This window comes from Nonomuraea sp. KM90 (assembly GCF_052246675.1).
Classification (GTDB): Bacteria; Actinomycetota; Actinomycetes; order Streptosporangiales; family Streptosporangiaceae; genus Nonomuraea.
The window spans coordinates 1-41,884 of sequence record NZ_JBQQCB010000096.1; the positions used below are offsets into that span (position 1 = coordinate 1).

41 protein-coding genes and 2 pseudogenes are annotated in these 41,884 nt (G+C 69.2%); 22 read left to right on the forward strand and 21 right to left on the reverse strand.

Annotation, left to right across the window (positions count from 1 at the left end):
• On the reverse strand, positions 1-778 hold a 778-nt coding region (locus tag ACTWPW_RS47835), incomplete at its 3' end, for an MFS transporter (RefSeq protein WP_443172701.1).
• Between the two features lie 25 nt (positions 779-803).
• Positions 804-1,484, reverse strand: a complete 681-nt coding sequence (wrbA, locus tag ACTWPW_RS47840) for an NAD(P)H:quinone oxidoreductase (RefSeq protein ID WP_375119186.1) — start codon at positions 1,482-1,484, stop codon at positions 804-806.
• Positions 1,485-1,562: 78 nt separating this feature from the next.
• Between wrbA and ACTWPW_RS47845 the strand changes: the two genes are divergently transcribed.
• Entirely contained in the window at positions 1,563-2,519 is a 957-nt protein-coding gene (locus ACTWPW_RS47845) for a nitroreductase/quinone reductase family protein (RefSeq protein WP_443172702.1), read from the forward strand.
• A 40-nt stretch (positions 2,520-2,559) separates the two neighbouring features.
• Entirely contained in the window at positions 2,560-3,495 is a 936-nt protein-coding gene (locus ACTWPW_RS47850) for a winged helix-turn-helix domain-containing protein (protein WP_443172703.1), read from the forward strand.
• Positions 3,496-3,669: 174 nt separating this feature from the next.
• Here the strand turns inward: ACTWPW_RS47850 and ACTWPW_RS47855 are convergent, their stop codons facing one another.
• Positions 3,670-4,251 carry a TetR/AcrR family transcriptional regulator gene (locus ACTWPW_RS47855; RefSeq protein WP_443172704.1) on the reverse strand — a complete coding sequence of 194 codons (582 nt, stop codon included), beginning with the start codon at positions 4,249-4,251 and terminating at the stop codon, positions 3,670-3,672.
• Positions 4,252-4,398: 147 nt separating this feature from the next.
• On the opposite strand from ACTWPW_RS47855, the gene ACTWPW_RS47860 reads away from it, so the two are divergent.
• Together ACTWPW_RS47860 and ACTWPW_RS47865 are read left to right on the forward strand one after the other, a co-directional pair.
• Positions 4,399-5,154: an ABC transporter ATP-binding protein gene (locus tag ACTWPW_RS47860; protein ID WP_443172705.1), complete on the forward strand. Its 756-nt coding sequence runs from the start codon at positions 4,399-4,401 to the stop codon at positions 5,152-5,154.
• The gene (locus ACTWPW_RS47865; RefSeq protein ID WP_443172706.1) at positions 5,151-6,761 is read left to right on the forward strand and encodes a hypothetical protein; all 1,611 of its coding nucleotides are present in this window, start codon (positions 5,151-5,153) and stop codon (positions 6,759-6,761) included. The genes ACTWPW_RS47860 and ACTWPW_RS47865 overlap by 4 nt, the downstream gene beginning before the upstream one ends.
• A gap of 7 nt (positions 6,762-6,768) precedes the next feature.
• On the opposite strand, the gene ACTWPW_RS47870 is transcribed toward ACTWPW_RS47865, so the two are convergent.
• The 4 genes from ACTWPW_RS47870 to ACTWPW_RS47885 form a co-directional block, all read right to left on the reverse strand.
• Positions 6,769-7,395: a DUF6262 family protein gene (locus ACTWPW_RS47870; RefSeq protein ID WP_443172731.1), complete on the reverse strand. Its 627-nt coding sequence runs from the start codon at positions 7,393-7,395 to the stop codon at positions 6,769-6,771.
• The gene (locus tag ACTWPW_RS47875; protein ID WP_443172734.1) at positions 7,340-7,594 is read right to left on the reverse strand and encodes a hypothetical protein; all 255 of its coding nucleotides are present in this window, start codon (positions 7,592-7,594) and stop codon (positions 7,340-7,342) included. Before ACTWPW_RS47875 ends, ACTWPW_RS47870 begins: the two co-directional genes overlap by 56 nt.
• Positions 7,595-7,944: 350 nt before the next feature.
• Positions 7,945-8,157, reverse strand: a complete 213-nt coding sequence (locus ACTWPW_RS47880; protein WP_443172707.1) for a hypothetical protein — start codon at positions 8,155-8,157, stop codon at positions 7,945-7,947.
• On the reverse strand, positions 8,147-8,899 hold the full coding sequence (locus tag ACTWPW_RS47885; RefSeq protein WP_375117214.1) for an alpha/beta hydrolase: 753 nt from the start codon (positions 8,897-8,899) through the stop codon (positions 8,147-8,149). The genes ACTWPW_RS47880 and ACTWPW_RS47885 overlap by 11 nt, the downstream gene beginning before the upstream one ends.
• A 453-nt stretch (positions 8,900-9,352) precedes the next feature.
• Between ACTWPW_RS47885 and ACTWPW_RS47890 the strand changes: the two are divergent.
• The 6 genes and pseudogenes from ACTWPW_RS47890 (at position 9,353) to ACTWPW_RS47915 (ending at position 13,692) form a co-directional block, all read left to right on the forward strand.
• Positions 9,353-10,106 (forward strand): annotated as a pseudogene (locus tag ACTWPW_RS47890) (IS5 family transposase).
• A gap of 85 nt (positions 10,107-10,191) precedes the next feature.
• Positions 10,192-10,749 carry a hypothetical protein gene (locus ACTWPW_RS47895; RefSeq protein ID WP_443172708.1) on the forward strand — a complete coding sequence of 186 codons (558 nt, stop codon included), beginning with the start codon at positions 10,192-10,194 and terminating at the stop codon, positions 10,747-10,749.
• Positions 10,746-11,981, forward strand: coding sequence for a retropepsin-like aspartic protease (locus ACTWPW_RS47900; protein WP_443172709.1), 1,236 nt, complete (start codon positions 10,746-10,748; stop codon positions 11,979-11,981). The genes ACTWPW_RS47895 and ACTWPW_RS47900 overlap by 4 nt, the downstream gene beginning before the upstream one ends.
• Positions 11,982-12,050: 69 nt before the next feature.
• Positions 12,051-12,623, forward strand: a complete 573-nt coding sequence (locus ACTWPW_RS47905; RefSeq protein ID WP_443172732.1) for an MmyB family transcriptional regulator — start codon at positions 12,051-12,053, stop codon at positions 12,621-12,623.
• Positions 12,624-12,670: 47 nt separating this feature from the next.
• Complete coding sequence (locus ACTWPW_RS47910; protein WP_443172710.1) at positions 12,671-13,159, forward strand: recombinase family protein; 489 nt, start codon at positions 12,671-12,673, stop codon at positions 13,157-13,159.
• Positions 13,156-13,692 (forward strand): barstar family protein, encoded by a 537-nt coding sequence (locus tag ACTWPW_RS47915; RefSeq protein WP_443172711.1) that lies wholly within the window; start codon positions 13,156-13,158, stop codon positions 13,690-13,692. Before ACTWPW_RS47910 ends, ACTWPW_RS47915 begins: the two co-directional genes overlap by 4 nt.
• Positions 13,693-13,835: 143 nt before the next feature.
• On the opposite strand, the gene ACTWPW_RS47920 is transcribed toward ACTWPW_RS47915, so the two are convergent.
• Entirely contained in the window at positions 13,836-14,048 is a 213-nt protein-coding gene (locus tag ACTWPW_RS47920; RefSeq protein ID WP_375117208.1) for a hypothetical protein, read from the reverse strand.
• Positions 14,049-14,483: 435 nt separating this feature from the next.
• Here ACTWPW_RS47920 and ACTWPW_RS47925 point away from each other — a divergent pair, with 435 nt between their 5' ends.
• The gene (locus tag ACTWPW_RS47925) at positions 14,484-15,674 is read left to right on the forward strand and encodes a hypothetical protein (RefSeq protein ID WP_443172712.1); all 1,191 of its coding nucleotides are present in this window, start codon (positions 14,484-14,486) and stop codon (positions 15,672-15,674) included.
• Positions 15,675-15,738: 64 nt separating this feature from the next.
• On the opposite strand, the pseudogene ACTWPW_RS47930 reads toward ACTWPW_RS47925, so the two are convergent.
• The 4 genes and pseudogenes from ACTWPW_RS47930 to ACTWPW_RS47945 all read right to left on the reverse strand — a co-directional run.
• Positions 15,739-15,828, reverse strand: a pseudogene (locus ACTWPW_RS47930) (hypothetical protein); the annotation flags it as partial.
• A gap of 58 nt (positions 15,829-15,886) precedes the next feature.
• Positions 15,887-16,177: a hypothetical protein gene (locus ACTWPW_RS47935; RefSeq protein WP_443172713.1), complete on the reverse strand. Its 291-nt coding sequence runs from the start codon at positions 16,175-16,177 to the stop codon at positions 15,887-15,889.
• 94 nt (positions 16,178-16,271) lie between these two features.
• Complete coding sequence (locus ACTWPW_RS47940) at positions 16,272-16,940, reverse strand: hypothetical protein (protein WP_443172714.1); 669 nt, start codon at positions 16,938-16,940, stop codon at positions 16,272-16,274.
• 365 nt (positions 16,941-17,305) lie between these two features.
• Positions 17,306-17,890, reverse strand: a complete 585-nt coding sequence (locus tag ACTWPW_RS47945) for a DinB family protein (protein ID WP_443172715.1) — start codon at positions 17,888-17,890, stop codon at positions 17,306-17,308.
• 457 nt (positions 17,891-18,347) lie between these two features.
• Between ACTWPW_RS47945 and ACTWPW_RS47950 the strand changes: the two genes are divergently transcribed.
• On the forward strand, positions 18,348-18,656 hold the full coding sequence (locus ACTWPW_RS47950; protein ID WP_443172716.1) for a hypothetical protein: 309 nt from the start codon (positions 18,348-18,350) through the stop codon (positions 18,654-18,656).
• A gap of 38 nt (positions 18,657-18,694) precedes the next feature.
• Here the strand turns inward: ACTWPW_RS47950 and ACTWPW_RS47955 are convergent, their stop codons facing one another.
• Positions 18,695-19,594: a WD40 repeat domain-containing protein gene (locus tag ACTWPW_RS47955; RefSeq protein ID WP_443172717.1), complete on the reverse strand. Its 900-nt coding sequence runs from the start codon at positions 19,592-19,594 to the stop codon at positions 18,695-18,697.
• Between the two features lie 109 nt (positions 19,595-19,703).
• Here ACTWPW_RS47955 and ACTWPW_RS47960 point away from each other — a divergent pair, with 109 nt between their 5' ends.
• Entirely contained in the window at positions 19,704-19,877 is a 174-nt protein-coding gene (locus ACTWPW_RS47960; protein ID WP_375117202.1) for a hypothetical protein, read from the forward strand.
• Positions 19,878-20,309: 432 nt separating this feature from the next.
• Here ACTWPW_RS47960 and ACTWPW_RS47965 read toward each other — a convergent pair whose 3' ends face one another.
• The gene (locus ACTWPW_RS47965; protein WP_443172718.1) at positions 20,310-20,882 is read right to left on the reverse strand and encodes a hypothetical protein; all 573 of its coding nucleotides are present in this window, start codon (positions 20,880-20,882) and stop codon (positions 20,310-20,312) included.
• 431 nt (positions 20,883-21,313) lie between these two features.
• Between ACTWPW_RS47965 and ACTWPW_RS47970 the strand changes: the two genes are divergently transcribed.
• Both ACTWPW_RS47970 and ACTWPW_RS47975 read left to right on the forward strand, forming a co-directional pair.
• Positions 21,314-21,793: a DDE-type integrase/transposase/recombinase gene (locus ACTWPW_RS47970; protein WP_443172719.1), complete on the forward strand. Its 480-nt coding sequence runs from the start codon at positions 21,314-21,316 to the stop codon at positions 21,791-21,793.
• Positions 21,780-23,852 carry a SpoIIE family protein phosphatase gene (locus ACTWPW_RS47975; protein ID WP_443172720.1) on the forward strand — a complete coding sequence of 691 codons (2,073 nt, stop codon included), beginning with the start codon at positions 21,780-21,782 and terminating at the stop codon, positions 23,850-23,852. Before ACTWPW_RS47970 ends, ACTWPW_RS47975 begins: the two co-directional genes overlap by 14 nt.
• 723 nt (positions 23,853-24,575) lie before the next feature.
• On the opposite strand, the gene msrA is transcribed toward ACTWPW_RS47975, so the two are convergent.
• The 4 genes from msrA to ACTWPW_RS47995 form a co-directional block, all read right to left on the reverse strand.
• Complete coding sequence (msrA, locus tag ACTWPW_RS47980) at positions 24,576-25,082, reverse strand: peptide-methionine (S)-S-oxide reductase MsrA (RefSeq protein ID WP_443172721.1); 507 nt, start codon at positions 25,080-25,082, stop codon at positions 24,576-24,578.
• 9 nt (positions 25,083-25,091) lie between these two features.
• Positions 25,092-25,559, reverse strand: coding sequence for a peptide-methionine (R)-S-oxide reductase MsrB (gene msrB / locus ACTWPW_RS47985; RefSeq protein WP_375117197.1), 468 nt, complete (start codon positions 25,557-25,559; stop codon positions 25,092-25,094).
• A gap of 542 nt (positions 25,560-26,101) precedes the next feature.
• Positions 26,102-27,295 carry a cation:proton antiporter gene (locus ACTWPW_RS47990; protein WP_443172722.1) on the reverse strand — a complete coding sequence of 398 codons (1,194 nt, stop codon included), beginning with the start codon at positions 27,293-27,295 and terminating at the stop codon, positions 26,102-26,104.
• Between the two features lie 158 nt (positions 27,296-27,453).
• Positions 27,454-27,921: a YkgB family protein gene (locus tag ACTWPW_RS47995; RefSeq protein WP_375117195.1), complete on the reverse strand. Its 468-nt coding sequence runs from the start codon at positions 27,919-27,921 to the stop codon at positions 27,454-27,456.
• Positions 27,922-28,987: 1,066 nt separating this feature from the next.
• Here ACTWPW_RS47995 and ACTWPW_RS48000 point away from each other — a divergent pair.
• On the forward strand, positions 28,988-29,734 hold the full coding sequence (locus ACTWPW_RS48000) for a transposase family protein (RefSeq protein WP_443172723.1): 747 nt from the start codon (positions 28,988-28,990) through the stop codon (positions 29,732-29,734).
• 295 nt (positions 29,735-30,029) lie between these two features.
• Here the strand turns inward: ACTWPW_RS48000 and ACTWPW_RS48005 are convergent, their stop codons facing one another.
• Positions 30,030-31,313: a serine hydrolase domain-containing protein gene (locus ACTWPW_RS48005; protein ID WP_443172724.1), complete on the reverse strand. Its 1,284-nt coding sequence runs from the start codon at positions 31,311-31,313 to the stop codon at positions 30,030-30,032.
• Between the two features lie 182 nt (positions 31,314-31,495).
• On the opposite strand from ACTWPW_RS48005, the gene ACTWPW_RS48010 reads away from it, so the two are divergent.
• The 3 genes from ACTWPW_RS48010 (at position 31,496) to ACTWPW_RS48020 (ending at position 34,130) form a co-directional block, all read left to right on the forward strand.
• Complete coding sequence (locus ACTWPW_RS48010) at positions 31,496-32,170, forward strand: helix-turn-helix domain-containing protein (protein WP_443172725.1); 675 nt, start codon at positions 31,496-31,498, stop codon at positions 32,168-32,170.
• A gap of 293 nt (positions 32,171-32,463) precedes the next feature.
• On the forward strand, positions 32,464-32,823 hold the full coding sequence (locus tag ACTWPW_RS48015; RefSeq protein ID WP_443172733.1) for a Tn3 family transposase: 360 nt from the start codon (positions 32,464-32,466) through the stop codon (positions 32,821-32,823).
• A 293-nt stretch (positions 32,824-33,116) separates the two neighbouring features.
• Complete coding sequence (locus tag ACTWPW_RS48020) at positions 33,117-34,130, forward strand: RNA polymerase subunit sigma-70 (RefSeq protein WP_443172726.1); 1,014 nt, start codon at positions 33,117-33,119, stop codon at positions 34,128-34,130.
• On the opposite strand, the gene ACTWPW_RS48025 is transcribed toward ACTWPW_RS48020, so the two are convergent.
• Both ACTWPW_RS48025 and ACTWPW_RS48030 read right to left on the reverse strand, forming a co-directional pair.
• Positions 34,075-34,626: a dihydrofolate reductase family protein gene (locus tag ACTWPW_RS48025; RefSeq protein ID WP_443172727.1), complete on the reverse strand. Its 552-nt coding sequence runs from the start codon at positions 34,624-34,626 to the stop codon at positions 34,075-34,077. The two genes, ACTWPW_RS48020 and ACTWPW_RS48025, sit on opposite strands and share 56 nt — an antisense overlap.
• Before the next feature lie 446 nt (positions 34,627-35,072).
• The gene (locus ACTWPW_RS48030) at positions 35,073-36,875 is read right to left on the reverse strand and encodes a hypothetical protein (protein ID WP_443172728.1); all 1,803 of its coding nucleotides are present in this window, start codon (positions 36,873-36,875) and stop codon (positions 35,073-35,075) included.
• Positions 36,876-36,972: 97 nt separating this feature from the next.
• On the opposite strand from ACTWPW_RS48030, the gene ACTWPW_RS48035 reads away from it, so the two are divergent.
• The 3 genes from ACTWPW_RS48035 to ACTWPW_RS48045 all read left to right on the forward strand — a co-directional run.
• The gene (locus ACTWPW_RS48035) at positions 36,973-40,299 is read left to right on the forward strand and encodes a CHAT domain-containing protein (protein WP_443172729.1); all 3,327 of its coding nucleotides are present in this window, start codon (positions 36,973-36,975) and stop codon (positions 40,297-40,299) included.
• Between the two features lie 151 nt (positions 40,300-40,450).
• The gene (locus ACTWPW_RS48040) at positions 40,451-40,966 is read left to right on the forward strand and encodes a hypothetical protein (RefSeq protein WP_375117187.1); all 516 of its coding nucleotides are present in this window, start codon (positions 40,451-40,453) and stop codon (positions 40,964-40,966) included.
• A 4-nt stretch (positions 40,967-40,970) separates the two neighbouring features.
• The coding region (locus tag ACTWPW_RS48045; protein ID WP_443172730.1) for a hypothetical protein at positions 40,971-41,884 on the forward strand (914 nt) is incomplete at its 3' end.

Below are 41,884 nucleotides of genomic sequence, written 5' to 3' on the forward strand. Positions count from 1 at the left end.
CGAAGCGCGCCTCCACCATAGTGAAGGCGACGAGCAGGAGCAGGCCCGCCACTACTGGCCCGATGACCAGCCCGGACGACCAGCCGTGATCGGCGCTCTGCATGACCCCGTAGATCACCGCGGCCAGCCCCGCCGTCCCCGTGACCGCGCCCGCGAGGTCGAGCGATTCCCGCCGGCTGCTTCGCGTGCCGGCCAGCGACATCATGGCCGCGACGATCAGCACCGCGCCGATGGGCACGTTGATGAGGAAGACCCACCGCCACGACAGGCCAGTGGTGATGGCGCCGCCCGCGATCGCGCCGGCCAGCCCGCCCACACCGCCCGCGGCGGACCATGCACCGAACGCCTTGGCACGCGCGTTCGGCTCGGTGAAGGAGGTGTTGATCACGGCCAGCGTCGCCGGGGCCATCATGGCGGCTCCCATGCCCTGCGCGAGGCGGGCCGCCACCAGGACCTCCGGAGCGGTTGCCAGGCCGCCGACCAGACTCGAGGCGGAGAACAACAACAGCCCGGCGGCCAGCATCCGGCGCGGGCCGTACAGGTCGGCGGCGCGGCCGCCCAGCAGCATCAAGCCGGCGAAGGTGAGCAGGTAGCCGTTCACCACCCAGGCCAGGCCGGTGGGTGTAAAGCCGAGGTCCTCGCGGACCGAGGGCAGGGCCACGTTCACGATGGACGAATCCAGGATCACCATGAACTGGCAGGCGCACGCTAACGCCAGAACCAACCAGGCGGGCCCGGTGTGCGGCGTGGCCCGCTGCGTCTCGATGCTGGTTGTCATGACTTCCTCCCGGCCAACCTGCCGCTCACGCGGTCCGGGAGGCCGTAGCGGCCAGGGCTTCGCGGGCGTTCCCGTCGTCCGCGGCGGCATCGGTGACGCGCCCGCTTCCCAGCAGCCGGATTGTGATCTGGGCCAACCGCTGCCCCTGGTACCTGGCCGCTTCCAGCACTGCGGTGTCCGGGCCTTCTCCGGTCGGGCCGGTCACATGCGACGTGCCGTAGGGGTTGCCACCGGCGGCGTACACGGCCGGATCGGTGAATCCGGGCGGGACGATCAGCGCCCCCCAGTGGTAGAAGACGTTGCCCAGCGACAAGATCGTGGCCTCGCTGCCGCCGTGCCGGTTGAAAGCCGAGGTGAAGGCCGTCACCGGTTTGTCGGCCAGTTTCCCTTCCTGCCACAGCCCGCCGGTCTGGTCGATGAAGTGCTTGAGCTGCGCGGCTGGCGCGCCGAACCGGGTCGGCGTCCCGAACGCGAACGCGTCGGCCCACGCCAGGTCCTCAATCGAGGCCTGGGCGATCGACGTGGTGGCGTCGGTGTGCCGCCGCCACTGCGGGTTCTGGTCGATCGCGCTGTCGGGTGCCAGCTCGGCGACCCGCCGCAGCCGCACCTCGGCCCCGGCCGAGGCGGCGCCCTCGGCGACGGCCTGCGCGAGCGCGTGCACGCTGCCTGTCGCGCTGTAGTAGATGACGGAGACCTTCACGGTCATGTCCGGCTCCTCGATGTCGAGTAAGATTGGTTATCCGCATAATAGTTATTCGCGTAACTAATCTGTCAAGGAGAGTCCATGGACTTCGAGCAAGCCGACGCCCTCAACCAGGCCATCCGCCTGTTGAGTCTGCGCCACCGGGCCAGGGCCGCGGCGCTGCTGGCCCCGCTCGGCCTGCACCCCGGACAGGAGGCGCTTTTGCTCGAGCTCGCCCGGACCGGCCCGATGATCCAGGCCCAGCTCAGCGAGGCGCTCGGTTGCGAGCCGCCCAGCGTCACGCTCATGACCCGCAAGCTCGAAGCCACCGGCCACATCCGCCGCACACCCGCCCCCTCCGACAAGCGCGCCAGCATCGTCGAACTCACCGACAGCGGCAAAGCTCTAGCCGACCAGGTCAAGCAGCTATGGTGCGCTCTGGCGGAGGAGACCGTGGCCGGCCTGCCCGCCGAAACGGTGGCCGAACTCCCCGGCATCCTCACAACCTTGACCGGCAACGTGGATACCAGGCGCCCCCGCCAACCACACGGCCGCCGGCACGATCCAGTCGCGCAATCGCGACGGGCCGGGCACGTTGATCAGGACATGGCGTTGACTGGCGATTACGAACCGAGCGCGTCGGGGTGGGTCCGCGAGCACGTCGAGCAGATCGTGCGCACCGGCACAACCGACGGCGTCACGATCAGTGGCCTGCCCACCGTGCTGATGACCTACCGGGGCGCCAAGAGCGGCAAGGTTCGCAAGACGCCGCTGATGCGTGTCGAGCACGAGGGGTACTACGCGGCTGTCGCGTCCAAGGGTGGCGCGCCGACCAACCCGCAGTGGTACGCCAGCCTGGTCGCCGAGCCGGTCATCGAGCTTCAGGACGGCGCGGTGATCCGGGAGTACCGGGCGCGCGAGGTGTTCGGGGACGAGAAGGCCCTCTGGTGGCGCCGGGCGGTGGACGCGTACCCGGACTATGCCGACTACCAGCGCAAGACCGACCGACAGATCCCGATCTTCGTGCTCGAACCGGTCAGCGGGGGCACCAGCCGGTGACGGCACCGAGGGCTAGTGTCATGCGCCTGTAATTTCACACTTGAATATCAGACTGGTTTTTGGTGGTCGGCGGATTGATCTTGGTGAGGTAGTCAGCGAGGCTTTTGAGGATTTCGTCGGCCGTTGTCGTTTTCCGGAGCCGCCTGCACGAATGTTCCAAGTCCTGTGCACAGCCGTCCTCGTATCACGCTGGGACATCGCGTTGGGTGACGACCGGAGCATGCGGTACGGGCAAAGAGGTGGATGCACGCCCGCTGAGCAGGAACGGCGGGAGCGTGTGCGGCTGCAGGCGGCCGAGTGGTTCGAGGCCGGAGAGTCGACCAGGCAGTGGGCGCGGCTGGACGCCGAGCTCCGGCGCGGGCCGCCGGCCTGGGGCTATGTGGAGGACCAGTGCTGGACGCTGGACCGGGTCAAGACGCTGATCGGGCGGCTGTTCCACATCGGCTACACCATCGAGGGCGTGGGCAAGCTGCTCCATCGCCACGGCTGGTCGGTACAGATGCCGGCCCGGCGCGCCCTGGAGCGGGACGAGGAGGCCATCGCGCTGTGGAAGGCCGAGGTGTGGCCCGCGGTAAAAGCACCGCGGCGGACCTGGGCGCCGGTCGGCGCCCGGCCGGTGGTGACGGTCCGCGGCAGAGGCTCCAGCCGCATCAACATGGCCGGCGTCGTCTGCTACCGCGACAGCGAGCGACCGCACCTGTTCTATCGCCTGCACATCTACCACGGTCGCAAGGGCGAGCCCAAGACGTTCTCCTGGATGGACTACCGGGACCTGATCGTGGCCGTTCACCAGCATCTGGGCGCACCGCCGGTGTGGTGCTGGGACAACCTGAACGTGCACCTGGCCGGCCAACTCGCCGACTGGCTGCGCATCGTCCAACTCCCCAGCCGACGCCCCCGAACTCAATCCCACCGAGGGCGTCTGGTCACTACTCCGCCGGGCCTTAGCCAACTTCGCCGTCACCGACCTCCATGACCGACTCTATGAATTCAACTTGTGTATCGGCTTGCGGGACGTTTGCGCCCGCTCACGTTGGCTCGGGACTCCCCGGGCTACGGCGGGTTGCCACTCCGGGGTTCGGCGGCTTGCGATAAGAGGGCGGTTGCACAGCAGAAACTCGGCTACGCGCGGCAGGAGCGTCTTTCCAGTTCAATGCCTCGGGCTCATGCCGGCGAAGAGGGCCTGGAGGACGCGATCGACGTAATCATGGGTCATGGGCTCCTGAGTGATCAGGAGCCGGAAGTACAGAGGTCCGGACAGGATCGCCATGGCCAGGTCGAGGTCGAAGTCGGGCGAAAGCTGCCCCTGGTCTTGGGCCGTCTTGAGACGGGTAATGGTCTTGTCGGTCTGTGGGCGGATGAAGCGTTCGTTGAAGCCGGCGGCGACCGCGGGGTCGTGCTGAACCTCGGCCACCAGTGCCTGGTAGAGCGGGCCCCAGGGTGGATTGGCCAGCAGGTCCACCGCCGCGTAGATCTGCCGGCGCAGGTCGGCCAGGACGTCGCCGGTGTCGGGATAGTCGAGGACGGGCTCGTTCAGCGACAGCAGCGAGTCGAGAAACAGCAGACCCTTTGAGGGCCAGCGGCGGTAGATCGTGTGCTTGCCCGCGCCGGCGCGGGCCGCGACCGCCTCGATGCTGAGCTTGGCATAGCCGGTCTCCTGAGCCAGGGCAAGCGTGGCCTGCATGATCGCTTTGGTGCGTGTGGCGGCTCGATCGTGGTGGCTGATGGTCACGACATCATCTTATCGGCACGGCACGTACCGTGTTGACAGGTTTGCCGATAGCCGCCCAAAATGACCGCGTCCGCTCTCGGCACGGCGCGTGCCGTTCCAGTGCTTGCGACGAAGAACCCGCTCACTCAACGTTCAGGAAAGAAGGCCGTGCCCGATTTCTCCGTCCCCGCCATCGAGGTGGCGGACCTCACCCAGCGATTCGGATCCGTGCTTGCCGTCGATCGGCTCAGCCTGAGCGTTCCGCCGGGGATGTTCTATGGCATCGTCGGCCCGAACGGGGCCGGCAAGACCACCACCTTGACGGCCGTGTGCGGGCTACGAGAGCCGACATCTGGGACGATCAAGGTCGCCGGCCATGACCTGCGAACCGACCGGGAGGCCGCGCTCGCCCAGCTGGGCGTCATGATGGACGGGTTGTCCCTGCCCGAGCGGCTGACCGCCACCGAGGTCCTGCGTTACAGCGCCGGGCTGCGCGGCCTGGACGACGGCTGGCAGGCACGCGCGAGTGACCTGCTGGAGATCCTCCGGCTGGACGCGGTCCCGCGCACGCTGATCGTGGAGTACTCCACCGGCATGCGCAAGAAGATCAATCTCGCGCTGGCGCTGCTGCACCGGCCCCGCGTCCTGGTGCTGGACGAACCGTTCGAAGCCATCGACCCGGTCTCGGCCCACTCCATCGAGCAGGTGCTCAAGCAGTACGTCGACGCCGGCGGCACCGTGGTCCTGTCGAGCCACATCATGGACTTCGTCGAACGCAACTGCCGCCGGGTGGCGGTGGTGGCCGGTGGACGGGTGCTGGTCGAAGGGCCGGTGGAGGAGGTGGCCGCGGGCTCGACGCTGAACGAGCGGTTCATCGAGCTGGTGGGCGCCGACCCGGTGCGTCCGCTGGAGTGGCTGCGATGACGGGCACCCTGGTCGCGCTCAAGCTGCGCCTGTTCCGTAACGGCCCGCACAACGAGCGCGCCTTCAGTCTGGTCACGGGCTTGGTCCTGGCCGCCCTGGTGATCGCGGGCTCGACGCTGGCTCCCCGCATGATCCACGAGGGCTGGATCGCGGTGGCGCTCACTGTGTGGGGTGGCATGTGGGTGTTCGGACCTCTGGCCCAGCCTCGCCACGATCCATCGGTCATCTCACGCGAGTGGTTACGCGGCTATCCGCTGCGGTCGTGGCGGCTGGCGCGGGCGCTGTCGTGGACCGAACTGCTGGGCGTCGGCCCGCTGATCACGCTGGTGAGCCTGTCGTCCCTGGTGGTACTGGCCGCACCGGGCGGCCCCGCGGCAGTGGCGATCGCGGCCGGGGCGGTGGTGGCCCAGCTGTACGTGCTCATCTGGGCGGGCAAGACGGTGGCGGCGCTGGCAGCCTGGCTGCTGCAGACCCGGGCCGGGATGACCATGGCAGCCACACAAACCGCGATCATGCTCGCTTTGTCGTTCGCCGGATGGGTTCCGATCGCCGCGTGGCTGCTGCCGCGTCTCGGCGAGGGGGACACCGCGCTCGTCACGCCCACCCTCGGGCACCTGCCCGCGCCGGTGATCGACGTGCTCGCCGCTCTGCCCACCGGCTGGGGCTACGGCGCGGCACTCGCCGCCCGCGACGGCGCCGGTTTGGGCGCGGCCATGCTGCCGTTGGCCGCCCTGCTGGCCGCGGGAGCCCTGCTGCAGCTGGGCTGGATCGCGCTGACGGCTCGCGCCCTGCGCCGGCCATCTCGCCGAGCGGCACCGCGACGGCCGGCCATACCAGGACGTGCACTACCGTTGCCCTTCACCACCCCGCAGGTGTCGGCGGTCGTCTGGCGAGAGCTGGCCACCTGGCTGCGCGACCCGGCGCGCGGCGTGGAGCTGCGCAGCGCCTGGTTGACCCCGCTGCTGATGGCGCTCATCATCGCGCTCACCGGCTGGAGCTGGGCGGTGCCCTTGGCGGGTCCCGCGGCGGCGGTGTTCGGCGCGATGGTCGCCATCAACACCTACGCCCTGGACGGCACGGCCCTGTGGCAGCTTCTCACCACACCGGGCGCTCTCAGAGCCGACGTGCGCGGGCGGATGGCGGCCTGGGCGTTGCTGTTCGGCGTCCCGTCCATTGTGCTGGCGGCCGCGTTGTGGGCCGCGACCGGCTCACCCTTGGGAGCAGCCGCCGTTGGCGGCGCCATCGCCGCGGCCGCGACTGCCTGCGCCCTGGCACCCCTGCTCGCGCTCCTGATGCCGGCCGTGGGCACCGACGCTCGCGATCGCATCTACCCGGGCCAGCAGGCGGGCGATCCGACCGGCGGACAGATGACGATCTTCCCTGTGGTCCTGCCGGCTGCTGTCCTGCCCGGTGTCATCGGCGCGGTCTCCGGCGGCTCGGGATGGGTGACCGCCCTGTCCGCCATCCTTTTGGCCGGCGCCGTCCTGTACGCCACCCCCGTGCTCACCGTACGTCGGCTCCATCAGCATGGCGCTGGTCTCCTGGATGCGATGGCCTCCCGCGATGCCGCCGTTGTCCGCTCATCCGCCCACAAGGCAAAGCACTAGCGGTGTTTCACGGGCGAGCATTATCTTGAGCCGCTGATTGTTGCGGGGCCCCTGACCAGGGCGGCCTCGTTGGAGACGATGTCCGCAACGAGGCCGTAGGCGGTCTGAGGAGCGTTGGTCGGCAGGGGCCGATCGTTACCGAAGAGCGGCTCGCGGGAGCCGGTGCGGGAGCGGACTTGTCCGGTTCGCGTTCATCGGCCAGTCGGAGGCGGCCGAGCGCTTCGGCGAGTTGTCGGCGGAGCCTGGAGTTCTCCTCGGCGAGCTGGCGGTTGCGGCTGTTGGCGGTTTCGAGGCGGCGTTGCAGGGACGTCTCACTGCTGCGTTGACGAGCCGGCACGGGTTGACGAGCCGGCACGGACGGCTCTGTGGTGTGCCGGGCTGTAGTGCGGAGCCTGTCGGTCTCGGCTCGGATGTCGGGCTGGGTGTAGAGCCAGGAGCGGGAGACCGAAGCCTGCTGGGCGACGGTTCGGAAGGTGACCGGGGCGCCGGTGCGATCGAGCTCACGCAGCGCCTGGATGGCCTTGGAACGGGTGAGCTCGTGCCGCTGTTTGGCTGCGATGATCAGGTAGTGGGTGTTGTCAGCCAGCATCGGACACCTCGTTCGCGGCGGGCTCGTCGTCCTTCTGGAGGGCATCGATGATGCGGTCGAGATTGTCCAGGACCACGGGGGAACGCCGCCGCCGTTTGAGGCGACGATCGTGGCCGGTCCGCGCTGCGCGCCGCGGAAGGTCAGCCGTCCTGACCAGGGCTGCTTCTGACCGCCCGCCGGAATGCCGCTGATCACTCCAAGGGGACTCGGCCTGCAGCAGCGCCACCCGGATGCTCTCGTCCACGCCGGTGATGCGGCCGCCCCCCTTGAGGGGCGAGCGTACGGTCGAGCCGTACCGGGGATGGTGATGCTCAGCTCGGAGCCGCTGGCGCCCACGACCTCCCACGGCGCGTCGACGCCGTGGGCGATGCGCACCAGGTGCACGACCGAGGCGTCAGTGGGCGGGGGGCTCTCTTCACTGAGGAAGCCGACCGTCACCCACGCCTCGTCGCCGGAGATCTGGCCGACCACGACCTGGTCGATCTGCTCCAAGCCCAGGTAGCCGCTGGTGAAGGCGACGGACATGGTGGGGGCGTCTGTCCCCAGGTCGGCTGGATCTCGCCAACGGGCGGACGTACCTGGGTGGAAGGCTCGTTATGCCACCTCGGCCAGCATGGTGAAATCGAGCTCGGACAGGTCGGGATCGAAGTCGTCGAGACGCAGGCGCAGCACGTCGGTGGCATAGAGCCCGAACCGGCTGATGTGCGCGGTCAGAGAAGGCGACAGCAGCGCGATATCGGCAGTTATCCTGGGTGGCGGCTTGCTCGGCTTGTGCCATCCGTCGGCGCCGGTGGTGTCAGAAGCCACTGCCGGCGCTACCCAGGTGCCGAGCGAAGAATCGGATCGAGCTGTCGATTTCGAAAGATGGAACTCGAAAGTGGCTGCCGGGGTTGGCGTGCAGGGTTTTCTCGGCGGAGCCGAGTGCGTCGTACAGCTTCATGACTGAGTCCCGCGGATTGCCTTCATCGTCCCACTGCAGCACGAACTCGACCGGGATCGTGATCCGCGCCGCAGTTTCGGTGAGCCAGTCGCTTCCTGTGAGGCCGAGGACGGCGGCTGTGATCCGAGGTTCGGCCGCGACGAGGCGGATACCCATCTCACCGGCCTGGGACAGGCCGTAGTACCCGACGGGCCGGCTGTCGCCGACGGAATCCAGCTTCTGCAGCGCGTCCAGGGTGGTCTGCCAATCGGGTATGAGCTGCGCCGCCACGGTTTCGTTGAGGGCGGGCCACGCCGGGCCGAAGGGCTCGCCCGCGGCCTCCCGTTCCTGGATGAGCGCGACCAGCCGCCGAATCTCCGGGTGCTCCGGCCTGTCGCCGGTACCTGGCGCGTCGATCGCGGCGACCGCGAAGCCGCAGGAGGTGACGTACGGGAAGGCCCGGGAGACGACCTCCCATCCCTTCTTGTGCTGGCCGCCGCCATGCCCGATCAGGACCAGTGGGCGGGGACCGGAGCCCTCGGCGGGCGTCCAGAGCACCCCAGGGATGTCTCCAATGGTGAAGAGCTGTTCGCGGATGCCGTCAGTGAACGTTTCCGAGGTGATGCGCATGGCGGTATTACATCGGCATTCCCGCTGACGCGGCGAGTCAATTATCGGCTTATCTCGTGCTCGGAAGTTCGCTGGTCGGAGCAAGCGCCGCCCACGCCCAGGAGTCCAACCCCGTTTGCAGACAGGCGTTGACCGGCACACCCCGATGTCATTTGCCCGTCCCTGCGGATATCGGGGATCGGACGATCGACTTCATCCAATGGACGAGGGAAAGTGAGTTGCCGGTATCGCAGTCGAAGAGGGTGAGCTTGAGAGGCTTGCCCGGGCACGTGAATCGCGTAGTCCCCATGCTCTGCTCGACGTCGTCGGTGAAGCCGATCGTCAACCCGATCACGAACGTCTGCTCGGGTGAGCAACTCGGGGACTACTGCTGGATCTTGCTACAGGTGTGGCTCTCGACATCGGTGAGGGTATCGAAAGGATCTCGCCCGATGGGCGCTCGTCCAGCCCGTCCTGACCGCCTGGCGCGCCGAACGCCGCGCCGGCGCCCGGGACATCGGCCGCCCGCCCGAACACGACCTGCGCACCATCTGCAACGCCATCCTCTACCTCAACCGCACCGGCATCCTCTGGCGCTATCTGCCACACGAGTACCCGCCCTGGCAGACCGTCTACGCCTACTTCCCGCGACTGGCAGCAAGACGGCATCTTCGAGACCGGCCTGCTCCGCCGCTCCGTGCGCACCGAGGCAGGGCGTGACGCCGAGCCCACCGCCGGCGTGATCGACGCCCAAAGCGTCAAGACCTCCACCAACGTCCCGGCCACCAGTCAGGGCTACGACGCCGGCAAGAAGATCGCCGGACGCAAGCGCAGCATCGTCACCGACACCCTCGGCCTCCTGGTGGCGGTACTCGTCACCGCCGCCGGCGTGTCCGACAGCGCCGCCGGATTACCTCTCCTGGCCACAGTCGCCGCAGCTCAGCCCACCTCCACCAAGGCCTGGGCCGACAGCGCCTACCGCACCACCGTCATCGACGGCTCCGCCGAGGCGGGCATCGACGTCGAAGTCGTCACCCGCAACCCTGCCACCAGGGGCTTCACCCCGCTGCCCCGCCGCTGGGTAGCGGAGCGCACCCTCGGCTGGCTCATGCTGGACCGCCGACTGGCCCGGGACTACGAAGCCCGATCCGACCACTCCGAAGCCATGATCCACGTCGCGATGATCGACCTCATGAGCCGCCCACTTAAGAGGCGAAGACAGTCATAGGAACTCAGGGATCATTGCCTGACAGCTCCCGGGCGTTATAGTTCAGTTATTCCGGAAATACGGAACAACGAGAGCTAGTGTGCCCATGGGACTGCTCGAAGAACGGATCGCGGAGCTTGAGCGCCGGGTCGCCCTCCTGGAGGAAGCGCCCGCCCGCCGGCCACCGCCCGCGGACGCCCCGCCGCGCCCCATCGCCGACGCGCCGCTCGACCTGCTCGATCTGATCCGGTCCAGGGCCGGAGGGGAGGCCCGCCCAGGCACGGTCATGTACGGCGGCGCGGTGACCTTCGAGGACCGCGACTACATGTGGGCGATGGAGCACACGGCCGGCGAGGTGGCGGACGCGCACTGGGCCCGGGCCGCGACCCTGCTCGAACGCCTCGGCAGCGGGCCGCGTCTGGCCCTGCTCGCCGTCCTCCTCAAGGAGCCGCGGACGCGCAGGGAGCTGCAGGAGGCACTCGGCGAGACGTCGACCGGGCACCTGTACCACCACCTCAAGGACCTGCAGAGCGCGGGCCTGCTCATCCAGCCGCGGCGCGGCGAGTACGCGATCGCGCCCCATGCCGTCGTGCCGCTGATGACGATCGTCGCCGTCGCCATGGATCTCGGCGCCGCCGAGTCACCCCAGGAGGACCTCGAATGAGAAGCCCTCTGGGTGGATTACTGCACGCCCCTTCACGGCCGGCGTGGCGAGCCTGGTCGAAGGGCGATGTGGAGGGCTGCCAGCGCTACGCCGAGACCCTGTCCGGCCCTTCCCGGGATCACCTGCTCTTCCTGTGCCACTGCGTGAAGCAGTCCTACGAGAAGGCGTTGTCCCACTACGACGCCCTCGCCGCGGGCGGCCGCGCGCCGAGGGCGCTGGACGAGCCGGTCGTCGAGGCCTGGCTGCACCTGGGCCGTCCCGATCGGGCCGTCGAGCACGTACGGCGGCGCCATGACGCCCGGCCGCGGGCCGTCGAGCAGGCGCTGCGCGTGCTCGACCCGAGGTTGACCCGCCCGCTGGGGGTGCGGCTCGACGGCGCCACCGTGCTTCCGTTCGCCGACCACGAGCTCGCGCCGTACCTTCCGGCCGTGACGGCGACCATCGACGGCGTCGACGTACTGGCGCATCTCGACACCGGCGGCACGTTCGTCGTCATGGGACCACGACGCGCCGCGGAGGCAGGCGTGGTGACCACCCCGGGCGGCACCGGCTCTCACGGGCTGCAGCGCGCCGAGCAACGTCACGGCACCATCGCCGAGCTGCGCCTGGGCGCCGCGTCGCTGACCAACGTGCCGGTCAAGGTGCTTTCCACCCTCGTCGGCCCCCAGGACCTGGTGATCATCGGCACCAACGTCCTGGAACAGTTCCTGTCCACCGTCGACCACCCCCGCAACCGCCTCATCCTCTCCCCGAGACGCCACCCCGACGCCGCCACCGAGCACTCCCGCCTCCTCGCGGACAGCCCCGTGACGGCGGAGTTCGGCTTCTACCTCTGGGCAGATCACTTCATGTTCGCGCGTGGTGGCTTCGGCCCACGCGACGACCTCACCTTCTTCATCGACTCGGGCCTGGTCTACGTGGACGACGCCGTGGCGCCGCCACGTCAGGCCTGCCTGCTGACCACGCCCCGCCACTACCGCGCCTGGGGCGTCCCGCGCCACCTGACCGGCCGCCCGCACTTCGACAGCCCCGAGCCGGTGTCACTCGGCCCGCTCACCCGGCGGGACCCGCTCGTGGCCGTCGCGAGGTCCCGGACGACGCCGTGGCAGTCCTTCGGCGGCGTACGCGTCGACGGCCTGCTGTCGCACGGCTTCCTCAAGGCGTACGCATGGACGCTGGACTTCGACAGGGGACGGTACGTGTTCCGATCGGCTCCCGGCGCGGGCGAATAGGCGAAACCGACAAGTCACCCCGCAGGCCCGGACGAGGACGACGCGGCCGCCCGCGCCTCGGTCGGCACGCTGCGCGCCGCACAAGCCCGTTACCCTGATGACCCCGACCTGATCCGGATGATCGCGGAACCACGCCGTGGCAGCCGGCGATTCGACGAGCTCTGGCGGGAGGGGCGCTCCTCCCCCTGGCGCGCCGCGACCAAGAGCATCAGGCATCCCAGCCTGGGCACACTCTCGCTCGACTGCGACATCATGCTGCTCCCGGACGGTAACCAGACCGTTCTCGTGTACTCCGCCGAGGCGGGCTCCCCCGAAGCGACGGCCCTCGACATGCTGCGGGGTGATCGGGCTCCAGCAGGTGTGAGGCAGACGGTTCCGCCGAACGGTTCACCGCCTGGATCGTCCTGCACGAGGAATTCATCGTCTCTCCTGCGGCTGGTGAGCTCCACCACACCTGCGCCGGACTGTTCCACAGCAGCGAAGGACGCCTGGGAGACACCCCATAGACGCGGCCCCACCCGGCGGCCGGCGCGATCGGCGCGGCACTGGCTCCGTACGCGGCGGCGATCACCTCCACCGGACACCCGGGTGCGCCGCCGCGGGGATCAACGAAGCGCACCTCTCCACGTCTCACATGGGTGATCCGCGAAACCGTCCGGTGACAGAGGGCTGAACGGTACGGTTGGCGGGTGGGAGAACTCATCGGCCACGCCAGATGCTCAACCGTTGCCCAAGACCTCACCTCCCAGCGCGAGATCCTCGCCTCCCTCGGCGTCGCCGAGGACCGGATCTACCTCGACAAGGACCTGACCGGAACCGACCGAGCCCTGGCGGCTGTACGCTCCGGCGGCACCCTTGTCACCCATGGAGTCCGCCTCTCCCAGGGCGGCAGCATCTACGATCCCGCCGACCCGATGTCGAAGATGTTCTTCAACATGCTGGCCGTCTTCGCCGAGTTCGAAGCCGACCTGCCGAGGATGCGCACTCGCGAAGGCATGTCCATCGCCCGCTCTCGCAGCCGGCTCGAAGGCCCGGCACCCGAGCTGACCACGCGCCAGCAGGCCGAGCTCGTCCGGATGCACTCCAGCGGCGAATTGATGGAGGTGTTCGCCGTCGGTCGCGCCACCGTCTACCGCGTCCCCGATCGCGTCGCCACCGCCGCCGCGGAAGGAGCATGAGCGCCTTCGACCCGGACAGCGAACTGTCCGGTGACGTCGCCTTCCGCCTGATGGCCGCTTCCTTCGTCCGGCTGTTCTGGCGACATGCCGTGCTGGATCAGGCCATCGACTGGCTGCTCGCCCATGGCTACCAGGTCGTCCGTCTGGACGCCTCCGCGTGGACCCGTGAGGAAGATCTCCACACGGCGATCGCGCAGGCGCTGGAGTTCCCGGACTACTACGGCAGAAATCCCGCCGCCCTCAATGACTGCCTGAGCGATGTCACCACGTTCGAGTATGGCGCCCGCCGAGACGCGACAGGCCTCGTCATAGTGTTCACCGGGTACGACAAGTTCGCCGCATACTGCCCAGACGTTGCCCAGCTCAGCCTGGACATCATCGCCACCCAGGCGCGCACCGCGGCGCTGTTCGGCCACCGGATGTGCTGCCTGGTTCAAACCGACGATCCTGACGCCAGGTTCGACCCGGTAGGCGCGATGCCCGTTCTCTGGAACGACGCCGAGTGGCTCGATTCCAATCGGCACCCCGGCTGAGTCATCCTGGCGCCAGTTGCGCAGAGGACTTGTGACAACCGTGCAGAGAAGGCGCGGCCGGTCCCGTGGGCGCTTTCTCGCCGCCGGCGGGATCGCGCGACATACCGAAGGCATACCGGCGGTCTCTAGCCTTGCTGGAGCTGTCACCGGCCTGGTCGGCTGCCAGCGGCGGTCCAGAAGTCGATCACGTTGAGGAGCCATCTCGTGAAGTTCAAGAGCCTGCCCAAGGCGTTTGGTACGGCCGCGGTCAGCGCGCTCATCACGGCCGCCTGAGTCGTCGCCAACCGCAGCGCGGCGGCCGCGGAGAGTTGCAACGTCGACGCGCCCACCAAGGCCACCGACGTGCGCACCTTCAAGGAGTGCACTCGCGCCGCTGAGTCCTGATGCGCTACCTCTAGGACCTCTGGGCAGGTGCTTCGCAACGCTCGAAGGTCTCGCGGCCGGGGATGTTGTTGAGAACCGTGTGGGGGCGTCGACCAGGCGCCGCAGCGGGTCGACCGGGGTGCGCCGAGCGCGATGTCGGTGGCGATCTGCGGGGTCAGGTAGCGGCGCCGTACGTTGCGGATGTCGTCCTCGTTGTGAGCATGGCCACCGGCGAACGACCACGGCCCGGATCCCGGTGTCGGTGCCGTATCCGTAGCTGGCGAGCGCAGGGCCGACCAGCCGCACCTGGAAGATCAGCGAGGTCGTGAACCCACGGCCCAGGCCACCTGGCCTCAGTCGTCGATTCCTCTGTCGCGCGGTCAGCCGTCGTACGCCAGCCAAGACCTTCGTCTCCTCAAGGAGTTGCGATGCGAACTGCCCTCACCCTCCTGCTCGCGACCACCCTGGCCGGCTGCGCCGCCACTCCCCCGGCGGCCCCCACGCCCACCGCGGCGGCCGTAAGCCCGGCCCCCGCTACCGTCGCCGCCGACCGGCTACGTCCCATCACCGGGGCCCAGGTCTGCGCCGCCGTCCCCAAGTCGCTCCGGGTGTCCCTGCTCCCCGAAGACATGTTCACTGACGATTTGAACTGGAGCAACAATGTCGCGACTCCCACCGTGGCCTGGTGGAGGTGCAACTGGCACCCCGGAGCCCCTCGTTCGCTGAGCGTCGTCGTCGAGGCGTACGGCACGGTCAGCCAGACCGCGACCGAGCACGCCAAGCAGTTGTTCGACAAGCGCAAGGCGGACGCCGCGAAACAGGCCGAAACGCCGGACTGGAGGGCATACACCCCACCCATGACAGCGGATCACGGCGACGCCGCGTACAGCCGGACGGTGACCGAGAACGGTAAGTCCGGCTCTCACGACGTCGAAATGGTCATCCGGCAGGGGCCCTGGCTGATCACGATCACCTACCGAGGTGAAGAGCGTGACGGCGAATTACCCGCCGAAGCCGAGCTTCGCCGCGGCGCGGACCAGATCGCCGAAGTCTTCACCGCGGAAATGGCCAAGGACCCGAGCACCGTTGCCCCTGATGACAGCGGACCGTGCCGGGCCATCTCCGCTACCGACGTCACCTCGGCCTTCTTCCCCTCCGTCACGGAAGTGGGGGGCAACGGCGATGCTGACCAGACTGCCTGCACCTGGCAAATCCGCGACGGGGTCGTGCAGCCAGGCGGCCACTGCGGCAGCGGAATGATCCAAGTTGGGGACATCGCCCTTCGCTGCGGCCAACTGCGCATCCACGTCAGCGACGCCAGGCGCCTCTACCGACGGGATCTCAAGGCCGAGTTCGACTTCGAGGCCGGGATCTACGCCAAGGATGTGCCCATCAAGCGCCTCACGGGCCTCGGGGACAGGGCGTTCGCCGTCGCCGACCAGGTCCGTGTCCTGGCCGGCAACCGCCTCATCACGCTCACCTACGACGGCACGAACGTCGGCGGCGGCCCCCGCGACGCCCCCGGCTATCAGAAACCGGACCTCGACGAAGCCGCCCTCCGTAAGTCCCTCATCCGGACTGCCCGGAGCTTCGTGTCCGGCTTGTCCGCCCACGACTGAGGTATGAGCCCTATGTGCGCGAGGGGCGCTTTGCCGTACCCGGCGCTCGTGACGATCTTGTCGTCTACGGCCTCGGGTCGCTCTCGCTGGCGACATGGACGACGCTCGGCGCGTCCTCGGGCAGGTCGGCCAGGGCTACCCGGAGCCGCCCGGCCGTCCAGGCCCGCTCTCACCCCCTCGGCGACCAGGAAATCGGCCAGCTGGGCAAGGCTTCACCGGGAGAACGGCAACCCGTGCCCGGCAGGACGAGACTTGGCGATCTTCTTGATCTCCACGCGCTGCGGGAGCGCGAACGTCGGCTTCCGGCCGCCCTTGTACTTGGGGTAGAGCGAGTCGAATCCATCGGCGTTGGCGATCTGCGTGGTGGCCATGCCCTGGGCCGACAGCAGCACCATCTGCGCCCGCCGCCAGGTCACCACCGAGCCAGTGCCCCGCCGCACAATCCGCAGCAGCCGCTGCCCCTCGTCGTCTTCGATCTCACGCACCCGCATCCGCTCGGCCATGCCCCGCAGTCTGCGGGCGAACCCGTCCCCAGAGCGTGATCCCCGCTCGGCGTGTCGAAGATCAAAAGAGGCCAAACCCAATCTGATGCGGCACTCAGTCGGCGCTGGGCTGCTGGAGCCACTGCGTGTGCAGATCCAGCAGGATACGGACAGCCTCGTCTGGATGGAGGTAGCTTGCCGCACAGTCGCCTTCGACGATCTGCTCGCGTGTCCAGCCGGCGGCGGGGTCATCGCCGCCGATGTCGAGTGAGCAGGTGTCCCAGCGGCACCGGTAGTAGAACCGATCCCCCGAGGGGAGGGCGCCTTCGAGCTGGATCGGCGCGGCAAACCCGGTGATTTCAATCTGCCAGCCCCGGGACCGCAGTTCGGGCAGCAGCCGCTGCCAGGCCGCGTCGGCTGCTTGAACGTCGGCCGGAGGATGCGGATCGCAGCTCGTGAGAATGAAACCCGCCGAGGTCAGCGCATCGATGATGCTCCCGGCCCGGCTGGTGGAATGGACGAGAACGCTCGTTGGCTCGCGCGGGATCGAATCGATCACCGCCTCTCGCTGCCCGGCGGGCAGGAGGGCGAACATGGCGCGCTGGGCGTCGGTATCCATGACGCCGATGGACTCTCCGCTTGGACCGCGGGCATGGAAGCTGATCCCGAATTGGTCGTGGTGCTTCTCCTCGAGCACAATGCCGAGCGCCGCCGCCAGCGTCTGCGCCGCGCCTCGGATCGGCTGCTCAGAGGTGAATGTCAGGCTCTGCCGCGACCAGTCCACAACCCGATCCTCACTCACCCCGCCCACAAGGCCAACAGAATTCTGGTGGGGCGGGTGAGCAGGTCGTGGCGCTGGGACATGCGGCAACGGCCTCGACGCGAGCTACACCGCGTCATCAACCGGGCAAACGCTGCCTGATGTGGCACCAGGGCTGGAGGACCCTTCCAATGATCTCTTCCTTCACGTAGGCCGAGTTGACGAACGCAGCCCGGACCCAAGAAGAACCGAGCGTGCGGAGGGCGCCTCAAGGTCGTTGAGGGCGCGTCGCAGCACTCCGACCTTTGGCGTTCAAGTGATCTTGCTGGTGGGGGGCGGAGGTGAATCGTGGCCCCGCCCTTGGCGGGGCCACAATGGCGCGATTGTGGTCAAGCCTTGATTGGTGTGGCCGCCCTGGCGGCCAGTTCGATCTTCGCGCAGTAGGCTGCGCGGGCTTCCTCGTCGATCGGCTTCTCGTGTTCGGCGCGCAACCCGGTCCGGCCGTCGAGGCCCTCGCGCAGGATATCGGCGTGACCGGCATGCCGGATGGTCTCGCCGAGGACATGGACCATGATGGCGAACAGGTTCGTGTCGGCATAAGGCTCCGGCCACCACGGCACGTGGCCAGGGGCGTCGAGGGGAAGCTCGTTGATCGTCGCGTCCGAGTGTTCCCACGTGCGCCGGTAGAACCCGATGATCTGATCGCGGGTCTCGTCCGCGGTCGCCCACAGATCGCTGCCGTCGGAGTCCTGCCACCGGGGCAGCGGTTCCGGGGAAGGGCGGTCGAAGACCTCGCCGAAGTACCTGGCCTCGACGCTGGCCACGTGTTTGACCAGGCCGAGGAGGTTGGTCCCGGTCGCTGTCAAAGGTCGGCGGGTGTCGTATTCGGACAAGCCGTCGAGTTTCCAGAGCAGCGCCTTGCGGTCCCGCCGCAGTCTCCCGTGCAGGTTGTCTTTCGCGAAATCGTCGATCATGGGTCACGATTGTGTCAGGCTGCGCCGGCGGGCTCAGGTTGCGAGCCTGCTCCCCGACCGTCCCCATGATCGCGTTCGCGGTCCCCGCGCTGCGATACCGCACCGCGGCGCCCGGTTTGCGTGATCGCGACGGCCTCGGCTCGTCGGCTGGAACCGTTCCAGGCGGTCGCCCCGGTTGGCCGCGATCACCCGGACGACCCGGACAGCCCGCCGCAGCCGATGACCGTTCGGGAGCTTGACTCCGGCGGCGATGTCGGCGTACTTGCAGTACCGCGCTGCCGTGAGGGCGTTCGGGCGATGCGTCCCTTGTCCTGCGGATGGTGATGGTGATGGTGGTTTCGGCGTGCCGTTCGGCGTTGTCGAGGAGGTTGCCCACGAGCCTGGCCAGAAGTAGCCGGTCGCTCGTTACGATCACGCCGGGCTCGGGCTCGGTGTCGATGGTGATCTGCTTGCTGGAATGACGTCTGGCCTGCTCGGCGGCGACCAGGTCGCCCGGATCGACTCGGTCCCGCTGTGCGGGGATTTCGGTGTCCAGTCTGGCGATGGTCAGCAGATCGGCGCAGATCCCGTGCATCCGGTCCAGATGTGCCAGCAGGGTGTCGCCCAGGGCGGAGACGGCCGGCTGATCGGGGTCGAGCATGGCGGTGATCGGGTTGCGCAGGTCGTGGGAGGCGTCGGAGGCGAAGCGGCGCTGCTGCTCGGCCGCGTTCTCCAACCGGCCCGCGTGTGGTTGATGCTCTCGGCGACGTCGTGGATCTCGTCGTGAGGGGCGGGAACCGGACCCTGCGGCTGAGGTTGGTGGCCTCAGGAGCACGCGCTGGAAGGCCCGTCGGGGGCGATGCGGCTCCACTGCTTCTGCCACACGGGTCCCGCCTGGGCGCAGAGCGCGCGAACCGGGTCGCTGTGCGCCCGGGGGTCCCAGAATCGGATCGTGCCGTCGTCGGAGGAGGTGGCCAACCGGCCGTCCGGGCTGAACGCGACGGCGAGGACCTGATTGTCGTGGCCGATGATCGGCGCCCCCACCTGCGTCCCGGTCCGCGGGTCCCACAGGCGCACCGCGCCGTCGCGGTGCCCAGTCGCCAGCAGGCGGCCGTCCGGGCTGAACGCCGTTCCTGACGTCCCCGGCTGACCTTCACCGGCGTCCAGCCTGGCGACCTGGGCACGACTGCTCACATCCCATACATGGGTGCCGTCCGCCACCGCGGCCAGCAGTCGGCCGTCGCGGCTGAAGGCCAGCGAGCGCGCTCCGTAGTCTTCGTCGTCGTCGAGTGGCAGCTCCGCCACCTGGCGGCCGGTCGCGGGATCCCACAGTCTGATCTTGTTCTCCTTGCCCGCCGTGGCGAGTGTCCGCCCGTCGGGGCTGAAGTCGATCGCTTGCGCCACGAGGTGCATCGGGATACTGCGGACCGCGCGAAGGGTGCGCGTATCGACCAGCACCACCTGGTCTCCGTGGTAGGAGGCGGTGGCCAGCAGCGAGCTGTCGGGGCTGAAGGCCAGCACCTTCTCCCCCAGGAGCAGGTAACCGTCTGGAGACCCGACGACCGCGCCGGTTTGCGGGTTCCAGAGCCGGACGTTGCCGTTGTACTCGCCGGCGGCCAGCAGACGGCCGTCGGGGCTGAGAGCTGTCGCGCGAATCAGTTTGTCGGGGTTGACGGCCGGCCGCCGGTCGAGGATCCGGCCGGTTCGCGGGTCGATGAGGCGCACTCCCTCGGAGTCCGAGGTGGCGGCCAGCAGGCCGCCGTCGGAACTGAAGGCGAGCGTGAAACTCCGTCCGATCGGCCCTGGGCCTGCGCCCGCGTGACCGCCCGTCGCGGTGTCCCACAGCCGGAGACACCGTGGAGCGTCCTACACGCTGGCGGCGTTACGCGCCGTGCCCGTGCTGGCCGGCGCGGCGAGCAGCGGCAACGCCGCCGGAATCCCGGGCATCACCGAACGCCTGGTCAAGCTGCGGGAAGCGGCGGCAGACGTGCGACGCACGCACCGCTGAGCCGACCCAGCGAGCCCCCGCGCGGACTTCCCGCGCGGGGGCCTCCGCACGCCCCGGAAGATCACCCCGGGAGATCACCCCGGCCCCTGCCGGCGTCGCCGGCGGACGTACCTTGGTCGCGCATTGTCCGAGTGGTTCTGATCTTGTCTGGTGGTCGTAGGGTGTGCTGGTCGGCGCACGGGCGAAGGCTCGCCGGTGCAACGCGAAGCCTCCTTGTCGTACGAGCTGCGGCCAACGGCACGAACTGACCTGCGTAAACGAATGGGCGCCGGGCATCACGCCGGGGCCATTCCTGCATCTGTGGAAACCGTTTCGGATAAATTGACGTGGTTTCCATCCCTCCTACGTTGTCGCGTCCAGCAACAACGTTTCCGGGAGGGGTAACCGCGCACCGCGTCGACCATCGCCTCGGAGCTCGTCGTTACGCCCTTGCTATGGTGTTGCGTTGGCGCAGATGGCATGCGCCTGGACAAATACTAGTTGCCCCGGGACATCGGTGACTTCGACAAACCATCCGGATCCGGTGGCGTCGGAGAAGTCGTGGTTTGCAGTGGTGGTTGGTCCATCAGTTCCGCCCGGTATAAGGCGGAAACCTCCACCGGTCACGCTTTTCCCTTCTGGGCATCTTGCTGTAGCTTCACAGGTCCTGTCATTAGCTGCGCACTGTGTCATTCCCACTACGACCTCGTAGCCGGTAACGCCGTTCGTCGGCGGCGTGGTGGCCTGCTGCGCGCTCTGTGTGCAGTTGTTGGTTTGACTGGTGGTTACCTGGTTATGGTCGCCCTTGACGGAATTGTTGTTACGTGCCCCGGGAAGGCACAACACCGAAGGCGCTATGTTCGGGTTCGGGATGAGATTCGGGAGGACATTCGCGTTCGGGACGACGTCGTCGACGATATCGATGATCGGGTGAGGGTCTGCCAGTGCCGACGATCCGCTGCTACCGACAATTGTGCTAAGTGCCGAGAGAGCCAGAACTGCGGCGAATTTTCCCATCTTGTGCATGTAAATCTCCTGTTGCGCGCGTCCTCTTACCCGCGTGAAAAATAGCTCTTAGTGATTGCCGTTCACTCGGTTGACACGCCTCGCCAGGGCAATTGATGAACGTTTTGCGACTTGCCGTAGCGGAAGCTTCTTGCTCCGCGGTGCTGCTGTCGGTGGCAATAGAGTTGGCCAGTGCCAGTGGAAATGGCCCAGCGGTGGCCGGAGTCCCCTGAAGTTCGGACACGTGTCCACGAAGCGCTCACCACCCAGGCCGTGGCGCCACCGAAGCGGGCGCGCAGCAATCGGCCACGGCGGCGGGTGGTGGACGAGGTCGCGCCGTTGATCGACGCCATGTTGCGGGCGGAGATCCTGCTCAAGGGAGCGGTAATCCATGAGCGCCTGGTGGCCGGCTACGCCTTCGAACCGGCAACTATCAGCGGGTCAAGATCTACTTGCAGGAGGCGCGCCCGAGGATCGCCGCCGAACTCGGGATCAGTCCGGGCGAAGTGGCGGGGCTGCATCGCCGGTTCGAGGTGGTGCCGGGCGCTCAGGCGCAAGTGGATTGGGGTGACGAGGGCAAGATCTTGGCCCATGTCGGGATACCGAAGGTCTACTCCTTCCACATGACCTTGTCCTACTCGCGGCACCCGTTCTGCTGCTTCACCACCAGCCAGGATCTGGCGACCTTCTTCGACTGCCACCGCCGGGCGTTCGAACACTTCGGCGAGGTGCCGATGTCGATCGTCTACGACCGCACCAAGACGGTGGTTCGCCGCCACGTCGCGCCAGGTGAGGCTGTTCCGTTGCATCCGAGGCGGCGTCCTTCGCCGGGCATCACGACTTCGACCCCCGATGTGCCGGCCATCGTCGCAGGTCATTGGCGTCTATGGATGGCCCTGACACGGGAATGGTGTGGACATGTCCACACCTGAGGATGCATCCGACGGCGCGCTGGAAGAACGGCTCCCGGCGATCGTCGTGGCCGACGCCGAGGGCACGGTGACCGGCTGGACGCAGTCGGCCGAGGACCTTCTCGGCTACCGCGCGGCCGAGGTTCTCAACCGCAGCGGCTCCCGCCTGCTCATGCCGGAGGGCCTGGAGCCGCGCGCACCGGCCTGGAAGGACAGGTTCGCCGGCCAGGAGCGCTGGTCCGGGCTCTTCGAGGCCCGGCGGCGCGACCGCACCCGGATCCTCGTGCACGTCGAGGGCTCCCGGCTGCGCGCGCCGGAGGAGAAGGCCGCCTGGTTGCTGGCGATCACGCCGGTAGCCTCGGGCGCCCGGACCGGGGCCTGCACACTGCTGACGTCGCTCATGAGGCGCACCCCCGTCGCCATGGCCATCTGGGACCGCGACCTTCGCTGCGTCTGGCTGAACAACTCCGCGCGCAATCTCCAAGCGGTCTTTCCCCACTACGAGGTCGGCCGCGCCCTGACCGATCCCCTGCCCGGAGTCGACACCCGTGCCGCGCAGGACGCGATGCGCAAGGTGATCGCCGAGGGCGTTCCGCAACTCGACCGCGAAGCCCGCTGGACCTCTCCGGACGGCAGAGAGGAACGCACCCTGTCGACCTCCCTGTTCCCCCTGCAAGGCTTGGCGGGCCGGCCGCTCGGCGTGTACTCCGTGGCCATGGACATCAGCGACAGCCGGGCCCGCGAGCGCCTGGCCGTGCTGCGAGACGCCAGCGTGCGCATCGGCAGCACGCTCGACGTCTGCAAGACCGCCCAGGAGCTGGCGGACCTCGCCGTGCCGTTCCTCGCCGACTACGTCACCGTCGATCTCGCGGAATCGGTCCTCCCGGACACCGTGCCCCTGCAGCGGCTCGCCGCCAGGGACCAGAGCGTCCCCGTGTTCCGCCGGGCGGGCGTCGCCTCGGTCCACGACGGGATCCCTGAGTCCCTCTGGGCGCTCGGGCAGGCGGTCTTCGTGCCTCCGTCCTCGCCCTTCACCCAGGTCATGGCCTCGGGCCGCGCCCACTTCGAGCCCGTGCTCGACACCTCGCCGGGCACCTGGCTCGACCAGGATCCGGAACGGGCCAGGGTCATCCAGGCCACGGGGATGCACACGTTGATCATCATTCCGCTGGCTGCCCGCGGCGACGTCCTGGGCGTTGCCGTGTTCGTCCGCACCGACAACCTGGCGCCGTTCACCAGGGACGACCTGCTACTCGCGGAGGAGCTGGGTGCCCGGACCGCGCTGAGCATCGACAACGCCCGCAGGTACACGCGCGAGCGCACCGCCGCCCTCGCGCTGCAGCGCGACCTCCTGCCGGCCAACCTGACGGGCGGCGGGGCGGTCGATCTGGCCTCGCGCTACCTGCCCTCCAGCATCCACGAAGGTGTCGGCGGCGACTGGTTCGACGCGATCCCGCTGCGCGGGGACCGGGTCGCCCTGGTCGTCGGCGACGTGACGGGGCACGGTATCAACGCCGCGGCGACGATGGGACGCCTGCGCACCGCCGTGCGCACCCTCGCGTACGTGGGGCTGCCGCCCGACGAAGTGCTCGCCCACCTCGACGAACTGGTCGTACGCCTGGCGGAGGAGGACGCCGACGACAGTCGCCCCTCCGACGCCACGGGAGCCACCTGCCTGTACGTCGTCTACGACCCGTCCACCCGGCTCTGCACCATGGCCGCGGCCGGGCATCCACCCCCCGGGATCGTCACCCCGCACGGCGAGGTCACCTTTCCCCGCCCGCCCAGCGGCACCCCGATCGGCCTGGGAATGGGCTCCTTCCAGTCCCTTGACCTCGAACTCCCCGAAGGCAGCCTGATCGCTCTCTACACCGACGGCCTGATCGAGACCCGCGAGGCCGACATCGAGGCGGGCATCGACCGCCTCGGCGCCGCCCTGGCCCGAGCCACGCTGCCGTTGGAGGACTTCTGCGACACGGTCATCCTGACGATGACGGGCGGCGAGCCGTCCGAGGACGACGTAGCACTCCTCGTGGCCCGCACCCGCACCTCGTCCGGTGACGTCTTCGGAGCGGTGTAAAGAACTCGACGAGGTGGATGCCGTGAGTGAATCTTGGGCGGCCTCGGTGACGGGTGCCAAGGCCCTGTCGTCGGTCGGGTGGAGCTGAGTGGGCGGGTGGAGGGAGTGCCCGGCGGAGGTCTTGCAGGAGGCGAAGGCCCTTGCAGGTGAAGGGTGTCAATACTCCGTTCACGGTCGTGAGCTGCGGGTTTGTCATGGCTTCCGGGTCGGAGCAGTGGTGGGGGTCGGGCATGCTCGAGGCTCGTGACGCTCCGTCTCTTGAAAGCACCGCAGCGGCGGCGCGGCTGCAGTCCGAGGTGTACTGACGTGTCAAAGAAGCGCGTGTCCGGCTGCGCGTTCTCGGTGCCGTCGACCGGCGAGTCCCGGCGACGGCGTCCTCTCCGTAGAGGCGAGCGCCAGCGGGCCGCATCTCGTCCCCGGCCTTGAGAGACTGGCGGCGCGCTCAAGCCGCTCCGGGTGGTCCTCGTCGACGAGCATGCCCGGCGTCACGTCCACGGCTGGGAAATGCAGAACTGCGAGTAGTACGGCCATTCCCACATGAACATCGCGCGGGTCGTGTCGAGCGCCGTAGCCACGCCGGCCACGGCGCGGACCCGTCGCGGGACGGGCTCGACGTGGCCGATCCCGGCGATCGCCTCGGGTAGTCACGCACGGGGCCCTGCTCGCCCGCGTTTTCCCGGATACGCGCCGGCGCGCGGACTCGGGGTCCGCGCGCCGGAGGTGTCAGGCCGTTTCCCGCTTCGGGAGCTTCCACCCGGGACGGGGGAAATGGCAGGTGTAGCCGTTGGGGTACTTCTGCAGGTAGTCCTGGTGCTCGGGCTCGGCCTCCCAGAAGTCGCCCGCCGGGGTGACCTCGGTGACGACCTTGCCGGGCCACAAGCCCGAGGCGTCGACGTCGGCGATGGTGTCCTCGGCGACCCGCTTCTGCTCGTCGCTCGTGTAGAAGATCGCCGAGCGGTAGCTGGTACCGATGTCGTTGCCCTGGCGGTTCTTCGTCGAGGGGTCGTGCACCTGGAAGAAGAACTCGAGCAGCGCGCGGAAGTCGGTCTTCTCGGGGTGGTAGACGACCTCGATGGACTCCGCGTGGGTGCCGTGGTTGCGGTAGGTGGCGTTCGGGACGTCACCGCCGCTGTAGCCGACGCGCGTGGACACGACGCCGGGCTGGCTGCGGAACAACTCCTCCATGCCCCAGAAACAGCCGCCGGCGAGGATCGCCTTTTCGGTGGTCACGTCATCTCCCTACTTGTCGTCGATGTCACTCGTGAACAGGGTGCGGTATTCGCCGTACCCCTCCTGCTCCAGGTCGTCGAGGTGGATGAACCGCAACGACGCGGAGTTGATGCAGTAGCGCAGTCCGCCCCTGTCAAGAGGACCGTCGTCGAAGACGTGACCGAGGTGGCTGTCCCCGTGCAGCGAGCGGACCTCCGCCCGGATCATCCCGTGGCTGAAGTCCTTGCGTTCGACGACGTTCGTCTTGGCGATCGGCTTGGTGAAGCTCGGCCAGCCTGAGTGGCTGTCGTACTTGTCGACCGACGCGAACAGCGGCTCGCCGGACACGACGTCGACGTAGATGCCGGGCTCGTGGTTGTCCCAGTAGGCGTTGGCGAACGGGCGCTCGGTGCCGTCCTGCTGGGTCACGCGGTACTGCTCCGGGTCGAGCCGTGAAACGGCTTCCGGGTTCTTGTGGTACTGGATCTGCCGGGGCACAGCTCTCCATTCCCGGCCTTTCGGCACGAAGCTGGGGAACCAGGTGAGACACTCCTGGACGCGGAGATAGAGACACTCCATGGGCCGGTTCTATTCCTACGGACGGCCGCTTGCCCGATCGTTCTGCTTTGGTAAGGACCGGGTTTCCACGATCAGGTCGAGCAGCGTCCGCAGGGCCCGGCTCGGCATGTTACGGCCCGGGGGCGACGGATCGAGAGCGGCCACGTCACGCCCCGGTCGCGGAGCGGCACCGCGACCGTGCCGGGCGAGGCGAGCGGCACGACGTCGGGCACCACCGCCTGCGCCGCCCCGCCGGCTGGACGACGGCCAGGTGGCCTCGGTGGGCCCGGCCGCCGAGCAACTCTTCCCGCTGTACGCGCCCTCCGGCTAATGGGCCTATCTGGTTAAGTGCGGCTCTTGGTGCGCGTCAGGTGTCTGCCACTGATGTGCCGCTGCGGGACCTCTGCTGATGAGCGGCAGCCACAGCCCGAACCTGGCCCCGCGTGGCAAGGCCTCGACCGTGAGGGTGCCGTGGTGCGAGTTCATCGGGCGCCGCCGGTCTGGATGGTGGAACGGCCCAGCAGACGCAACGCCATCAAGGGGAACACGACCACCGACAGGAGGCCCGCTGCCACCAGCGCGGCGGCGTTCTCCGGACGAATGGCCTCCAGCTTCAGGCCGATCGTTGCCGCGGCCACGATCACCGGCAGCGATGTGGCCTGCAGGAGCCCGCTGGCCAGCACCTCCGCGCGCGACAGACCGGCAGAGCGGTAGGCCAGTGCGGGAAGTCCGCGAACCAGGAGCAGCGCGGCCAGGAACATCGGCACCCGCAACACCGTCTCGGCGTCGGCGAACAGGGCGCCGAGATCGAACTGGATGCCGCTTGTCACGAAGAACACCGGGACGAGAAATCCGTAGCCCAGACCCTCGAGTTTGATATGAAACTGCGGGTGGGTCTGTTCCGCGTCGGGGTCGATCAACCGGAGCACGGCTCCCGCGATGAAGGCACCGAGGATTGCCTCGAAACCCAGATGCAAGGCCATCGCGGACAGTCCGACCACGAGGAGCATCGTCAAGCGGACCCGGACCTGCGCACTCGTGTCCGCCAGCATCTCCACGGCCCGGGACAGCCACATCGAGCGCCCCGCCCGCATCGACGCCAGCACAATGAGCACCGCCAATCCGGCAAGGCTGAGGAGCAGCAGCAGCTTGGCGCCCGGGCTCGACGAATGCTCGGAGAAGAACAGCGACAGCAGCACCACAGCGCTGGTCTCACCGGCCGAGGCTCCGCCGATGGTCAGCTGGCCGACCGGTCGGTCAATCGCGCCGACGTCCTTCAAGATGGGCACCAGCAAGCCGAGTGACGTGGCTACCAAAGCAGTGCCGACCAGCAGTGGGCTCTCGACCAGCCCCGCTACGCCCAGCAACAGGCCGACGATGGCCGCCAGCGCGAGCGTCCCGACGAGGCCGAGGCCGACCAGCCGCGCCCGCGGCCCGCGCAGTTGCCGGATGTCGATCTCAAGTCCGGCCAGGAACAGGAGGAAGCCCAAGCCGATGATCGACAATGATTCGACGGCGGCGTCCACCGTCACCACGTTCAACACCGCCGGGCCGAGGACGACACCTGCCACGATCTCGAGGACGGCGCCGGGTACGGGCAAGCGCGGCACCATGGCGAGGAGGAACGGGACGCCGGCGGCCACCGCCAGGACGATCAGCAGGTTGTCGTACGACATCAGATACTCCGGTGGTCACTCGGCGGGCCGCACACGCCGACCGGTCCCCCACCGACAGGCCTCATCCGGCGGTCACTCCTGTGGGGCATGGGAACGTCACGTGGACGGCGCGTACCGAGCGTGCCGCCCGGCGGGGCTGAGCCCGGAGGTCTCGGCCACTATCGGCGCTGGGCGGCTTGCAAGGACTCGGCGAGTGTTACGAGGGAGGCCCCCAGAAGCACGCTGTCTTTGACCAGGAACTGTCCCACCATGGAGAGCTTCGGAGCCCCATGGTTTTCCTGCCAAACCCCCGGCGTCGTGGCCAGGAAACTGAGGGTGCCGGCGAACATGGCGACCGCTCCGAGGCTGCCGAGCACCGAGGCCCTGGGGTTGAGCGGCTGCACCGCGATCAACGAGCCCATCGCAATCTCGGTCACGCCGATGAGTCTCGCCAGCTGCTTTTCGCCCAGCTTGTCGACGAGCAGCGAGAACAGCGGACTGGATGCGACGAGCGGGCGGATGTTTTCGACCTCGTAGTCTTCGAACTTGAGCCGCCCGATCCAGACAAGGTTGAGTGCCAATGCTGAGCGGATCACCGAACGTCCCACGGTGTGAATGTTCTTGGTGGCGATGAATTGCATCCTCATGCTGTTATCCCTTCAGCCGTCGTCCCGTGGGCCACTTGGGATCCCGATACTTGTCCGGCTGGTGTCCTGCGTGAGCAAACGCTCTGCCATGCCGGCGCACGGACCGGCCACAGCCGCCACGCCGGCAGCCGACGATTATCGGCGAATCGTATTCGGATCATGACGATTCTCCTGTCCCCTTGGACCCTTGAGACGGACGGGGCGATCGCGAGGCCTCCCAGCTTCCGCCGCCAAGGGCTCGCTGCTCGGATTCGCCGCGACACAACCGAAGCGCTTACCTCGGCGTGGGGTCCCGGTTGGGCAAAGTGGAGTTGCTTGAGTATGGTGCCCAGGCACCTCGTCGCCTACCGACGGCGAAGTCAAGCCTTGGCGATGGTCTGTTCAGGCACAGGCCGAGCCACCGAGGACCGAACCACGACAACGTACGCCGATCGGTCGCCGGGCGCAGGGACGGCAGTTGGCTGGTGGGGTCGTACATGCTGGGAAGGGTCCAGCGAGCATCTTCAGAGCAGGCCCTGGGCGGTGTCCGGTTGACCTGCCGTGGTGATAGGGCCATGTGCCGTATCACGTCCCGCCGAAAGTTCGCCGGAGCCACGGGAAGAGAGAGATCCTCTGGAAGGGGTGTCGTGCCTCTGCGAATGAGGCGCTCCGCTCCGGCAGTTCCTCGCGTTCCGCCTGGAGCACCGCCGGTGGTTCGCCCATCGACCGTCAACGCTTGACGCGGACGGGAACGGAATGGATATAGCCCCGGGCGTTGCGACAATTCCCTGTTCCGCCGGTGATGGCGACATCGACCGAGGATGGGGCTGGCAGCTGGAGCAGCGCCTGCGAGGTGAAGTTTTCCTCAGGTAGGGCGAAGGTTCCCACGCACTGGAGCCGGCCCGGGTTGAGGTGAACGCAGGTGCAGATCACACTGAGGTGATCTCAGCGAAATAGTTCGGGCGATTGGGATTTTCAGGACGCCGCCAGTGGCATTCCAGGCCTTCGGGAGGAGTCGCCGAAGGCCAGAAAAAGACGTGGAGCCCCCGGTAGAAGAGCTCTCACCATCAACGCCGGAAGGCTCCACGTGATTGCTCATCGTGCCACGCTCGATGTCTCGCGCGCACTCGTTCAGTACGTCGCGCGGCTCCTGCACGACGAACGCCGACGGCGTGGCACTCCGAAAAGCAGCCGAGCCCTGAGCCCGTTTCGGCAGGCGATCATGGCGCTGCGCTGGTTCCGCGGCGAGCGCGACATCCCCAAGCTCGGCCGCGACCATCATGTCTCCCGCGCCACCGCCTACCGCTACATCCACGAAGGTATCGACGTTCTAGCAGCTCAAGCACCAAATCTGCACGAAGCCCTCGACCGCGCCCAAGCCGAAGGACTGGCGTACGTGATCCTCGACGGGACCCTGATCCCGATCGATCGCTGCGCCGAGCAGAGGCTCAGCGTCAAGGGCGAACCGATCGACGCCTGGTACTCCGGCAAGGCCCACCAGCACGCCGGCAACCTCCAGGCACTGTCGGCGCCCGGCAGGCTGCCCTGGTGGATCGCCGAGGTCGAGCCCGGCTCCGTCCATGATCTGACCGCCGCCCGCGCACAGGTGCTGGGCGCGCTGTACGCCGCAGCCGCAACCGGTCTGCCCACCCTCGCCGACAGCGGGCGCTCAGCTCGGTCGCCGGAGGGGATCGCATCCTCGGATGACCTGACCTTGGCAGAGAGGGCCGGGATCCAACCCCCGGTGGAAATGTCGCCGGTTCGGTTCGGTCCGGGTGCCGTGGGGTTGAGGGTGGGCTTACCGGGCGCGGGTTCTGCACCGCGGGCCGTCTGAGGGCGCGGCCGGCTCAGGCGGCCGTGGTGGGCCCTGACGAGGCGGGGAAAGCCGCCGTGATCCGTTCGGCCTGCTCGGGTTGTCCGGCCGGCGCGCCGGCCGCTTGGGCTACGACGACGCACACCATGGGCCGAGCAGGCATCCCCTTGGTCGGCTTCGTCTTTCACGGGTTTGTCGACCAGTTGTGCCTGCTCGGCTCGGTGCCCGCGCCTCGTGGCCTACTTCGCGCTCTACCTGATGCACGACCGCAAGGGGTCTACTTCAAGATGTGCGCGCCCAAGGTGCTCGACCCTGTCTACTGAGCCGGCTTGGCCTTGTCGGCCGACCCGGCCTGCCCGTCGCAGAACACCTGCTTGAGCAGGTTGTCCCGCGCCTTCGGGAAGGCCTCTGCCAGATCGGGTGCAGCGTCCCCGAAGGTGATCGAGGCGGTCCAGGTCTTCTTGCCGTCGGGGGTGCCGTACATCACCGCCACGTAGCCCCCCGCGGTGGCCCCGTTGTGATGCAGGACGGTGCCGCAGTTCGGGCCCAGGTCCTGCACATATGTCCCGAGGCCGTATCCGCCGAAGGGGCCGGCGCTCTTGGGGTGCGTCTTACGCATCTCGGCCAGCAGCTTGGCCGGCAGGAGCTTGCCGCCGTTCAGGGCAGAGTAGAACGTGGCCAGATCCTTGGTGGTGGAGATCATGTCACCGGCGGCGGCCACCATGGAGGGGTTCTGGCGGGTGACATCGATCACCCTCCACTGGCCGGTGGCGTCTTGGTAGCGGAAGTAGCCGTGGGGGTGCGGCTGGGGGAGCTCCGGCGAGGCGCCCGGCAGCACAGTGCCGCGCAGCTTGAGCGGCCCCAGGATGCGCCGCTGCATCTCCTCGGCGATCGAGCGGCCGGTGACCTTCTCGATCAGTAGCTGGGCCAGCGTGTAGTTGGTGTTGGAGTAGCTCCAGCTCGTCCCCGGCTCGAACTTGGCCGGCCTGGACAACCCGAACCGCACCAGCTCCTCCGGCTGATAGGTCTTGAAGCGGGCGTCCGCCCACTCCTTGCCCGCTGCGGGGATCCCCGGCTCGACCGACCCGTCGGGGCGGAACTCGCCGGTGTAGGCGTACAGGCCGCTGGTGTGCTGCAGCAGCATCCGCACCGTGATCCGCCGGTCCAGCTGGAACTTGGGCAGGTAGTCGGCCACCGGTTTGTCCAGTCCGATCTTGCCGTCGGCCACCAGTTGCAGCACCAGGGTCGCGACGAAGGTCTTGGTGCTGCTGCCGATCCGGAACCGCCCGTTCGCCGGCGGCTTCGCGTTCGCACCCAGCTTGCGCCGCCCGGCGCTGCCGACCCACTCGCCCCGCTCATCGTGCACGCGCGCCTGCACGCCGAGGAAACCGGCATCGACGATCGCCTGGATGGCCTTCTGCAGTTCCGGGCGGTCCTGCCCGGCAGCGGCCTTCGGCACGGCCTGGCCGTCCGCGGTGGCCGAAGCGGGTGCGGCCGCCCCGGCCAGCAGCGCGGCCGCCAGCGCCGTGACCGCCACTCGCTGGGAGACCCGCGGCCTCCGGACCCTGTTTCTCTTGGCGGTATGGCGAGATTCACTCATGGTCGGTCCTCAATCGCGATAGTACGTGTTCTGTGCTGCTTGAAAGCTATGTTGCATTCGAAATCGCGTCAATCAACTGAAACGCGTTGTCCCAGGTAGAGGCCGGAAAATTGGCGCAATGACGCTGCGCCCGAAAGCAACACCCTGTTGCAATGGCTGACTGTGAAGGCAATACTGACGGCATGCCAGGAGAACGTCTGACCCAGCAGGACCGCCAGCGCATCGCTGCCGGGCTCACCGACGGGCTCTCCTACCGCGAGATCGCCAGGCGGCTCGACCGGTCGACCTCGACGATCACCCGAGAGATCGCACGCAACGGCGGCCCCACCGGCTACCGGCCCCAGCAGGCACACCAGGCGACGATCCAGCGGGCGCGGCGCGGCACACCGGCGCCCCCGCGCGCGGACACACCGCCGGACGCCCCGATGGAAGAGGAACTCCTCGAAAGGGCGATCAGGGCGGGGATGCCGAGGACAGCCGCGCGCGTGCACCACGACCTGGCGCTGTCCGAGGACGGCCGGCGCACCGCCGCCGAGCTGACCCACCGGCTGAAGGTCAGCCCGGCCTCGGTCTCCTTGGCCGTGAACTACCTGCTCCAGCAGGGATTCGTCCGTCGTGAGCGAGATCCGCGGCGGCGTCGCGACATCTACGTGATCGACGACGACGCCTGGTACCGCGCGATCATGATCAGCGAGCGGCAGACACTCGAGACGGCGCGGGCCACGATGGCATCGGCCAAGACCTACGGGCTCGACAGCCCCGTGGGGCAACGGCTGGCCAAGACGGCGGCGTTCCTGGAACGCGTCAGCCTGGACATCATGGAATCGGCCGAGCGCTGGCGCACCCTCCTGAGGTGACGGGACTCAGCGAACCACCTGGGGAGCCAGGCTGACCGGTTCCCGCTGATCGTCACCGACCCACCCCGACGCCAACCTGCATACAAAGATCCCGCCGGCGCACGGCTTGGCGCTGGAAGCCGTGCGCCGACAGGAGCAGGCGACAGCCCCTGACAGTGTCCATATGAACAGCGACATCGTGTTCGGCCTGCTGCACCTGCTGGGGCCGCCAGTACCGGCCCCAGCCGGCCAACCTGCCAGATCAGCGGTTGTGGCGCATCGACCCCGACCGGATTACCCAGCACTGGGAGGACATGTGCCGGCAACCCGGCCTCCCTCGGCGGCGTGAGATCAAGTCCCGGGCGACCCTCACCGAGGGGCTTCACGACCTGGCGCGACGCGTGTTTCATGGCAAGAAGGGCGAGGTCACCAAGGCCTACTACGACGGCATGGAGGGCCGGCTGTCCGCGTTGGGCCTCGTGCTCAACTGCATCGTGCTGTGGAACACCGTCTGCATGGACCGCGCCCTGGCCGAGCTGTGCGCCCAGGGCTATCCGGTGCTCGTCGAGGACGTGCCGCGGTTGTCGCCGTTCGTGCGCCACCACATCAGCATCGACGGGCACTACAGCTTTCACCTACCCGACGTCGGGCGGCAGCCACCGTCCGTCGCGTGACCCGGACGCCGAAGACGACGCATAGGGCTTCCCGCCGGCCGGCCGGGATCGGCCGCTGCACTGGGCGATCAACCAGATCAGCCAGATCAGCCATATCCGCCCGATCTTTCCCCGGTACTACGGGGACCCCACCTCGACATCGAGAGTGTGCCCGACCGGAACGCGTACCCTGGATCGACCCGCCCCATCCGGCCTGACGAACGCCCCGGTGTCAGCGGCTTCACCGCTCAGAAATCCTCCGCCACGTCGTCAGTTCTGGTAGCTCCTAGCCACCCGCGGAAGGATTGACGACCATGACCGACGCCAGCCTGCTCGGCAACGACGAGGCCGCGTTCATCGCGGCGGCCCGTTCGAACGACGCAGCACAGTTCGCGCTCATCACGGAGCGCTACCGGCATGAGCTGCAGGTGCACTGCTACCGGATGCTCGCGAACTACGAGGACGCCCAGGACCTGACGCAGGAGACGTTCCTGCGGGCGTGGAACAAGCGGGAGTCGTTCAAGGGCCACGCTGCGCCGCGGACCTGGCTGTACCGGATCGCGACGAACGCCTGCCTCGACTTCCTGGAGAAGCGCAACGACCGCACACCCGTGCCTGCCGAGCTGCCGGGCTCGGGCTCGGGCTCGGAAGTGCACTACCTGCAGCCCTACCCGGACCGGATGCTCCCGGAGGACCCGCAGGAGTCGGTGGTGGCGCGGGAGACGATCGAGCTGGCATTCATCGTCGCCGTCCAGCATCTGCCGCCGCGGCAGCGGGCGGTGTTCATCTTGCGCGACGTCCTCGGCTGGCCGGCGTCGCAGGCCGCCAACGCCCTCGAGCTGACCGTCGCATCGGTGACCAGCGCACTGCAGCGGGCGCGCGTGACGATGCGCGAGCAGCTGCCCGACCGCCGCCTCGACTGGCGGAGCCCTGCCACGCACGAGCTGTCGGATGACGAGCGGAGCGTGGTGAAGTCGTATATGGACGCCCATGAGCGCAACGACCTCGACGGGCTGATGGCCCTGCTGCGCGACGACCTGCGCTTCGCGATGCTGCCCGATCCCGGCACCTTGGTCGTCACGGCCAAGGACGCGGTGGACGGCTGGGTCTCCGGTGGACTCTTCCAGCGCGGCTACGACGACTGGCGCTGCATCGCCACGACGGTCAACCGCATGCCTGCCGCCGTGCTGTACCGCCGCACCCCCGACGACCCGGAATACCGTTTGTTCAACATCGCGGTCCTGCACATCGTCGACGGGAAGATCGCCGAGCTCACCGGATTCGACGCCACCGACAAACCATGGCTGAGCCTGCCCGCGACGCTGTGATGGGACAAGTCCGCATCGTCGATCGCAAGGAAGGGCCGGGAAAAGGTTCCCTCATCAGCCCCGTCTCGTATCGGGTCATCACCACGCCGCCGGGAAATGTCCGCGTCTCGACCAGGCTCAGGTTCACCCAGTTGTCCAGGGCGGTGAAGAACGGCGTGCCGCCGCCCACCAGGACCGGATGGGTGACGATCGTGTACTCGTCGATCAGCCCGGCCCGCATGGCCGCCCCGGCGAGCGTCGCGCCGCCGATGTCCACCGGGCCGCCGTCCTCGGCCTTGAGCCGGGTGATCTCGGCGACCGCGTCGCCGAGATCACCCGGCGGGTGTTCCAGTCGACCTTGTCGATCGTCGATGAGAACACCACCTTCGGCATGTCCCGCCAGAGACGCGCGAACTCGATCTCCGCCTGGGTAGCGTTGCTGGTCGCCGGTCGGCCAGTGGGAGCTCATCGCTTCCCACAGCCTGCGCCCGTACAGCGACAGCTCGCTCGCCCGCATCTGGTCGTACCACCACTGGAACAGCTCGGCGCTCGGCGATGAGTCCGGTCCCTCCCCCACTCCAGCGGAGGTCGTCGCCGGGCGCGGCGATGTAGCCGTCCAGGCTCAGGTTCATGCCGAAGATCAGTTTCCGCATCGTGCCAGCCTTCTGTGAGGCGATCTCACACGTACTGACGGGCGCGGCGCGGAAACCTGATCGGTGCGCGATCTGCGTCCGCAGGTAGTCCTCGCGTTCCGGACTCGGCACGGCGTACTCGGCGGGATCGAGCACCACCGACCGGATTTCGATTTCACCCTCGCAAATGCCTGGTCACACAGCCACAGCGCCGGGTCCTCTCACCGCGCTGGAGATAGCCAAGCAGTTCCCGGCGGCGTTCGCGCCACCCCTGACCCAACGGCTCCCGCGGCCGGTCCGATTCCGCTCACCCGTTCGCGGGCGGCGTCCATCACTCCCTCTTCTGCGGGCTGAGCTCGGAGGACAGCAGGAGGTTCAGGTGGGTCTCGACCGCCGCGATGATCTCGGTGACGCCCGTGACGAAGGCCGGGTGCGCCCTGCCGAGGCGCGGCTCGGACGGCAGCGCGCGGGCCTGCCGGAGCCGCTCGGACACGGCCGCGCCGTCGCCGTTCGCGAGGGCCACGGCTCCGGCGACGACGCGCGCCCACCTGGTCAGCCCGTCCGGTGCCGCGGACGGGGCCAGCAGGGCCAGCTCCCTTGCGGCGGCCCCGGGCTGGGAGAGGTGGAAGGCGAGGATCCAGGCGGCGCCCGTCCTGCCGAGATTCTCACCCTCCGTCTCCCCCAGCACCCGATACCTCTGGGTGGCGTCGCGGAACTCGTTCAGGGCGTCCTGCCACTGGAACGCATAGCTGAGGACGACCGCGCGGCCGGCGGCCAGGTCGGCGCGGGCCAGGTCCTGGTGGCGGCGCAGGCCGTCGCGGAGGCCGGCGGGAAGGCGGCCTGCCACCTCGCTGTCGACCAGGTCGATCGACTGACCGGCCGCTTGCGTCCAGCGCAGCGCCTCCAGCCCGGCGAGCGGGCGGGAGGAGCCGGGCTTGAACGCGTACCTCTGGCCGGGCGCGGCGTGGCCACGGGCGCCGAGCACCGCCATGCCGAGGCAGACCCGGACCGGCGTGTAGTCGACGTGCCCCGGCCGGCTCAGGAAACCGTCGTAGAGCCAGGGTCCGAGCTGGTGAACCCGGGTGAGGGGATCCCAGAGCACCGTCTGCGCGTACATGCGCTCCTCCAACTGCTCCAGGCGCGAGCCCATGGAGGTGAGATGGTGGACCAGGACGAGAACGGTCTCGGCCCCGATGAGCACGGTGGCCGCGACCAGGAGGTCGTGCACCGGGTGGAACACCGTGACGATCCAGAACGGGAGCAGCCCGAAGCCGGTGAGCACCCGCAGCAGTTGTGTCACCAGGCGCCAGAGCCCGAGATCGTCGTAGCGTCCCGTCCACGCGAACACCGCGACCGCCGACAGGATGGCCCCGCCGAGCAGGCCCGTGAGATAGGGGGCGGAAAGCCAGCGCTCCACCAGCCATGCCCCCGCCCGACCGCTCGCCACCAGCGCGGCCGCGGCAGACGCCGCGGCCAGCGCGCCGCGGCACATCCGCCGGACCCACCGGTGCCTGCGCTGTGCCACGACGGTGAGCGTGCCGAGCTGGACCGACACCAGCACCGCGCAGACCGCGCGCAGGCCCAGGTCGGGCCCGTCGAGCGTCAGGGCCAGCGCGACCAGCGGGGAGAGCGCCGCGGCGGCTCCTATGACGGACCAGAACCAGTCGACGGGCATCGGCGGCACGACGATCGAGCCCCAGCGCCCCATCGTCCTGGCGAAGGCGGTGAATGACCACCATCGCACCGGACGGACGTGCACAAGCCTGACGAGCGCCCCGGCCGTCAGCGGCGCCGCCACGGTCAGCAGCAGCGCCGGGTCGGGCAGGACGAAGGAGTAGGCCAGCGCGGCACCCAGCGCGGCGCCAGGCAGCGGCACGAGACCCGCGAGCACGGCGACGGGCACGAGCAGCCGTGGGTCCGGCCACCGCAGCGGGGCGGCGGCGAGCACGGCGGCGGCACCCCACGCGAACGCGGGCAGGACCAGCGGCGCCAGCCGGCTGCCCGGCTTGACGAGCAACTCGAGGAAGAGCAGGCGCGGGTCCTTCTTCCGCGCGCGACTGCGGCGCAACATCAGCAGGCACCAGCCCGCGAGCCCGGCGAGCCCGAACCCGGCGAGCTGGAGGAAAGTGGGCACGATCCAGAGTCCCGCTACGGGGTACCGGATTCCAGGGCATTGACCGGATTCGGACAGTGACTAGGTGAGTGCTCCGGGGAGCTGTCACGATGAGCGCGTGCGTCTCTGGCCGGTCGTGTACGCAGGCATCGCGCTGCTCCCTGTGCCCCTGGCCGGGTGGGCCGTGCTGCGCGGGTCGCCGATCCCCGCGGTCCTCCTCCTGGCCCCTGCGGTGACGATCACCGCCATGAGCCTGGGGTTCCTCTTCGTGACGCGACGGCTGTCGCCGCCCCAGCGTGCGCGTACCTTGGCGGCCGAGAGCCAGGGGACCTCGCTGGCGTACCTGACGGCGTTCAGCGTGCTCGGCGCGTGGCTGGTCGATCTGTGGGACGCGAGCACGTGGCTGCACCCGTACCAGTTCTGGCTGGCGCTGCTGCTGGCGGCGCAGGAGCTGACGCGCGTGCGTCAGCTCGGCGGCCCGGTCGGCGTGTTCGTACGGGCCTCTCTCGACAAGGGCCTGTTCGTCTACCTGATGGGGCTGTTCCACGACGGCGAGAGGATGGCGGTGTTCGGCGCGCTCGTCGTGGGGTTCTCCGTGCCGTTGCAGGTCATGGGCCTGCGGCTGTTCGCAACGCCGCAGGCGATGCCGCGCAGGCTCGACGCCCAGCGGTTCAGCGACGGCGACGAGGACTACCGGGGGCTGGTCCTGCGGACCTGGGTCGCGAGCGCCCTGCTCCGGCGACGCTCCCCGGTCGCGGTCCTGCTCTACCGCCTGCTACGCGGGCCCCGGCTTCGCCCGCGTACATTCGACCACCGCAGGTTCGCGGAGGGCACCCGCCAGTACTCCTACGACCTGCGCGCCGAGCGGCTGGAAGCCTGGCGGCGGCTGCCGCCTGACCTGTCGCTGCCGCACACGCTCTGCCACGAAGGCCGGCTGGCCGTCCAGTCGAGCATGCAGAGCAAGGATCTGGAGGAGATCCATCCGACCGTCGCCAGGGCAGGGGAGGCGGCCCTGCACTGGCCGGAGCTGGCCGAGCGGCTGCTGCGCCTGGCGCGGTCGCCGGTCGTGGAGACGACGCCGGCACTGGAGCGAGCCGTCGACCTCGGCGATGCCCACGTGGCGCAGGCCAGGGGCGAGATCATGTACGCCCTGGGCCGCAAGGAGGAGGCGCTGGCCGAGTTCCGCCGGTCGTGGCGCCTGCGGCTGGCGCACGGGCTGGTCAACGTCGTGGCCGGCGAGCTGTCCACCCAGGGCATGGCCACGGTCACCGCCCCGATGTCACAACTCATGCTGCCCCAGGACGCCCTGGCCGAGCTGCGGCCACTGCTCGACCGCCCGGGGCTGGTGCCGGCCATGCGGCGCATGCTGCTGATCGCCGTCGCCTCCTGTCAGGAAGCCCTGGGCGAGCAGCGGCTCGCCGAGGAGACCCGTCGGGCGGCTGCGGCGGTCCGTCCCCGCCGCAGGGACCTCGTCGTGATCAACAGGGAGGCCCGCCAGGCAGGCGATCTGCGCCAGTCGTGGCGGCTCTACCAGAGACAACTGGTCCTCTACGAGTGGAGCGACGTCACCACGAGCCTGCGCACCGCCGACCCCTACGACATCGATCTGGGCGAGCAGCACATGCCGCCGCTCGTGCTGGCGAGGGAGTATGAGAGCGCCCAGGTCAAGGCGCTGATGGAGGCCGGTGTCAAGAGCTGGATGCTGGGCGGCCACGCCGAGGGCGCCGGGCTGTTACGTCAGGCGGCCGACATTCTGGAGAGCGAGGAGCAGCCGATCCAGGCGTATCTGCTGCTCGTCGACATCGGGCTCGCGCTGCGCCGGATCGACGCCCGCGCCGCGTACGACACCCTGGCCCGCGCGCTGGACCTCCATCAGCGGCTGCGTGCGGTGACGCGCGACTCCGAGCTCAGGCTGACGGCCGGGGCCCCGGCCGAACGGCTCGTCTCCGCCATGGTCACCCTGCTCGCCGAGGCCGGCGCGCGGCCCGGCGAGGGCTGGCCCGAGTCCCGCGGGGGGACGGTCTTCCAGCTCTCCGAGATCGCCCGGTCCCGCGTCCTGCTGGATCTGCTCGGCGAGCGGGCGGGCGCGCCGAAGCACGGCGAGCGATCGGGCGCGCGGAAGCACGGCGAGCAGGCGGGTGCGGGCGAGCACGGTGACCCCATGACCTACGCCGAGCTGCGCGAGCTGCTGCGGGAGGAGGATCTCGCCACGAAGGGACCGGGTCGCGCCTACCTCGCCGAGTACTTCCTCACCCCGGGCCAGGCCGTCATCATGATCGCCAGTGCCGGCGACCCGGAGCCGGAGCTGGTGACCGTGCCGTGCCCGCTGACTTCGGTCAGAGAGCTCGTCACCGAGCTCAGCGCGACGCTGGAGGCCGCACCCCGCGACCCCGCCGCGCTGGCGCGTGTCTCCACGCTGCTCGCGGACGAGCTCCTGGTGAACCTCGTGGCGCCGGTCGCCGAACGGCTCGCGCCCGGCGACCGGCTGTGGCTGGTGCCGCACGACGCGCTGCACCGGGTGCCGCTGCACGCCGTGGACCCGCGCCTGGCCGGGCACCCCGTGGCGTACGTGCCGAGTGCCTCGCTGCTGCGGCACTGCCGGGCCGGGCGCGGTGGTCGCCGCAGACGCGCACTCGTCGTCGCCGACCCTCCGGCGGCGGCCCCGCTGACCTTCGGCGCCACGCAGGCCGCGCTCCTGGCGCGGCTCTTCGCCACGGAAGTCCTGGCGGACGCGCAGGCCACCGGCGCCCGGCTGACCACCAGGCTGCGCCGCGCCGCACCGGACATCCTGCACGTGGGCGCGCACGGGGTGTTCGACCCGCGGGCGCCGATGCGCTCAGGCGTGCTGCTCGCCGACGGGCTCTTCACCGCCGAACGTTTCCGCACCCTCCACCTGTCCGGGATACTCGTGGTGCTCGCCGCCTGCCGCAGCGGCGTCACGGCCGCCCGGCCCGGGGACGAGCTGCTCGGCCTCGTCCGCTCCGTGCTCAACGCGGGAGCCCCCGCCCTCCTGGTCAGCCAGTGGACCGTGGACGAGCTCGCCACGGCCATGCTGCTCGGCCACTTCTACGAAGGGCTCGCCGCCCGGCGCAGCGCCGTCGAGGCGCTGAGCACGGCCCAGCGCCTGCTGCGCGAGACCACCGCCGACGGGGTGCTCGCCTACCTGCGCTCCGCCACGCCCCAGGTCTCCGGCGACGGGCGGGCCCGGCTGCGCGTAGCCGAGGCCAGGATCCGGCTGGCGGCCCGCGACTTCCCAGGGGCCGCCGCGGCCTGCACCGCCGCCCTGGAGACGCTCACCGACTCCGACGTCCGGCACACGGCCGAGACGCTGCGGCAGCGGGCGCTGCTGCTCGCCGCCACCGGGGCGGCTCCCGACCTCACCCGGCCGGTGTACGCCCACCCCTTCTTCTGGGCGGCGTTCGTCCTGATCGGCGACTCGTCCTGAACCCATGAGCTTTCTCGACCCCGACCCGACCCATGAGCTTTCTCGACCCCGACCCGACCCGTGAGCTTTCCCGACAGACCCGACCCGACCCGACCCGACTCGTGAGCCTTCCCGACAGACCCGGCGCGGTGCGACCCACAAGGAGGACGGTATGACGCCGATCAGATCGGCCGGCGAGCTGATGGCGGTCGACTACGGCAGCGCGCCCGCGGGCGACGCCCCCGGCCGCAGCGACCTCCCCCTCGTGGCCGTGGACGACGAAGGACGACCCCGCTGGGTCGTCGGCCCCGCCGGGCCCGCCCCCGCGGTCGTGATGTCGCCCGACGACGACGTCACCGCGCTCGCCGCCATGCCCGGCGTGCTGCGCCTGCTCAACGACGGGCTGCCCGCCGTCCTGGTCGTCGACGGCGACCGCCTGGTCGGCGTGCTGCGACCGGCGGCCATCCGGGCGGAGCTCGCCAGGATGCTCGACGCGGACGGCGATGCCGTCGGTACCGTCCTGGACGCCGACTGGGAGCTGTACGGCCCGCCCAACCAGCCGGTCCACGCGATCCGCATCAAATGCGCCCGATGCGGAACCGTCAGCGCCCTCCCGGAATACCCGACCCCCGACGGTCTGTGCCCCGCAGGGCAGGACCACGCGCTCGTCCCCGACTGGGAGGGCTGAGCCCATGGGGCTGCTCGACAGCACCGCATCGCTGCTCGACAGGCGGCAGCTCACCACCGTCTGGGTGCCTCTGATGGCCTTCCTCGCCGGGGTGGCCGCCGTCGTCGCCACCGGCACCGGCTGGGACACCGCACTGGCCTGGTGGAACGGGCAGAGCGCCGAGAGCCGCGTGCTCGTCACCCTCGCCGTCGTGCTGGCCACCGTCATCGCCGGCCACGTCCTCGGCGCCGGCCAGGCCGGCCTGATCCGGTGGTACGAAGGCCACTGGCCGCCGTGGCGGCTCCTCGGTCCGCTGCGCATGCGGTTGCTCGCCCGCGAGCTCGTCCGACAGGCGGCGCGGGGCCCGCACGACCCCGAGCTGTTCCTCACCTATCCCCGATCGGCGAGCCGGACGCTGCCCACGCGGCTCGGCAACACCTTGCGCGCCGCCGAGGAACACGGCGACCGCTACGGGCTCGACGCCGTCAGTGCCTGGCCGCGCCTCTACACCGTCCTGCCCGAGACATTCCACGCCTCCTACGCCCAGGCGGCGGCGTCGCTGGAGGCCGCGGTGACCGTCAGCTTCCTTGGCGGGCTGTTCGCCCTGGTGGGCGGGGTACTCGGGGTGCTGCTCCTGTCGGGGGCGGGCGCCGCCGCGTGCGTGTGGGGCGGCGGGCTGGTCGCCGTGCTCGGTTACCGCACCGCCGTACGGGCCGCTCGGCCGTACGGGCAGCTGGTACGGGCCGCCTTCGACGTGCATCGCTTTCTGCTGCTGGAGGCCGTACAGCTTCGCCTGCCCGCCGGTCCCGGGCGGGAACGTGAGCAATGGGAGCAGCTCGGCAAGGTGTGGTACCAGGGAGCGCCCGACTTCGATCGGGTCTCGGCGCTGGGCTACCCGGGCTCGGACCCCAGCCCCTCACCCGCCCCCCGGCCCACAGC

Bases quoted from the DNA above. Each gene is read 5' to 3' on its own strand.
- wrbA (WP_375119186.1), bottom strand. From the start codon at position 1,484: ATGACCGTGAAGGTCTCCGTCATCTACTACAGCGCGACAGGCAGCGTG.
- ACTWPW_RS47845 (WP_443172702.1), top strand. From the start codon at position 1,563: ATGGACTTCGAGCAAGCCGACGCCCTCAACCAGGCCATCCGCCTGTTG.
- ACTWPW_RS47865 (WP_443172706.1), top strand. From the start codon at position 5,151: ATGACGGGCACCCTGGTCGCGCTCAAGCTGCGCCTGTTCCGTAACGGC.
- ACTWPW_RS47870 (WP_443172731.1), bottom strand. From the start codon at position 7,395: ATGCCCTCCAGAAGGACGACGAGCCCGCCGCGAACGAGGTGTCCGATG.
- ACTWPW_RS47885 (WP_375117214.1), bottom strand. From the start codon at position 8,899: ATGCGCATCACCTCGGAAACGTTCACTGACGGCATCCGCGAACAGCTC.
- ACTWPW_RS47895 (WP_443172708.1), top strand. From the start codon at position 10,192: ATGGGACTGCTCGAAGAACGGATCGCGGAGCTTGAGCGCCGGGTCGCC.
- ACTWPW_RS47900 (WP_443172709.1), top strand. From the start codon at position 10,746: ATGAGAAGCCCTCTGGGTGGATTACTGCACGCCCCTTCACGGCCGGCG.
- ACTWPW_RS47915 (WP_443172711.1), top strand. From the start codon at position 13,156: ATGAGCGCCTTCGACCCGGACAGCGAACTGTCCGGTGACGTCGCCTTC.
- ACTWPW_RS47925 (WP_443172712.1), top strand. From the start codon at position 14,484: ATGCGAACTGCCCTCACCCTCCTGCTCGCGACCACCCTGGCCGGCTGC.
- ACTWPW_RS47935 (WP_443172713.1), bottom strand. From the start codon at position 16,177: ATGGCCGAGCGGATGCGGGTGCGTGAGATCGAAGACGACGAGGGGCAG.
- ACTWPW_RS47945 (WP_443172715.1), bottom strand. From the start codon at position 17,890: ATGATCGACGATTTCGCGAAAGACAACCTGCACGGGAGACTGCGGCGG.
- ACTWPW_RS47950 (WP_443172716.1), top strand. From the start codon at position 18,348: ATGACGTCTGGCCTGCTCGGCGGCGACCAGGTCGCCCGGATCGACTCG.
- ACTWPW_RS47965 (WP_443172718.1), bottom strand. From the start codon at position 20,882: ATGCACAAGATGGGAAAATTCGCCGCAGTTCTGGCTCTCTCGGCACTT.
- ACTWPW_RS47975 (WP_443172720.1), top strand. From the start codon at position 21,780: ATGTCCACACCTGAGGATGCATCCGACGGCGCGCTGGAAGAACGGCTC.
- ACTWPW_RS47990 (WP_443172722.1), bottom strand. From the start codon at position 27,295: ATGTCGTACGACAACCTGCTGATCGTCCTGGCGGTGGCCGCCGGCGTC.
- ACTWPW_RS47995 (WP_375117195.1), bottom strand. From the start codon at position 27,921: ATGAGGATGCAATTCATCGCCACCAAGAACATTCACACCGTGGGACGT.
- ACTWPW_RS48005 (WP_443172724.1), bottom strand. From the start codon at position 31,313: ATGAGTGAATCTCGCCATACCGCCAAGAGAAACAGGGTCCGGAGGCCG.
- ACTWPW_RS48010 (WP_443172725.1), top strand. From the start codon at position 31,496: ATGCCAGGAGAACGTCTGACCCAGCAGGACCGCCAGCGCATCGCTGCC.
- ACTWPW_RS48015 (WP_443172733.1), top strand. From the start codon at position 32,464: ATGTGCCGGCAACCCGGCCTCCCTCGGCGGCGTGAGATCAAGTCCCGG.
- ACTWPW_RS48020 (WP_443172726.1), top strand. From the start codon at position 33,117: ATGACCGACGCCAGCCTGCTCGGCAACGACGAGGCCGCGTTCATCGCG.
- ACTWPW_RS48025 (WP_443172727.1), bottom strand. From the start codon at position 34,626: ATGCGGGCGAGCGAGCTGTCGCTGTACGGGCGCAGGCTGTGGGAAGCG.
- ACTWPW_RS48040 (WP_375117187.1), top strand. From the start codon at position 40,451: ATGACGCCGATCAGATCGGCCGGCGAGCTGATGGCGGTCGACTACGGC.